53 protein-coding genes, 5 tRNA genes and 3 other annotated features (2 of these 61 only partly in view) are annotated in these 57,671 nt (G+C 31.9%); of the genes, 15 read left to right on the top strand and 43 right to left on the bottom strand.

Translation table 11 applies throughout. The features are described from left to right. From opp4C to ytxC, 14 genes are all read right to left on the bottom strand, one after another. On the bottom strand, positions 1-329 hold the start of the coding sequence (opp4C, locus tag ACWJKE_RS17810) for an oligopeptide ABC transporter permease (protein WP_216303262.1). It extends 589 nt beyond the left edge of the window; the window shows 329 of its 918 coding nt (coding positions 1-329); it begins with the start codon at positions 327-329; its stop codon lies off the left edge, out of view. Positions 330-340: 11 nt separating this feature from the next. Continuing rightward, entirely contained in the window at positions 341-1,303 is a 963-nt protein-coding gene (locus ACWJKE_RS17805) for an ABC transporter permease (RefSeq protein ID WP_220287388.1), read from the bottom strand. Positions 1,304-1,373: 70 nt separating this feature from the next. Further along, the gene (locus ACWJKE_RS17800; RefSeq protein WP_220287390.1) at positions 1,374-3,086 is read right to left on the bottom strand and encodes an ABC transporter substrate-binding protein; all 1,713 of its coding nucleotides are present in this window, start codon (positions 3,084-3,086) and stop codon (positions 1,374-1,376) included. Between the two features lie 243 nt (positions 3,087-3,329). Continuing rightward, positions 3,330-3,929: a cell division protein ZapA gene (locus ACWJKE_RS17795; protein ID WP_216303265.1), complete on the bottom strand. Its 600-nt coding sequence runs from the start codon at positions 3,927-3,929 to the stop codon at positions 3,330-3,332. A gap of 212 nt (positions 3,930-4,141) precedes the next feature. Beyond that, a complete protein-coding gene (gene ltrA / locus ACWJKE_RS17790) occupies positions 4,142-5,551 on the bottom strand; it encodes a group II intron reverse transcriptase/maturase (protein WP_462952630.1) in 1,410 nt (469 codons plus the stop codon). A gap of 463 nt (positions 5,552-6,014) precedes the next feature. After that, positions 6,015-8,393 (bottom strand): phenylalanine--tRNA ligase subunit beta, encoded by a 2,379-nt coding sequence (gene pheT / locus ACWJKE_RS17785; RefSeq protein WP_220319655.1) that lies wholly within the window; start codon positions 8,391-8,393, stop codon positions 6,015-6,017. A gap of 67 nt (positions 8,394-8,460) precedes the next feature. Further along, a complete protein-coding gene (gene pheS / locus ACWJKE_RS17780; protein WP_165414233.1) occupies positions 8,461-9,480 on the bottom strand; it encodes a phenylalanine--tRNA ligase subunit alpha in 1,020 nt (339 codons plus the stop codon). Positions 9,481-9,539: 59 nt separating this feature from the next. Next, positions 9,540-9,752: a binding site (T-box leader), on the bottom strand. 68 nt (positions 9,753-9,820) lie between these two features. Beyond that, complete coding sequence (locus tag ACWJKE_RS17775) at positions 9,821-10,606, bottom strand: TrmH family RNA methyltransferase (RefSeq protein ID WP_216303267.1); 786 nt, start codon at positions 10,604-10,606, stop codon at positions 9,821-9,823. Between the two features lie 12 nt (positions 10,607-10,618). Beyond that, the gene (locus tag ACWJKE_RS17770; protein ID WP_165414231.1) at positions 10,619-11,278 is read right to left on the bottom strand and encodes a potassium channel family protein; all 660 of its coding nucleotides are present in this window, start codon (positions 11,276-11,278) and stop codon (positions 10,619-10,621) included. 11 nt (positions 11,279-11,289) lie between these two features. After that, complete coding sequence (locus ACWJKE_RS17765) at positions 11,290-12,654, bottom strand: TrkH family potassium uptake protein (RefSeq protein WP_216303268.1); 1,365 nt, start codon at positions 12,652-12,654, stop codon at positions 11,290-11,292. Positions 12,655-12,772: 118 nt separating this feature from the next. Then, positions 12,773-13,132 carry a 50S ribosomal protein L20 gene (gene rplT / locus ACWJKE_RS17760; protein WP_165414229.1) on the bottom strand — a complete coding sequence of 120 codons (360 nt, stop codon included), beginning with the start codon at positions 13,130-13,132 and terminating at the stop codon, positions 12,773-12,775. Positions 13,133-13,159: 27 nt separating this feature from the next. Beyond that, complete coding sequence (gene rpmI / locus ACWJKE_RS17755) at positions 13,160-13,357, bottom strand: 50S ribosomal protein L35 (RefSeq protein ID WP_165414228.1); 198 nt, start codon at positions 13,355-13,357, stop codon at positions 13,160-13,162. A 20-nt stretch (positions 13,358-13,377) separates the two neighbouring features. Then, on the bottom strand, positions 13,378-13,905 hold the full coding sequence (gene infC, locus ACWJKE_RS17750) for a translation initiation factor IF-3 (RefSeq protein WP_165414227.1): 528 nt from the start codon (positions 13,903-13,905) through the stop codon (positions 13,378-13,380). A gap of 34 nt (positions 13,906-13,939) precedes the next feature. Next, positions 13,940-14,051: a sequence feature (ribosomal protein L20 leader region), on the bottom strand. 122 nt (positions 14,052-14,173) lie between these two features. Beyond that, positions 14,174-15,076 carry a putative sporulation protein YtxC gene (ytxC, locus tag ACWJKE_RS17745; protein WP_462959060.1) on the bottom strand — a complete coding sequence of 301 codons (903 nt, stop codon included), beginning with the start codon at positions 15,074-15,076 and terminating at the stop codon, positions 14,174-14,176. 150 nt (positions 15,077-15,226) lie between these two features. Between ytxC and ACWJKE_RS17740 the strand changes: the two genes are divergently transcribed. Beyond that, positions 15,227-15,922, top strand: coding sequence for a DUF6873 family GME fold protein (locus tag ACWJKE_RS17740; RefSeq protein ID WP_216303270.1), 696 nt, complete (start codon positions 15,227-15,229; stop codon positions 15,920-15,922). Positions 15,923-15,999: 77 nt separating this feature from the next. Here the strand turns inward: ACWJKE_RS17740 and ACWJKE_RS17735 are convergent. The 8 genes from ACWJKE_RS17735 to ACWJKE_RS17700 all read right to left on the bottom strand — a co-directional run bounded on the left by ACWJKE_RS17735 (position 16,000) and on the right by ACWJKE_RS17700 (position 18,757). Then, a tRNA-Cys gene (locus tag ACWJKE_RS17735) sits at positions 16,000-16,074 on the bottom strand. A gap of 18 nt (positions 16,075-16,092) precedes the next feature. Then, a tRNA-Gly gene (locus ACWJKE_RS17730) sits at positions 16,093-16,167 on the bottom strand. Between the two features lie 5 nt (positions 16,168-16,172). After that, positions 16,173-16,248, bottom strand: a tRNA-Phe gene (locus ACWJKE_RS17725). A 30-nt stretch (positions 16,249-16,278) separates the two neighbouring features. Next, positions 16,279-16,355 (bottom strand) — tRNA-Asp (locus ACWJKE_RS17720). Positions 16,356-16,360: 5 nt separating this feature from the next. Next, positions 16,361-16,436, bottom strand: a tRNA-Val gene (locus ACWJKE_RS17715). A gap of 332 nt (positions 16,437-16,768) precedes the next feature. Then, positions 16,769-17,650: an Hsp33 family molecular chaperone HslO gene (hslO, locus tag ACWJKE_RS17710; RefSeq protein ID WP_216303271.1), complete on the bottom strand. Its 882-nt coding sequence runs from the start codon at positions 17,648-17,650 to the stop codon at positions 16,769-16,771. A 31-nt stretch (positions 17,651-17,681) separates the two neighbouring features. Beyond that, a complete protein-coding gene (locus ACWJKE_RS17705) occupies positions 17,682-18,419 on the bottom strand; it encodes a class I SAM-dependent DNA methyltransferase (RefSeq protein ID WP_216303272.1) in 738 nt (245 codons plus the stop codon). A 98-nt stretch (positions 18,420-18,517) separates the two neighbouring features. Continuing rightward, positions 18,518-18,757, bottom strand: a complete 240-nt coding sequence (locus ACWJKE_RS17700) for a small, acid-soluble spore protein, alpha/beta type (RefSeq protein WP_165414222.1) — start codon at positions 18,755-18,757, stop codon at positions 18,518-18,520. Positions 18,758-19,099: 342 nt separating this feature from the next. On the opposite strand from ACWJKE_RS17700, the gene dapA reads away from it, so the two are divergent. Beyond that, complete coding sequence (gene dapA, locus ACWJKE_RS17695) at positions 19,100-19,996, top strand: 4-hydroxy-tetrahydrodipicolinate synthase (RefSeq protein ID WP_220287415.1); 897 nt, start codon at positions 19,100-19,102, stop codon at positions 19,994-19,996. After that, the gene (gene dapB / locus ACWJKE_RS17690; RefSeq protein ID WP_462959059.1) at positions 19,993-20,748 is read left to right on the top strand and encodes a 4-hydroxy-tetrahydrodipicolinate reductase; all 756 of its coding nucleotides are present in this window, start codon (positions 19,993-19,995) and stop codon (positions 20,746-20,748) included. The genes dapA and dapB overlap by 4 nt, the downstream gene beginning before the upstream one ends. A 206-nt stretch (positions 20,749-20,954) precedes the next feature. Here dapB and ACWJKE_RS17685 read toward each other — a convergent pair whose 3' ends face one another. Further along, entirely contained in the window at positions 20,955-22,106 is a 1,152-nt protein-coding gene (locus tag ACWJKE_RS17685) for a pyridoxal phosphate-dependent aminotransferase (protein WP_216303275.1), read from the bottom strand. A 189-nt stretch (positions 22,107-22,295) separates the two neighbouring features. Between ACWJKE_RS17685 and dapD the strand changes: the two genes are divergently transcribed. Beyond that, positions 22,296-23,006 (top strand): 2,3,4,5-tetrahydropyridine-2,6-dicarboxylate N-acetyltransferase, encoded by a 711-nt coding sequence (gene dapD / locus ACWJKE_RS17680; protein WP_216303276.1) that lies wholly within the window; start codon positions 22,296-22,298, stop codon positions 23,004-23,006. Positions 23,007-23,245: 239 nt separating this feature from the next. On the opposite strand, the gene ACWJKE_RS17675 is transcribed toward dapD, so the two are convergent. Both ACWJKE_RS17675 and pdaB read right to left on the bottom strand, forming a co-directional pair. After that, positions 23,246-23,935 (bottom strand): single-stranded DNA-binding protein, encoded by a 690-nt coding sequence (locus ACWJKE_RS17675; protein ID WP_216303277.1) that lies wholly within the window; start codon positions 23,933-23,935, stop codon positions 23,246-23,248. 182 nt (positions 23,936-24,117) lie between these two features. After that, positions 24,118-24,873 carry a polysaccharide deacetylase family sporulation protein PdaB gene (gene pdaB, locus ACWJKE_RS17670; RefSeq protein ID WP_165414217.1) on the bottom strand — a complete coding sequence of 252 codons (756 nt, stop codon included), beginning with the start codon at positions 24,871-24,873 and terminating at the stop codon, positions 24,118-24,120. 294 nt (positions 24,874-25,167) lie between these two features. On the opposite strand from pdaB, the gene ACWJKE_RS17665 reads away from it, so the two are divergent. After that, complete coding sequence (locus tag ACWJKE_RS17665; protein ID WP_216303278.1) at positions 25,168-25,695, top strand: DUF4364 family protein; 528 nt, start codon at positions 25,168-25,170, stop codon at positions 25,693-25,695. A gap of 26 nt (positions 25,696-25,721) precedes the next feature. Here the strand turns inward: ACWJKE_RS17665 and ACWJKE_RS17660 are convergent, their stop codons facing one another. Then, positions 25,722-26,603, bottom strand: coding sequence for a YncE family protein (locus tag ACWJKE_RS17660; RefSeq protein WP_220287406.1), 882 nt, complete (start codon positions 26,601-26,603; stop codon positions 25,722-25,724). 149 nt (positions 26,604-26,752) lie between these two features. Between ACWJKE_RS17660 and ACWJKE_RS17655 the strand changes: the two genes are divergently transcribed. Beyond that, positions 26,753-27,001: a TIGR03905 family TSCPD domain-containing protein gene (locus tag ACWJKE_RS17655; protein ID WP_216303280.1), complete on the top strand. Its 249-nt coding sequence runs from the start codon at positions 26,753-26,755 to the stop codon at positions 26,999-27,001. An 89-nt stretch (positions 27,002-27,090) separates the two neighbouring features. Here the strand turns inward: ACWJKE_RS17655 and ACWJKE_RS17650 are convergent, their stop codons facing one another. The 7 genes from ACWJKE_RS17650 to ACWJKE_RS17620 form a co-directional block, all read right to left on the bottom strand. Continuing rightward, positions 27,091-28,443 carry a bifunctional folylpolyglutamate synthase/dihydrofolate synthase gene (locus tag ACWJKE_RS17650; protein WP_462959058.1) on the bottom strand — a complete coding sequence of 451 codons (1,353 nt, stop codon included), beginning with the start codon at positions 28,441-28,443 and terminating at the stop codon, positions 27,091-27,093. Positions 28,444-28,766: 323 nt separating this feature from the next. Further along, positions 28,767-30,455, bottom strand: a complete 1,689-nt coding sequence (locus ACWJKE_RS17645) for a peptide ABC transporter substrate-binding protein (protein ID WP_253198198.1) — start codon at positions 30,453-30,455, stop codon at positions 28,767-28,769. Positions 30,456-30,550: 95 nt separating this feature from the next. Further along, positions 30,551-31,528 carry an ABC transporter ATP-binding protein gene (locus tag ACWJKE_RS17640; RefSeq protein ID WP_216303282.1) on the bottom strand — a complete coding sequence of 326 codons (978 nt, stop codon included), beginning with the start codon at positions 31,526-31,528 and terminating at the stop codon, positions 30,551-30,553. Continuing rightward, positions 31,528-32,538 (bottom strand): ABC transporter ATP-binding protein, encoded by a 1,011-nt coding sequence (locus ACWJKE_RS17635; protein WP_216303283.1) that lies wholly within the window; start codon positions 32,536-32,538, stop codon positions 31,528-31,530. The genes ACWJKE_RS17640 and ACWJKE_RS17635 overlap by 1 nt, the downstream gene beginning before the upstream one ends. A gap of 14 nt (positions 32,539-32,552) precedes the next feature. Next, on the bottom strand, positions 32,553-33,491 hold the full coding sequence (locus tag ACWJKE_RS17630) for an ABC transporter permease (RefSeq protein ID WP_165413896.1): 939 nt from the start codon (positions 33,489-33,491) through the stop codon (positions 32,553-32,555). A 16-nt stretch (positions 33,492-33,507) separates the two neighbouring features. Next, on the bottom strand, positions 33,508-34,425 hold the full coding sequence (locus ACWJKE_RS17625; protein ID WP_216303284.1) for an ABC transporter permease: 918 nt from the start codon (positions 34,423-34,425) through the stop codon (positions 33,508-33,510). A gap of 892 nt (positions 34,426-35,317) precedes the next feature. Next, the gene (locus ACWJKE_RS17620; protein WP_216303286.1) at positions 35,318-37,960 is read right to left on the bottom strand and encodes a valine--tRNA ligase; all 2,643 of its coding nucleotides are present in this window, start codon (positions 37,958-37,960) and stop codon (positions 35,318-35,320) included. A gap of 83 nt (positions 37,961-38,043) precedes the next feature. Then, positions 38,044-38,269 (bottom strand) — a binding site (T-box leader). Between the two features lie 173 nt (positions 38,270-38,442). On the opposite strand from ACWJKE_RS17620, the gene ACWJKE_RS17615 reads away from it, so the two are divergent. Both ACWJKE_RS17615 and ACWJKE_RS17610 read left to right on the top strand, forming a co-directional pair. Next, the gene (locus ACWJKE_RS17615) at positions 38,443-39,465 is read left to right on the top strand and encodes an ABC transporter substrate-binding protein (RefSeq protein WP_220287396.1); all 1,023 of its coding nucleotides are present in this window, start codon (positions 38,443-38,445) and stop codon (positions 39,463-39,465) included. A 348-nt stretch (positions 39,466-39,813) separates the two neighbouring features. After that, positions 39,814-40,407 carry a hypothetical protein gene (locus tag ACWJKE_RS17610; RefSeq protein WP_462959057.1) on the top strand — a complete coding sequence of 198 codons (594 nt, stop codon included), beginning with the start codon at positions 39,814-39,816 and terminating at the stop codon, positions 40,405-40,407. Positions 40,408-40,531: 124 nt separating this feature from the next. Here the strand turns inward: ACWJKE_RS17610 and ACWJKE_RS17605 are convergent, their stop codons facing one another. Together ACWJKE_RS17605 and ACWJKE_RS17600 are read right to left on the bottom strand one after the other, a co-directional pair. Continuing rightward, positions 40,532-41,350, bottom strand: a complete 819-nt coding sequence (locus tag ACWJKE_RS17605; RefSeq protein WP_253198320.1) for an IS3 family transposase — start codon at positions 41,348-41,350, stop codon at positions 40,532-40,534. 74 nt (positions 41,351-41,424) lie between these two features. Then, a complete protein-coding gene (locus tag ACWJKE_RS17600; protein ID WP_258280590.1) occupies positions 41,425-42,108 on the bottom strand; it encodes a helix-turn-helix domain-containing protein in 684 nt (227 codons plus the stop codon). A gap of 114 nt (positions 42,109-42,222) precedes the next feature. Between ACWJKE_RS17600 and ACWJKE_RS17595 the strand changes: the two genes are divergently transcribed. The 4 genes from ACWJKE_RS17595 to ACWJKE_RS17580 all read left to right on the top strand — a co-directional run bounded on the left by ACWJKE_RS17595 (position 42,223) and on the right by ACWJKE_RS17580 (position 44,471). Beyond that, entirely contained in the window at positions 42,223-42,759 is a 537-nt protein-coding gene (locus ACWJKE_RS17595; protein WP_462958831.1) for a transposase, read from the top strand. Continuing rightward, the gene (locus tag ACWJKE_RS17590; RefSeq protein ID WP_462959350.1) at positions 42,714-43,595 is read left to right on the top strand and encodes an IS3 family transposase; all 882 of its coding nucleotides are present in this window, start codon (positions 42,714-42,716) and stop codon (positions 43,593-43,595) included. The genes ACWJKE_RS17595 and ACWJKE_RS17590 overlap by 46 nt, the downstream gene beginning before the upstream one ends. A gap of 262 nt (positions 43,596-43,857) precedes the next feature. Then, entirely contained in the window at positions 43,858-44,070 is a 213-nt protein-coding gene (locus ACWJKE_RS17585; RefSeq protein WP_216302022.1) for a helix-turn-helix transcriptional regulator, read from the top strand. Positions 44,071-44,072: 2 nt separating this feature from the next. Next, the gene (locus tag ACWJKE_RS17580) at positions 44,073-44,471 is read left to right on the top strand and encodes a hypothetical protein (protein ID WP_216302021.1); all 399 of its coding nucleotides are present in this window, start codon (positions 44,073-44,075) and stop codon (positions 44,469-44,471) included. A gap of 292 nt (positions 44,472-44,763) precedes the next feature. Here the strand turns inward: ACWJKE_RS17580 and ACWJKE_RS17575 are convergent, their stop codons facing one another. The 5 genes from ACWJKE_RS17575 to ACWJKE_RS17555 form a co-directional block, all read right to left on the bottom strand. Further along, positions 44,764-45,231 (bottom strand): hypothetical protein, encoded by a 468-nt coding sequence (locus ACWJKE_RS17575; protein WP_462959056.1) that lies wholly within the window; start codon positions 45,229-45,231, stop codon positions 44,764-44,766. A gap of 1 nt (position 45,232) precedes the next feature. Beyond that, positions 45,233-45,778, bottom strand: a complete 546-nt coding sequence (locus tag ACWJKE_RS17570; RefSeq protein ID WP_220286031.1) for a PadR family transcriptional regulator — start codon at positions 45,776-45,778, stop codon at positions 45,233-45,235. Between the two features lie 113 nt (positions 45,779-45,891). After that, entirely contained in the window at positions 45,892-46,014 is a 123-nt protein-coding gene (locus ACWJKE_RS17565; RefSeq protein ID WP_462952811.1) for a hypothetical protein, read from the bottom strand. A 239-nt stretch (positions 46,015-46,253) separates the two neighbouring features. Then, positions 46,254-47,579 carry an IS3 family transposase gene (locus ACWJKE_RS17560; protein ID WP_462959040.1) on the bottom strand — a complete coding sequence of 442 codons (1,326 nt, stop codon included), beginning with the start codon at positions 47,577-47,579 and terminating at the stop codon, positions 46,254-46,256. Between the two features lie 453 nt (positions 47,580-48,032). Continuing rightward, positions 48,033-52,313: an acyl-CoA dehydratase activase-related protein gene (locus ACWJKE_RS17555; protein WP_462959055.1), complete on the bottom strand. Its 4,281-nt coding sequence runs from the start codon at positions 52,311-52,313 to the stop codon at positions 48,033-48,035. Positions 52,314-53,057: 744 nt separating this feature from the next. Here ACWJKE_RS17555 and ACWJKE_RS17550 point away from each other — a divergent pair. The 3 genes from ACWJKE_RS17550 (at position 53,058) to ACWJKE_RS17540 (ending at position 55,034) form a co-directional block, all read left to right on the top strand. Beyond that, entirely contained in the window at positions 53,058-53,801 is a 744-nt protein-coding gene (locus tag ACWJKE_RS17550; protein ID WP_253198096.1) for an ABC transporter ATP-binding protein, read from the top strand. Continuing rightward, entirely contained in the window at positions 53,785-54,585 is an 801-nt protein-coding gene (locus ACWJKE_RS17545; RefSeq protein ID WP_216302015.1) for an ABC transporter permease, read from the top strand. The genes ACWJKE_RS17550 and ACWJKE_RS17545 overlap by 17 nt, the downstream gene beginning before the upstream one ends. 92 nt (positions 54,586-54,677) lie before the next feature. Continuing rightward, complete coding sequence (locus tag ACWJKE_RS17540; RefSeq protein WP_216302014.1) at positions 54,678-55,034, top strand: tetratricopeptide repeat protein; 357 nt, start codon at positions 54,678-54,680, stop codon at positions 55,032-55,034. A 19-nt stretch (positions 55,035-55,053) separates the two neighbouring features. Here ACWJKE_RS17540 and ACWJKE_RS17535 read toward each other — a convergent pair whose 3' ends face one another. The 3 genes in view from ACWJKE_RS17535 to ACWJKE_RS17525 are tightly spaced (at most 2 nt apart) and all read right to left on the bottom strand, a layout consistent with a single transcriptional unit that may run on beyond the window. Continuing rightward, entirely contained in the window at positions 55,054-56,259 is a 1,206-nt protein-coding gene (locus tag ACWJKE_RS17535; RefSeq protein ID WP_462959054.1) for a transglutaminase domain-containing protein, read from the bottom strand. After that, positions 56,213-57,097: a recombination regulator RecX gene (recX, locus tag ACWJKE_RS17530; protein WP_258876395.1), complete on the bottom strand. Its 885-nt coding sequence runs from the start codon at positions 57,095-57,097 to the stop codon at positions 56,213-56,215. The genes ACWJKE_RS17535 and recX overlap by 47 nt, the downstream gene beginning before the upstream one ends. A 2-nt stretch (positions 57,098-57,099) precedes the next feature. Continuing rightward, positions 57,100-57,671: the 3' end of a M16 family metallopeptidase gene (locus ACWJKE_RS17525; protein WP_216302012.1), read on the bottom strand. The gene runs 679 nt beyond the window's last position; the window shows 572 of its 1,251 coding nt (coding positions 680-1,251); its start codon lies beyond the right edge, outside the window — the gene reads right to left on this strand; it ends in the stop codon at positions 57,100-57,102.

Here is a 57,671-nt window from a genome sequence, read left to right as displayed (position 1 = left end):
AGTACTTCAACAAATACAGCGAGCACTCCTACTGACAGAGATATTCTGCCCCCATACATCACTCTTACTAAAACATCTCTTCCCACATCATCGGTACCCAAAAGATGTTTAAAAGAAGGTGAAGATGATACATTGTATAAATCTATAGTTTCCATTTTATAAGGTGATATTAATGGACCAATTAATGCCATAATCACCATAAACAACAGTATATACATTCCAAATATAGCTAGTTTATTCTTTTTTAACCGTTTTCTTATTATCTTCCAAGGGCTTAAAATTTCTTCTTTTTTAATTTGCTTCACTTTTGGTTTTACTTCTGCTTGCATTTTAACACCTCCTATTTAAGCCTTATTCTCGGATCAACTACGGCATAAGTAACATCTGCAATTAGATTCCCAACCAAAGTTAACACTGCAAATAAGATATTTATTCCCATGAGCAGTGGATAATCACGTCCACTTACTGCAGCAATTTCTATAGGTCCTATGCCAGGCCACCCAAAAATGCTTTCTGTAATAAACGCTCCAGAAAATAATAAAGGAAGCCAAAATCCCAGTAAAGTAATAACAGGAATCATTCCATTTCTAAGAGCATGTTTATATATAACCACTTTTTCTTTAAGTCCTTTAGCTCTAGCTGTTCTTATATAATCCTGCCTTATTACCTCTAGCATACTTGATCTTGTGTATCTCATAAGACCTGCCACACTACTTAAAGTAAGTACAATTAGCGGTAGTATCATATGACGAGCTACATCTAAACCATAGGAAATGCCTGCTACTGTACTTCCAGCCGTGCTCATTCCAGAAACCGGAAGTATTTTAAGGTCTACAGCAAAAACTTTTATAAGAAGCATACCAAAAAAGAATGAGGGCATAGAAATACCTATCAGGGCAAACACGGTGAAAAATCCATCAAATTTTGAGTACTGCTTAGTTGCAGAAACCACTCCGATTGGAATTGAGATTAATACACTTAGTATTAATGAGAGTATAGCTAGGTAAAATGTATTCCAAATATATGTGTTCATAACCTTTCCTACTGGCTGTTTAAAGTTAGTAGATTCGCCAAAATCCCCATGAAGTACTCCTCCAGCCCATCTAAGATACTGCTTATACGCCGGTAGATCTAGTCCCATTTGATGTCTTAATTCTTGCTTTCTTTCTGGTGTTAAATGTGGATCCATTTTACCTGTTAATGCATCACCTGGTGCCAACTGCAATATTAAAAATATTACTATAGATACCCCTATTAAAACTGGTATCATTTGCAGTAATCTTCTAGTTATATACTGCCTCATGACAATCCCCCTTTATAAACTATGCTTGGTAACCCCAAGCATAGCAAAATATAATTAAAGCATCATTTACCTATTTAGCTTTAGGTTCAATCAATTCTGCATCTGCAATTTGATAAGTAAAATTAACATATGGAGAGATGTTTATACCTTTAACTCTTGAACTTACAGCCCACATCATTTTACATTGATCTAACAAAACATATGGAGCTTCCTCTGTGAAAAGTTTTAACCACTTTTGATATAATACCTTTCTTTCTTTTACATCCGTAGTCTTAAGAGCATCTGCCATTAATTTTTCACTTTCTTTATTTACCCAATTTCCTGGATTGAATCCACCGAGCTCTGCTTGCTTTTCTGAGAATAATCCTGATGGATCTGGATCAATACTTAAAGTCCAAGACATATTATACATATCAAATTTTTGTTCATCAAAAACCTTTGTACACATAGTCTTGAATTCCATTAATTCAGGAATAACATCTATTCCTATGGCCTTCCAATTCTCCTTTACTATTGGAATTAACAATTCTACGTATTTACTTCCTTGATAAGTCATCCAATGGATTTGAAACTTTTTACCATCCTTATATCTAAATCCATCTTCCTTTTTAATCCAACCTGCTGCTTCTAATAATTTATTTGCTTTTTCAGGATTATATTCATATTTATTTATGTCATCAGTATATGCCCAAGATACTTGTGATACTGGTGCATTACAAACATCAGCATATCCTTTATATCTAGCATCTATAAATCCTTTTCTATTTAAACCATAAGTAAGTGCTTGCCGTACCCTTTCATCTTTTAATTTTTCATCTTTAAGATTTAACCCTATATATCCATATCCATTATCCGGAAAAAGTTGCATATCTATGAATCCTGCACTTTTAAGCATTTGGATATTTTCTGGTTCAGTTGCAATTCTATCAATATCTACTTCACCAGCGGAAAGTGATTGAATATTGGTTTGAGCATTAGTAACTTTTAATATTAACTTATTAATCTTAGCTTCACCCTTCCAATAACTAGGGTTTTTCTCAAAGTCAGCTTCTTGACCTGCCTTATATGCTTTAAATATATATGGACCACTGCCCATCGGTTTTAAGAATGTTTTTTTTAATTTATCTATATTACCTTTTTCAAATGCATAATAACTCTTGCACATAATTCCATAAATAAAATCAGAACTTAGAGCTGGTGATTTAACATCTGTTAATGTAAATGAAATTGTATTGTCATCTATAACCTTTATGCCTTTAACAGTTTTAGCATCACCTTTATTGTATTCCTTATACCCAACCAATTTATCTACAGCGTCTGTTCTGGGTCCATCATACTTTGGGTCACAAATAGCTGTATAAGTAAATTCCACGTCCTTTGCAGTTAATTCTTCTCCATTGCTAAATTTAATGCCTTTGTTTAAATGGAAGGTATAGGTTTTGCTATCCTTTGAAATCTCCCATTTCTTAGCTACTTTTTCTACAGGATTTCCTTTCGCATCATTTGTCAATAACCCTTCAAAAACTAATTGAGCAACATAACCATCATCTACTGAACTTTCATATATGGGATTAAATTTTCCTTCTGGTGCTGTAAATCCAACAATTAAAGTATCTTTTCTGTTTTTTGCTGTTTGTGGCACTTTTTCTGGATTTACAGCCGCTATAACTTCTGATCCTTTTAAATCCTTCGCTGCTCTCCCAACATCACTTTTACCACAACCCGATAATACTAGAGCCATTGACATTGCTAAACTTAAACATCCAGCAATTCTTCTTTTCATTGTTTTCCCCCCTTTTTTTATAAACAATTTGATATAACTTAATAATTGTTGTTAATATAACAGTCTTTAATTTCGCTATCAATATAATTATATGTTTCATGAGCATTTTAATATTACACTTTATCAACTTAAAGTCATTATAATAAAAAATAGACTCACAATTATTTTAAAAATTGTGAGCCTTTTGTAAATATATTTCTCGTCCATTAAAAAAATCGCCTTTCGGCGACAATTAAATAATTTTTATTTTTTATGTGAAGCTAAAAGTGGATTATTAATTTTCTTTTGTTTAGCTAAACTAATTTGGTATTCTATCAACTTATTTTGTGAATCGATTATTTTGTACTTATAAGATTGAAGCTTAAATCTCATTTCTTTATTTTCTGTTTTTGTTCTTCTATTTTCTTCGATACAACTTTTACTAGTCACTTGCATCACATCTAATTGTTGTTGCATCTCTATATTTTCTTGCTCTAATGTTTTTACATATTCAGTTTTTTCTGTGTTTTTACACTTGTTAAGTAATTCTTGATTATAGTCTTCCAAATGATTTAACTGTTTTTTTAAACCTTCTAACTGCTCAGTCAATTCATTATCATGTTTTTCTAAAGATTCACCCTTACTCAAAAGTTCCTTGCAAAGTGACTTACTTTTAAACATATCATCACCTAAATTTAAAGCAGTTAAAATTGCTGCTGAGGAAGTACTAAGCTTTTCATTATTACTCATTATATTTTTTATTTTTTTATCAACATAACTAGCTACCATATGTAAATATTCTTCTCTTTCATCACCTTTTAAATTATATTCAACACCGTTTATCTTTATTGTTACAACGTTCATCTAAAACACCCTCTTAGACAGATTAGTTAAACTTATTGTACCACAATATAACTTTTAATAAAACCAATTTTTTCAAATTATGCATACAATTAATACAATATTCATTTGTTTTTTGAGATTGCATGAATCGAGTAGGAGCTAAATAATTAATTTATTTAGCGACCTCTCACACCACCGTGCATACCGTTCGGTACACGGCGGTTCAATAGAAATTAATGTTTTAATAAATATGTCTCAGATATAGAAACTAATCCTATATTTTTAAGGTATTTATTGGTCAATGTTTTGTTTAATATAGGGCTATTGGATGTTCTCCAATAGCCTTTCCTTGTATTTGCATATTGCAAAGCTTTATTGTTTGGTATTCCTAATTTAACAAGGTTCCCATATTTTGTTTTAATCTTTTTCCATTGTTTCCAAAAACACATTCTAATTCTTCGCCTTAACCATTCATCAAGTGTTTTAAGAATACTTTTAATGTCTGCAATAGCAAAATAATTTATCCATCCAACTATCACTTGCTTAAGTTTCATAAACCTATATTTCATGCTCATCGCATTACTTCTTGAAGTTAATTCTTTTAGCTTTGCTTTGAATTTGATTATAGGTTTTTGAGGAACTCTCATTCTGTATTCACCTTTTGCTCGGTAAAATGAAAATCCTAAAAATTTAAGTTTCCAAGGTCTATCTACTGTACTCTTTTCTTTATTCACTCTAAGCTTTAACTTTTCCTCAATAAATCTCGTAATACTCTTCATTACTCTATTTGCTGATTTCTCACTTTTGACGTATATATTCGCATCATCAGCATATCTACAAAAGTTTAGTCCTCGTTTTGTTAGTTCTACATCGAGTTCATGTAACATTACGTTACTTAATAATGGGGACAAAGGCCCGCCTTGAGGTGCTCCTTCTTCTGTATTCATAAATACCCCATTTATCATCACTCCACTTTGTAGATACTTTCGTATCAGAGAAATTACTCTACTATCTTTAATATCTTCCGATAGTATCCTTATTAATTTATCATGATTTATCGTATCAAAGTATTTAGAAAGGTCTATATTCACCGTCCATGTATGTCCAGCATTAATATATCCCCTACATTTTTCAACAGCTTGTTTTCCACTTCTTAAAGGTCTAAAACCGTAACTATTATCAGAAAATTTCTTTTCATATATTGGTATTAGAGTTTGTGATATCGCTTGTTGAATAACTCTATCTAATACAGTAGGTATTCCAAGTAGCCTAATTCCACCGTCAGGTTTTGGTATTTCTACCCTTCTTACGGCTAGAGGTCTATATCTACTTTCTAATAATGATTGCCTTAATTCTTGTCCATGCTCTTTTAGATAATGTAGAAGTTCATCTACTGTCAAACCATCAATCCCATGACTTCCTTTATTGGCTTTTACTCTTTTATATGCTTTATTCATATTATCTCTCGATAATATCTGCTCGAGTAAACCATTATCATATTCATTCACATCGTTTCTTCCTTCTTCTGACATAGAGGAAATACTATGCACTTCTACATTACCTTCGAGTTCCACTCTATTCTCTCGTAGAGAGCCTTCTTTATGAAGTTGTCTGCTTTTATCATATTTTCTCGTATCCTTCAAAATTCCAAAACCTCCTATTGTTCAGTCCTTCCCACGCTAACGCGTTTTGCATGGTACTATGACGTCTGCTGACTTCTGATAGTTCAGCCATACATCACTGTATGGGTTGTTATTTCTAAATTCATATCCACAACTTACCTATCAGATCTCCCCGGGTAAGAACGCAATCTTTCACTCCATCTATCTGCTACATTTACACCACTTGTTTCGAATAGTTTTGGGCTTCGTTTTGTATTGCAAACTTACCCACAAGCATATGCCTTATATGTAGTTTCTGTTCGTCAGACCGGAGTTTGGCCGCCAACTTCCTTCAGATTCCATCTCACGATGGACACCCTTGTCTTAAGCTATGCACTTGGCACTATTAACCCGTGCTAGGGACTTTCACCCATTAGATTGCGCCCATGCCGGGCGCACAATGATAAAACCCCCTTATTACTAAGGGAGTTTTAGTTTACTTTCATTATCTAAGTTCAGCACCTAATTTATGCTCTAGAGATCTTAATATCTTTTCATGCACCTTGTTTACTTCTTCATCTGTTAATGTCTTGTCCGAGCGTCTATATACTATAGCATAGGCTATACTTTTCTTTCCTTCTGCTATTTGTTTCCCCTTATACACGTCAAATAATTTTACACTTTCTAAAATATTTCCACCTTGCTTTACAATTATATCATCAATGTCTTGAACTAGAACCCTCTCATCAACTATAAGTGCAATATCCCTTGTTACAGCTGGAAACTTTGGAAGTGCTTTGTATTTCTTATTTAAGTCAGCATATTTATATAATATATCTAAGTTTAATTCTGCTATATAACATCTTGGCTGCACTTCATAGTTCTCCGAAACACTCGGATGAATTTCTCCAACCACACCTATAAATTCTCTCTTTACATATAGGTTTGATGTTTTTCCTGGGTGATAAGTTGGATTTTCACTTTCTCTTTTAAATGATGTATTTTTCATTCCCAAAATATCTAATACATTTTCCACTACACCTTTTAAATCCAAATAATCAGCATTTCCATACATTCCTATAGTTAATATATTTCTTTCCTCTGGAAGCTTATCTGCATCTTCATTTGGTATATACACCTTACCTATTTCGAATAACCTAGCTTCTTCATTATTCCTTGAATAATTCCTTGATAAACATTCCATCATAGATGCTATAGTTGTAGTTCTCATTATACTATAATCTTCTCCTAAAGGATTTTTTATAGTAACTACTTTTCTTAACTCACTATCTTCTGGAACTAATATTTTATTAAATATTTTAGGACTTACAAAAGAATAACTTATGGATTGATTAAGTGCACTGCCAATTAAAGAAAGCACTACTTTATCTTCTAACTTTTGCTTTTCACTTTTCCCACTTTTTGAAGTTTCACAATTAGGAATAGTAGATGGTATGTTATCATAACCATACATTCTAGCTATTTCCTCTGCGACGTCTTCTCTAATGTTAATATCAGACCTAAACGTAGGCACATGTATAACTAAAAAATCCCCTGTTATTTCTGTAGCAAGTTCTAATCTATCAAGGTATATTTTCATATTGGGCATAGATATATTAGTTCCTAAAAATTTATTAATCCAATTTGCATCTACTTCTAAAGTATGAGATTTAACTTTACTCGGATATACCTCAGTGCATCCGTCCATTATTTCACCCGCACCTAATTCTTCTATTAAATGACAAGCTCTATCCATTGCCATTTCAGCCATATTAGGATCTAAATCTTTTTCAAATTTAGAAGATGCATCGGTTCTTAAAGATAATTTCTTAGAAGCGAGTCTTATATTAACCCCATTAAAGTTTGCACTCTCAAATATTATGCTTGTGCTGTCTTCTTTAATTTCTGAATTTAAGCCTCCCATAATGCCTGCAATTGCTATTGTTCTATCTCCATCTTTAATAGTTAAAATGCTTTCATCTAAATCTCTTTCTATCTCATCCAAGGTAATAAATTTTTCTCCGTTACCCGCTCTTTCTATCACTATATCATTAGTCGTAATTTGCCTAGCATCAAATGCATGCATAGGTTGACCAAGCTCTACCATAACGAAGTTTGTGATATCCACTATATTATTTATAGGTCTAATTTCTGCTTCTATAAGTCTTTCCTGCATCCATTGTGGAGAAGGCTCAATTTTTACATTTTTTATACCCTTTAACATATATCTTCTGCAAAGTTCATCATTAATATGAACCTTATAAAGGTCTTCCACATTATCCTTGCAGGTAGCTTTATAATCAAGTGCTGGTTTTCTATACTGCGTGCCTAAAGTTGCAGCCGTTTCTCTAGCTATTCCTAGAATACTTAAGCAATCTGCTCTGTTTGAAGTTATTTCAAAATCTATTAGTACACTTTGAAGATTTAATACTTCTTTTATGTCTTTTCCAATGATGGTATCGCTTGGAAGTATCATTAGTCCATCAACTGGTTCATCAACTGCAATTCCAAGTTCTTCCTCAGAGCAGAACATACCATTTGAAACTATTCCACGGAGTTTACCTTTTTTTATTTTTAGTCCTCCATGTAACGTTGATCCGTGAAGTGCTACTGGTACTATATCCTGTTCTTTCATATTAGTAGCTGCTGTAACGATTTGTGTCGGCTCGTCTAATCCTATATTTACTTGACATATAACTAATTTCTCAGCATCCGGATGTTTTTCTATTTTTATTATTTTCCCTGTAACAACCTTCTCAATTTCAGCACCTGATATAATAACCTCTTCTACTTTTGAACCAGACATGGTTAACTTATCTCCAAGCACCTTTGGTGAAATATCTATATCTACATAATCTTTAAGCCATTTAACTGGAACTTTCATTTTATATCCTCCTACAATTTGTATAGTATTAAATCATCTTCTGCGAAGCTGCATTATTATTTATATTTTAGAATTGTTTTAAAAATCTCATATCACTTTCATAAAGTGCTCTAATATCGTCTATTCCGTATTTTAACATTGTAATTCTATCAAGGCCAAACCCGAAAGCAAATCCGCTATAAACTTCTGGATCAATCCCACAATTTCTTAAAACGTCCGGATGAACCATGCCACAACCTAAAAGTTCTATCCAGCCGCTACCGCCGCAAACCTTGCACCCTTTACCATTGCACACAAAGCAAGTGGCATCCATCTCAGCTGATGGCTCTGTAAAAGGAAAATGATGTGGTCTAAACTTTGTTTCCATTTCGTCCCCGAACATTTTTTGCGTAAATAATTCTAGCGTCCCTTTTAAATCAGCAAAGGTAATTCCCTTATCTACTATAAGCCCTTCAATTTGATAAAATATTGGTGAATGAGTAGCATCTGCTGCATCGGATCTATAAACTTTACCTGGCGCTATCATTTTTATAGGCGGTTTCTGAAGCTCCATAGTTCTTATTTGTATTGGTGAAGTTTGGGTTCTTAAAACTATATTATCATTTATGTAAAAAGTATCTTGTTCACCTCTTGCCGGATGATTTTTAGGTATGTTTAATGCCTCAAAGTTATAATAATCTCTTTCTACCTCAGGGCCCTCTTCAATAACAAATCCCATAGATAAAAATATTTCATTAACTTTTTCAAGTGTTAACTCTAACGGATGTCTTTTACCTACTGTTTGTTTTTTCCCTGGCATAGATATATCTATAACTTCACTTTTTAGCTTCATTTCTTTTTCATTGTTTTTTAATGTATCTGAAGCTTTATCTATAAGTGTCTCTATATCCTCTCTTACTTTATTTGCTAATTTTCCAACAATTGGTCTTTCTTCATTTGATAACTGTCCCATGCCTCTTAATATTTGCGTCAATTCACCTTTTTTGCCCAAATATTTAACTCTGATATTTTCTAATTCTGTTTTAATAGCAGCTCCTTTTAATTCTTCTAAAACTGCAGCTTTTATCGTTTCTAACTTTTCTTTCATAATGAATGCTCCTCTCATATTTTGATAATTCTTTATAAAACAAAAAAAACCATCCCCAATAAAGGGACGGAAAATCCGCGTTACCACCCTAATTGACTAAAAACAGTCCTCTTAGATAAATTTATCGGTTTTACCCGCTATCGGCTACTTTTTTTCACCATTAGAACTCTGGAGTGAACTTGGATATAAAAATTTCTTAATGAAGCTCTCAGTCTAAGGCTTCTTATCCCTGTAAGTATCTTTATATTTACTTTCTCCGTCACAGTTTATTATTAATTTATGGTAGTATACAAAATATTATAACCACAACTACAAAAAAATTCAACTATGAATTTAAAAATCATATATTATTTTTCTGTCTTACGACTTCATACATCATAATTGATGCAGCTACAGCTGCATTTAAAGATTCTGCACCACCAGGCATGGGAATTTTAATTTTCAAATCACATATCTCATAAACTTCGGCGCTTATTCCATTTCCTTCATTTCCAACTGATATAATAACTTTCTCTCTAAGGTCTACATTATAGAAGTTTTTATCAGTATCCAATGAACTAGTAACTAGCTTAAATCCAGCGCTCCTAAGCTTTTGCACCACCGATAGATCACTATCGCAAATAACGGGTATTTTAAAAATAGAACCCATTGTGGATCTTAAAGTTTTTTCATTATAGATATCTACAGTTCCTTTTGTAATTATAACTCCTAGTGCTCCCGCCGCATGAGCTGTTCTAATTATAGTTCCCATATTACCTGGATCTTGTATTTTATCAGCTAACATATAGAAGCCATGATCATATTTAATCTCTACCGGTTTATTTCTAACTGTAGCAATAATACCTTGCGGATTATCCGTATCGCAAATACTTTTAAATAAACTGTCACTAACACTATAAACTTTAGTATTCTTCTGTAGCTTGTTTTTCATACAAGAGTTTTCATATTTTGAATCTCCTCTAGCACTTATAAAAATGTGCACCACTTCAAAATCAGAATCCAAAGCTTCTTCTACAAATCTGAAACCTTCAACTAAAAACATATTACTGTCTTTCCTATATTTCTTTTCTTTTAACTTTTTGATATCTTTAATCAATAAATTATCCTTACTTTGAATATGTTCCAAACTGAATGCTCCTTATTTAACTAGATTTTCCAACTTATTTAATTCTTCAATATTACCTATTGCAACAATAATATCACCTGGTTCAACAATATTATCAGCTGCTGGAGCAACATCAATATCATTGTTTCTTTTTATAGCCATTACATTTATACCATATTGAGCTCTTATATTTAATTCTCCCAGGGTTTTATTATGCCATTCTTCAGGACTAATAACTTCAGCTATACTATAATCAGGAGATAATTCAATATAATCTAATATATTTGATGATACTAAATTATGAGCAACGCGTACACCCATATCTCTTTCTGGAAAAACTACTCTGTCTGCACCTATTTTATATAATACTTTAGCATGCAGGGCATTAGTCGCTTTTGTTATCACATATTTTACTCCTAATTCTTTAACTAAGAGTGTTGCCAAAATGCTAGATTGGATATTAGAACCTATACTAATGACTGCACAATCAAAATTACGAATTCCAAGAGCCCTTAAGCTATTTTCATCATTCGCATCAGCTTGAACTGCATGAGTTACATTATCCGAAATATTTTGAACTACATCTTCATCAAAATCAACTGCTAATACATCATTTCCCAAAGAATATAATGTTTCAGCAACGGATTCTCCAAATCTTCCGAGACCTATAACGATAAACTGTTTTTTACTCATTAACCCCACCCCTATCCAATTAAAATTTTGCCTTCTGGGTATTTTATATTTCCCGATTTACTTTTTTTATTTTTAGCTAATGCTAGTATTATAGTAAGTGGTCCCACTCTCCCTGCATACATGGTAAGTAAGATTATTACCTTTCCTACAAATGTTAATTTTGTAGTTAATCCGAGTGTTAATCCAACTGTAGCAAATGCTGAAGTAGCCTCATACAAAAAGTATTCAAAAGGAATATTCGGGCTCTGTGTAATAGATAATATCATGGTAACTGATATAACAATTGTTAGGGAAATAAGTGATACTGCAAACGCTTTATACACAAATTCTTTGCTTATGCGCTTTTGAAATATTTCAGTATCTTCTCTTCCACGAACCACAGACACTATAGTCATAAAAATCACAATGGCAGTAGTCGTTTTTATTCCACCCGCCGTTGATCCAGGCGATCCTCCAATAAACATTAAAATTATTGTTAAAAACTTTCCCGCCGTGGTCATTTTACCGAGTGGTATAGAATTAAACCCTGCTGTTCTTGGGGAAACTGATGCAAAAACGGAAGATAAAAATTTGCCCTTAATAGACATTCCTTGCATAGTGTCAGCATTATTCATCTCAAAAATATACATAAGTATTGCCCCTAAAACAACCAATGCTATCGTCGAGTAAATAACTATTCTAGCATGGAGGGACAATCTTTTTGTTCCCTTGCAATTATAAATTTCTACCCAAACATAAAATCCTAACCCACCTATTATTATTAATGCTGCAATTGTTAATATTACTACAGAATTACTAGCATAAGCAGTGACACTATTAAAGTTTCCAATCAAATCAAACCCAGCATTGCAGAACGCAGACACCGAATGGAACACGCTATAATAAATCCCTTTGGCAATTCCAAATTCAGGAATAAATTGTGTTGAGAATAACACCGCACCTGTTATCTGAACATAAATTGTAAATATCAATACATATCTGACCATTTTCACTAACCCTTGTAATGAGTTTACATTCATAGCTTCCTGCATCACTAGTCTTTCCTTTAATGTTATTCTTTTCCCTAAAATTAAAAAAACTAAAGTAGCTACAGACATAAATCCAAGTCCACCTATTTCTATAAGTAACATGATCACTGTTTTGCCAAAATATGTCCAATATGTTCCCGTGTCTAGTACTATAAGTCCCGTAACACACACAGCAGATGTAGAGGTAAATATACAATCTATGAAAGGCGTAATTTTACCACTTTGCGAAGCTATAGGTAGGCTTAATAGTATAGCCCCTATGACTATGACTATAGCAAACCCTAATGCAAGTATCCGAACAGGAGTATATATGCTTTTCTTTTTAAGATCTTTAATATCTAATTTCAAATTATTCACCTCTAAATTTTCAACTATGATGTTTTACTAATTATATCACTTTACATGTTTTTGTCAAAAATGCAATAAAAAATGCAGCCGTATGGCTACATTTTTGAATAAATAATTTTTATGCTTGTAATTGTTTTTTTGCAACTTCTACTAATTCAGCAAAAGCTTTTGGATCATTTATTGCAATTTCAGAAAGCATTTTTCTGTTAATATCTATGCCTGAAAGTTTCATTCCATTCATGAATCTTGAATATGAAAGGTCATTTAACCTTGTAGCAGCATTGATTCTAGCTATCCAAAGTTTTCTAAAATCTCTTTTCTTTAATTTTCTTCCGATATAACCATTTCTAAGTGCTCTCATTACTGCTTCATTAGCTGTTTTAAATAACTTACTTCTACCACCATAGTAGCCTTTTGCAAGCTTTAATACTTTTTTATGGTTTTTACGAGAGTTAACTGCTCGCTTAATTCTTGCCATTTAATATACCTCCTAATCACCATTCAATTATAAGTATGGTAACAATTTCTTCATCGATTTTATTTGAGTTGTTGAAACATATGCTGTTTTTCTAAGGTTTCTTTTTCTTTTCGGGCTTTTCTTTGTTAATATATGACTTGTAAAAGCTTTAGCTCTTTTTAACTTACCTGTTCCTGTTTTCTTAAATCTTTTTGCTGCGCCTCTATGTGTTTTCATTTTAGGCATAATAAAATTCCTCCTCTCAGTTATGCTTTTTTGGGAGCTAAAATCATTATCATATTTCTTCCCTCTTGTCTCGCTGGTTTTTCAACAATATAAACATCACCGATTTTTTCTACAAAAGATTTTAATATCTTATGTCCGACTTTTGAGTTTTCAATTTCTCTACCTCTAAATCTTACGGTTATCTTTACCTTATCTTCATCTAACAAGAATTTTTTAGCATTACTAGCCTTAATTGCAATATCATGATCTTCTATTGTTGCACTTAATCGTATTTCTTTAAGATTAACAACTTTTTGTTTCTTTTTAGCTTCTTTTTCTTTTTTCTGTTGTTCATAGATAAACTTACCAAAATCCATTATTCTACATACTGGAGGTTTTGCGGTAGGAGACATCATAACTAAATCTAAATCTTTCTCTTCCGCAAGATTCAACGCATCTTTAGTATTCAAAATACCCAATGCAGAACCATCAGCTCCAATAACTCTTATTTCTCTAACTCTGATTTCTTCATTCATCATGAAATCTTTGTTTTTACTAATAATTTTCACCTCCTAAGTGTATTTAGATAAAAATATAATATTTAAACAATTAAAAGGACGACAAAATGCCGTCCCTAATAGTAACAAATTTAAATTACTAATTAACCTAACTAGCATTACTGTTAGGTGAGAAACGGCTGTTTCTTCTTGTAAAAGATAACTCTATTATATTAAAATATTTTTTATATTTTCACTCACAACAATTCAAAGTATACTATCTAAGTATTTGTTTGTCAACACTTTTTTATTTATTTTATTCACATATCAATATGCCTTACTACCATACAAGAGTTTCTTTTTTTATCTCTTCACATTTAACACATTTATCACAATAATAGACCCTATCTGCAAAAACCTTGTTTATCGTTTGTATTAGTTCTTTATTTTTACAATGCTCTACACAGTGTATAATTACTTTTTTAGGAGCATTGGTTATCATAGTGCTAATAATAAGTTCCTCTCGATTTTCTTTTGAATCAAATTTAACATCCGGTAACTCCATCATCATATTTCCTACTAAATCATTACCTTCTTCATCTGTTAAACGATAATTTCCGTTTTTTTCAATTAGAATATTAATCTCATCTACCTTACTATCCTGAACATCAACAAAGTATTTAAGCAATTTTATAAACTCATTATATTCTTTCTCTACCATATACTCTTCCACAACTTTATCCACTATGCACTCTAAATCTCCCTTTAGCTCTTTTGTCCTAAAGGTTAAAAATCCACTTATATTAATTTCATTATTTTCTTCTATACATTTAGTTATCTTATCAATTATACTATTTTTCCTATTCATACAATATACTCCATTAGGTCCGGATATTTCGCCCTCACTACTCAAGTATTCTTGTATCCTAGGTTTAATTTGTTCTATTTCATCATATTGCAGAAAAAAATAAGATTCATCTAAAAATTTTTCGAGTCCTTTTTTACAAAATTCCATTACAACTATTTTATATAACATGTTTGCAACATGCAAATTAAATGTTTTGATACTAGCATCGCTTAAGTTGTCATCATCACAAAAAAACTTTACTACGTGAGTATCCCCTATTATATTTTCCGATATACCTGAAAAATTTTTTTTATCTTCAAAACACTTCTTAATGTCTTTAATTTCATCAATAATACATTCCATACTCCTATTATATACAATAGTTAATAAAAGCATTTCGCACACTCCTTTCTCACTAAGATAGTATGTGTGTAATATTAATGTATATGCAAAATAGATTAAACAATTATCGACATATTGCAATTTGTGATAGCTTTGTGTTATAAAATAAACATAAGAAAATAAATATTAAATAGGAGTATTGTAATGAAAAATATTATTGTTGATTTTAGAATTCATAATGAAGAAAAAGAATATTTAGTTTCTAGAGGATATAACTTGCTTATTTGCCCACCTAGCAACATTTTATACGAGGCTGTATGTGGTCACCCTGATATGCTTATGCATATTTTAGGCAAAGATATTATAGTTCATAAAGACATGGATAATGAATTCATACTGAGCTTAATTTTGTTAAATTATAAAGTTTATAAATCAAATTCAACTTTAAAAGATAAATACCCTTATGACATATGTCTCAATTCATTAAGCCTAGGCAATCTTTTTATTCACTCAGTTAATTTTACTGATACTAATCTTTTGTCACTATTAAAAACAAGAAAATTAATAAACGTTAAGCAAGGTTATACAAAATGTTCTACTTGCATTGTAAATGATCATGCAGTCATAACTAGTGATGTTTCTATCGCTAAGGCTTTAAGCATTGAAAAAATAGATATTTTATTAATTCCACCTGGTGATATTATCCTTCCCGGGCTTAACTACGGTTTTATAGGTGGCGTAACAGGTCTTATCGAAGATAATGTCTTAGCTTTTTATGGTCACTTAGATCATTATTTGTATGGGAAAGAAGTATTAAATTTTTTAAATAAGCATAAGGTAGAACCTGTATTTTTGAGAAATGGAAAACTAATCGATAGAGGTAGTATTTTTAGAGTCTAACGAATCCAAAATATACTGAAATAAAAAAAGTAGTCTAAATGCTGAAATATCAGCATTTAGACTACTTTTTATTGTTTTGGAGGCGCCACCCGGATTTGAACCGGGGAATAAAGGTTTTGCAGACCTTGACCTTACCGCTTGGCTATAGCGCCATTATTCATAATTATAGTTGGAGCGGAAGACGAGATTCGAACTCGCGACGTTCACCTTGGCAAGGTGACGCTCTACCACTGAGCCACTTCCGCAACACTGGTGGCTAGACCAGGAATCGAACCAGGGACACGAGGATTTTCAGTCCTCTGCTCTACCGACTGAGCTATCCAGCCTTAATAATTTTCAAATTTACTAAATTCAAATGGCGACTCAAAAGGGACTCGAACCCTCGACCTCCGCCGTGACAGGGCGGCACTCTAACCAACTGAGCTATTGAGCCATATGTGGTGGGAACAACAGGGTTCGAACCTGTGACCCTCTGCTTGTAAGGCAGATGCTCTCCCAGCTGAGCTATGCTCCCACATATCTTTATCAGACTAGTACAGTTTACATCATTTCATAAAACTTGTCAACAACTTTATGTATTAACTGTTTTTTTACTTTACTGTTAACTTCCTCGTCCATGTGTACTTTGTGAGTACTTTATTATATTATAAGATTTTCTTACGGCTGTCAACCATAAATATGGTGAATATTCACGTATATTTAAATTATACTCCCTATTTATCGAATTTACTCCACTTTGCTACGATTTGAAACATATATTACTATTGAATATAGTTTGTGTATTGCTTTCTATAAAAAGCAATACCACATATACTATATTCTCTTTATCCAAAGCTGCATTTTTATCTATGAATTAGCTTCTTTAAGTAATTGCCCAATTTCTTCATGATTAAATTCATAATTTTCATTACAAAAATGGCATTTAAGTTCTTCGGTTTTACCATCATTATATAATTCTTCTAAATCCTTTTTACCTATACTTATTAAGGCCCTCTCAACCCTTTCCCTGCAGCAATCACATTTATACGTCGGCTTAACCTCTTCATGTATTTTAAGTTCCATATCTTCAAAAATAAATTCCAAAATTTCTTCGATGTTCATCCCTTTTGCTATTAATTCAGTTATAGATGGAATTTCTTCAAGCCTATACGTTATTATATCAGCTAAAAATTCGTCTGCACCAGGCATCATTTGGATTATAAAACCTCCTGAAGCTTTAATGCTCATATCCGTGTCAACTAAAACTCCGAGTCCCACAGCAGACGGCGTTTGCTCTGATACAGTAAAGTAATAAGCTAAGTCATCCCCAATTTCACCTGTACAGATTGGCACTTGACCTATGTACGGCTCCTTTAGTCCCATATCTCTTATAATCCTTAAATAACCATCCGTACCAACGGCAGCACTTACATCAAGTTTCCCCTGTTTGTTTGCAGGCAAATCTACATTAGGGTTTCCTATGTACCCTTTTACACTTACATCAGCATGTGCAGTTACTACCACGCCTCTCGCTTCTCCTCCGCCATCAATTTGAAGTGTTAAACTATCTTGCTGCGACTTTAACATGCTTCCCATAAGAGCACCAGCCGTTAGCATCCTACCAAAAGCAGCTGCTGCCGTGGGTGCACACAAATGCATAGAAACTCCCTCATTTACTAAACCCGTAGTTATTGCTGCGACTATTCTAACCTGGCCTTCCTTTGCAGTAGCTCTAACCAATTTATCCATATACTAGCCTCCTGTAAACTATTTTTGTTTTTTACTTCTTAAGTACATAACATATTCGCTCTGTGATTTTACTTACTACTTTATCTTCATAGTTATCCATCTTTTTAATTATTTCGAACCCAATTTCTTTTATAACACTTTCTACATATTCTTCTTTATAAGCCCTTTCAGAGTGTTGCTCATCAAAGCGTCTGAACACTTGTCCTTCTTTTACAAAAAAAGTTAAATTCATTTGCACTATATCATTTTCCAAATAATTTTCCCAAATATACACTACATCATCACTATCGTAATTATAAATATTATTACCAAGCACATTGGTAAGTTTATAATAAGAGTTAATATCAAAGATGAATAACCCATCCTGTTTTAATAAATCATAAGCGCCTAATAAATACTTTTTAAAATTTTCTTTTTTTAATATATAGTTGCTAGAATCTAATCCGCAAGTTATAAGGTTAAAAGTATTATCTAAATTCAATTCACAAATATCTTGGCATACAAATTTTGCTCCTACCCGAGCATCCCTCATCTTTTTCTCTGCTTGACTTAACATATCACAAGATAAATCAACTGCCCAGGTATGCTTAAACTCATTTGCAATTTCTATAGTAAGATTTGCTGTACCACAGGCTAAATCTAAATAACTCTCCATATCTAAGTGATGCTCTTTGCAAATACATAATATTTGGGAAGCCCATGTTTTATAATCAATATCAGAATTGATTAATTCATCATATATACAAGCAAACTCTTTGTAACAGTTCATATTAACATTTCTCCTTTATATTCCTCTTAATACTATAATGGTATATAATATACTAACCTATATACCAAATATTGTCCAAATTAATTTGCTTAATATCTTTAAAAATCTTTGTTTTTAGGGAGATTTATGGCTTTCTTTCTTTTTGTCATTAAGCCTCCAATTCTTCCTGTTTCTTCTGCTGTTAGTCCACTCCAACCATCAACATCTATCTTTTCTGTTAATCCTAATTCTTCCGCTATTTCATATTTTAACGATTCTCTTAGCATTTCGTTTTTAGTTAACTCTTTATTTGTTCTTAACTTAGCTTTTATAACTTTTTTCAAAGGTGTTTTACCCATCATATACCTCCTAATTATAATTGTAATATCTTATATTTTTTACAATTCGAGGTTTTTTTATTCATAATAAAAAATAAATATTACCCGTTATTTACTCATAATATGATTTAAATTACAGTTTTATAAATATACCCATTAAATTATACCTTGCTGATTTTCAGTTTTTTTTTTTAAAGTATATATATTTTTACATATGGGCTATATAATATAATCTAATGAAGAAAAATATTTTAGTGATAATTTATGTGTTTCCTAATTCATTATGAAGAATATTACGAAATGCTTCACTAAAAGCGATCTAAATTAATAACTATATAGTATAAACTACTAGGAGGTAATCTTATGAGTATTTTTAAAGGTTCTGGTGTTGCAATAGTCACTCCGTTTAATGAAAGAGGCGTAGATTTTAAAAAACTCGAAGAATTAATAGAATGGCATATCAAAAGCATGACAGATGCTATTGTAGTATGTGGTACTACAGGTGAAGCTTCTACTATGACAGAGCAAGAAAGAAAAGAGACTATAAAATTTGTAGTTGATCTAGTTAATAAGAGAATTCCAGTAATCGCGGGCACAGGAAGTAACAATACTGCCGCTGCAATAAGTATGAGTAGATGGGCAGAAAAAATAGGCGTAGACGGATTACTTGTAATTACGCCTTACTATAACAAGACTACTCAAAAAGGCTTAGTTGAGCATTTCAAAGCAATTGCAAATAGTGTAACTTCACCAATAATAATATACAACGTTCCTTCGAGAACAGGTCTTAATATTACTCCAAACACACTTCTAAAATTATGCGAAGTACAAAACATTGTAGCAATTAAAGAAGCGAGCGGCGATATAAGTCAGATAGCACAGATTAAAGCACTCTGCGGAGATAGAATAGATATCTATTCAGGTAATGACGACCAAGTTATACCTATACTTTCCTTAGGAGGTATCGGAGTTATATCTGTTCTTTCAAATATAATTCCTACAGTGATTCATAACATGTGTGAATTATATTTAAAAGGCGAGCATGCAAAAGCTCTAAAAATACAATTGGAGTATCTTCCTCTTAATGGCTCTATATTCATAGAAACTAATCCTATCCCTGTAAAAACAGCTATGAATCTTATGGGAATGGAAGTCGGGGCTTTAAGACTACCACTATGTGAAATGGATGAAATAAATTTACAGATTCTAAAAAAAGAATTAAAAGCATATAATATCCCTTTAAAGGAGGAAATCAAATGATTAGAATGCTTCTAAATGGCTGCAATGGAAAGATGGGCAAAGTTATTTCTGAAATGGCTAAAGCATCAACAACGATTTCAATTGTTGCAGGTGTTGATAAAAATTCATTTAATTTAGGCTATACATGCTATGATAGCATACTTGAATGCGAAAATGATATAGATGTGATTTTAGATTTTTCAAGGCCAGATGCTTTAGATTCCTTATGTAAGTATTCTAAAGAGAAAAATATCCCTATTGTGTTCTGCACTACTGGTTACACGCAAGAACAGTTATCTAAAATTAGTTCCCTCAGCACCGAAATCCCAGTATTCCACTCTGCAAATATGTCTATAGGTATAAATGTTGTTAATAATATACTTAAAAGCATAAGCAATATGCTTTACAAGGATTTTGACATTGAGATAATTGAAAAGCATCATAATCAAAAAGTCGATTCCCCTAGTGGTACCGCTTTACTCCTTGCAAATACAATTAAAGATTCTATAGATGACAAAACCACCTTTGTCAAAGGACGTGATGGTTTAAGTAAAAGACAACCTAATGAAATAGGGATTCATGCTATCCGTGGTGGAAGTATTATAGGTGATCATGAAGTCATATTTGCAGGAAAAGGAGAATGTATTGAAATTAAGCATACTGCAATATCAAGAGATGTTTTTGCAATAGGTGCACTTAAAGCTTGCGAATATATATACGGAAAAGAAAAAGGTCTATATAGTATGGATGATGTAGTTAATATGTCAATATAACGACAGTTCAGACGGAAAGTCTCCCATTACTACACGCTGGAGTTACGTGCCCTAACAAATAAAAAACTTCAGTTGGAGTACAAATCTCCTTCTGAAGTCGTTAATACAGCTCCGCAGGAGATGATTTAGCCTTTAAACTAGAAAAGCAACCTTCAAAGTATTAAATACTTAAATAGGTTGCTTTTCTAGTTCAATATTTTTAAAAATTACTCAGGTAATGATTTAATCCACTTTTCCATTCTATCTAAAGCCTCTTTTAACACTTCCATACTATAAGAATATGATATCCTTATGAAACCTTCTCCTCCGGTGCCAAAAGCCGAACCAGGCACAACAGCGACCTTGCCTTCATTCAACAGTCTGTTGCAAAACTCTTCGCTACTCATAGAAAATTTTGTTATAGAGGGAAATATATAAAAGGCCCCTTTAGGAATAGTTGTATCCATTCCCATTTGCTTCAACCTTTTATATACATAATCTTTTCGCCTCTCAAACTCCACTTTCATATTATTTACATCATTCATGCTAGAAAGTAATCCTTCGCACGCGCCCCATTGAGATATTGAGGCTGCACAAGAAACATTATACTGATGTACTTTCATTATATTATCCATGATATATTTGCTAGCACAAACATATCCAACTCTAAGTCCCGTCATTGAAAACATTTTAGAAAATCCACCCACCAAAATTACTTTATTCCTTAATTCATCAATTTGAGCTAATGAATAGTATTTTTCATAACATAATGAGCTATAAATTTCATCACTTATTATGTAAATATTTTTTTCTTTTAGAATTTGAAAAAGTTTATTTCGCTCGAATAATGTTAATGTTGCTCCAGTAGGGTTAGACGGATGTGACATCACTAAAATCTTAGGATTTTCTTCATTAATAAGTTTATTTAATGTTTCAAAATTAATAGTAAAATCACTGTTAAGCTTATAATTAACTACTTCTGCTCCAAAAATCTTTACACAGCTCTCATAAGCTGGATAAGCTGGAGTCGGTACCAGCACTTTGTCTCCAACATTTAAAAATGCTGCAAATGTGCATAGAAGTGCCTCACTTCCACCAACAGTCACAGTTATTTCATCAGCTGAATAGTTGATGCCTGTGCCGCATAAAAAATTAGAAATCTCATGTCGTAGCTCCGGAATACCTGCATTAGTTGTATACTCAGTTTTATTTTCATTAATAGCTTGGATCATGGCTTTCTTAATATTTTTAGGCACTGGAAAATCAGGTTGACCAAGAGTCAGTGAAATCGCCCCTTCAACTTGTGGAACCTTATTAAAAAATTTTCTAATTCCAGAAATCTCTACATTGCTTACATTTTTTGAAAATAAATTATTCATAACATCATCCTTTTCAATGTGTTTGTGCTTTCAATTATTTGCATTATAAGTATTTTACTATATAATAGAATAAAAATCAGTATTTTTTAAATTGTTCTAGGATAATGCTAATATTTATGGTGTAATCGAAATTAAATGCATAAAAATGAAAATTTGGCTTAATACTTATAATACGAAAGGAGATTAACTATGAACTATGATTTAACCGACCCTTATGAAATTGCAAGATACATAAAAGAAGCTAAAAAGGCAACTCCACTTAAACTCTATATTGATGGAGATTTATCACAATGCGAATTTGGCAATATAGAAAGTTTTGGTAACGGAAGCTTTTATATCCTTTTTGGAGAAAGTAATGAGGTATCAGATTTTCTAATAAAGTATAAAGACAGAATCAAAAAATCCAAACTTGAACAAGACAGACGAAACTCCGCTATTCCTTTGATAGATTTAAAAAATATCGATGCAAGAATTGAACCAGGTGCAATTATACGCGACAAGGTTACCATAGGTAAAAATGCCGTTATAATGATGGGTGCCATAATTAACATAGGTGCTGAAATTGGCGATGAAACTATGGTAGATATGAACGCTGTTGTTGGTGCCAGAGGTAAACTCGGTAAAAGAGTTCATTTAGGTGCAGGTGCAGTAATCGCAGGAGTGTTAGAACCTCCAAGTAAAAGTCCTTGTGAAATTGGAGACAATGTACTAATTGGAGCCAATGCTGTAATTTTAGAAGGAGTAAAAATCGGAAATAATTCTATAGTGGCAGCAGGATCTGTAGTTGTAAATGATGTTCCTGAAAATGTTGTAGTTGCTGGAACACCCGCAAAAATAATAAAAAATGTGGATAGTGGAACTAAAGAAAAAACTAAACTACTTGATGATTTAAGAAAATAACAAAAATTAAAAGAGCATATATTACTACAAATTCATCTTACTTTGCTAAGTAATTCTAAACTAATTTTATTGAAAGATACTAAACAGTACAAACTCGCTAACGCTCAAACATGTACTGTTCTTAACGTATCTTCCGATAAAATTAGTTTGAATTACTAAAGCTTGTTCGAATGTATTTTACGTAATATATGCTCTTTTCAACCCCATTAAAAGAAGAAAATTCATTCTACATATCTATACTATATAACGTGTAGAGCTTCAAGGTCCTGCTCTTCATCAATCATATCCGCTTCTACAGTGCCCTCACCATCTTTAGCAACCTTTTCCATCTTTGATATAGAGACTTCATATGCCACTTTCTTTATAACTTCGTCATCTGATAATTTCTTTTGATATTCTCTACTCTGAAGTCTTCCCCATATTCTTATATTATCTCCTACTTCAAGACTTTTACAAAACCTAGAATTTCGTCCCCAAGCAATTGTAGGTATATAATCAGATTTATTATACAATCTGTTAACTGCTAAAAGCATGTCCGCAATCTCTCTCCCAAACGGAGTTGTCCTATACACTGGACTCTTGCAAATATATCCATCTAAAAATATTTGATTTGGATTCTTACTGTGTTCTTCACAAATTTTAATATCTCTAGCAAATACCGTTAATATTAATCGGTTAGATCCGTCAACGAATTTATTGTAAGATCTAAGTTGACCTTCAACTATAAACTCATTTCCTATTGTAATATTCATACCTGCAATTAATCTTTCAGAAATTGTTATAGTTAAAATATCTGTTGTTTCACTAAGTCTCCAAACCTCAAAATCAAATACATAAAAGCCTTCTCCATACATTTCATGACTGAATTTCAATTCAGATACTACCTTTCCTTCTAAATAAATCTTGTTATTTAACATAACATTATCCATCATAATCCCTCTTTCCCTTAGTTTTTTTTAATAAACTTTCTTTAGAATATAAATATTCAGCTTTTCAATGTAATATACCTAATATTAAGAGAATTTTGTTTATATCTATTTTTCCAAAATTATAACTAATTGGTATTTCCATTATAATACAAATACACCGTGGATTTCAATACATTTAATTTTTATTTTTGTATTTGTTTTCCTGATTCATTTATATAATAGTTTTTTTTGTATATAAGATCTGATATTTTTACAAATTTATAGCCTTGAGCCTTAAAATGTTTTAAAATTTTTTCTAAATTTTCAGGGGTATACTTTGCATTATTGTGAAATAAAAGTATGGAGCCCGGCTTAGTCTTTTTAATTATTCTATTATACTCAATTTCTGCCCCCTGCTCTTTCCAATCAATACTATCTGCATCCCATTGAATACAATAATGATTTGTTGATTCTACGGTTTCAATTACTAAATTATTATATTCTCCAGATGGGCATCTAAAAAGGGTTGTTTCTTTCCCTGTTATAGCCATTATTTTAGCATCTGTGGTGGTTATTTCTTTGTTCATTCTCTCCTTGGATATTGTAGTCATTATAGGATGCTTATTGGAATGGTTTCCTATTTCATGACCTTTTTGATGCATCGTCTTTACCCTATCCGGATACTGGTCTAGCCACGCTCCCACTATAAAAAACGTTGCTTTAGCATTGTACTTATCTAATATTTTTAATATATCATCTGTTCTATCATCGCCCCAGTTTGCATCAAAAGAGATCGCAATCTTTTTCTCTTTAGTATCTACGGAGTAAATTGGTAATTTACGTTGCTCACCCAAAAACGCACCCTTAGTTTTTAAGTTATAAACACCTATAATTGATAAAATCACAATGAAAATCGCACAAAATACTATTAATTTTTTTTTTATGTAATTCATATTCATATCCTCTTATATCCTCCTTATAATCACTTTGTGCCAAAGTAATAGATATCCCCTATCGTCTCCTCGCACATTTATACTTTAAATTTATATTCTATAAGTTAATATATATGTGTATAATTTAATTTATAAAGTTTATTTCTTTTGAAAATTCAGATAAACCATTATATAGTATTAAAATTAAAAGCACCGATTCATTTCGGTGCTTTTTATGTTATAATGTTTATAGTTAATTTTACATGAAATGATACCGTTCATTATTGTTTTATATTAAGCAGACTACAAGGAGGAACAGATATGTTTGAGGATGCTTTAGACTTAGCTGAAAATAAGCTTCTTTTACTTTATATATTTTATAAAATAAAGCTCCCTATTTCTAATATTCAAATAACGCAAATTATTTTAGAGAATAATTTTATAAATTATTTTACTTTGCAACAATATATTACTGAACTTATTGCATCTAACCTACTTAAGCATACTGATCAGAAAGGTAAGCATAGATTAGTCATTTCGCAAAAAGGTGACAATGTTCTATCTTTATTTAAAGGAAGAATTTCTGAAAGCAAGATACAACTTATTGATAGCTATTTGAAAGTTCATATTGAAAACATCAAAAAAGCACTCACGGTTAGTGCTGATTACACAATAGAAAACAATAATAATTATTTAGTTAATCTAACCGCTTCAGAAGATAATTTTACACTTATAGATATTAAACTTAGTGTTGCGTCGAACAAGCAAGCACGAAATTTATGCAGTAAATGGAGAAAAAACCCTTCTGAACTTTATGCTAAAATAATTAATCTTCTCATAGATGATTAATCTTAATCTTCTATAGAATCTGATTTTTATAAAAGTGCCATACCTGTGGGCTCTCCGCCAATAGAGATGGCTTTTTTATTTTCAGTAATTTTATCAATTCTAATAAGCAAATTGTTATAATTATCACCTACATACAAATATTTTTCATCTTCGAGTATTCCCCGAGGCATACCCCCAATTTTAATTTTTTTTATCTCTTTGTAATTATTTATGTCTAATATACTCACCGTGCCATCTCCAAAATTTGATACATAACAGTATTTTTCATTACAATACATGTCCACAGGCGAATTACCAACAGGTATCTTGTATAATACGTTATAGTTTTTTAATGAAATAATGCTTATACTTCCCTTATTGTCCATACCTATATTGCTCTCGCAAACTAAAATATAATTTCCATCCGGGGTAATTAGAGCTTTAGTAGGATATGCCCCCACCCTAATATTTTTAATATTTGTATTCTGAGCACAATCTATTATTGTTATGCTGTCACTATTCATATTTGCCACTATAATAAGGTTCTTTCTTTTACAAAGATAAATACTATGTGGTGAGTTACCACATGGAATTACTTCTACAATTGTTTTTTTGTCTAAATCAAAAACTATTATATCATCAGAATCTCCACAAATAACATATGCCCTATTATCATAAACTGATAAATCATTACAATGCATACCTATAAAATAACTTTCTGTTTCATTATTATCAATATCAACCATAGAAATACTATTATCATAACTATTAGCTGTTAATATCTTGTTTTTATATATATATATACCATGAGGACCAATTCTTTTGAGATTTTTTTTATCCAAATATATTTTTTCTTCTTCTATAAACAAATCCAAGTTAACTTTTGATATGCAATCTGCTGAAGTACTACACACATATAACTTTCTCAAATCCCTCACCTCCCCATAACCATAATATGAAAATAGCGCTAATATGCTAACATTGTTTTCATTAAAATTAAATTCTTGAAATGAGGATACTTAATAGTATATAATAACTATTGTAATTATTAATATTACAAAGGACGGAGGAGTAAATTATGTATAGTTATGATCCAAAAGGCGTTTGTTCTAAAAAAATAACTTTTGAAGTCGTTGACGATAAAATAACAAATGTTGTTTTCACAGGAGGATGCGCTGGAAATTTAAGTGGAATTTCAACCTTAGTAAAAGGTATGGAAGTTTCCGAAGTTATAAAAAAACTTAAGGGTATTAACTGTGGTGGTAAAAGCACTTCTTGCCCAGACCAATTAGCTTTGGCACTGGAAGAATTAGTTGCAAAAGCTTAACCAAATAAAAAAAGACACATATTATCTAGTAATATGTGTCAATTTATTTTTAACGACATTTCAGCTCCGCAGGAGATGATTTAATACTATTAATAGCTGTGAACATTTCGTATTATTTTTCTCATATCTCCCACCATGTATAAAGAACCTGACACTAACAGTAAATCATCTTCATTGCAGTAGCTCAAAGCTTTTTTATATGCATCCTCATAATCTTCAATTGCCTCGCAACTCATAGTATATTTTTCTACTTGGATTTTTAATTCTTCGCAGAGTTCTGCCCTATCGCTATGGGGGGTAACAGTAATAACTCTACTCACCTTTGGAACTATAGTTTTTATCATCTCTTCCACTTGCTTATCCGCAAGGATTCCTAAAATTAATATGATTTTTTTGTAGTTAAAGTACATATCAATACTCTGCGTAAGTTTTTCTATACCATCTATATTGTGTGCACCATCTATAACTACTAAAGGCTTTTTATGCATCACCTCAAGCCTTGCTGGCCACACTACACTCCCAAGCCCTGTTATTATATGATCTCTATTAATCATTGCGCCTTGCTCTATAAGCTCCTCTATAGCATGAACCGCTACAGAACAGTTTAGTAATTGATGTTTTCCTAAAAGTGATAAATCAATAGTATAATCATTATTTGAAGTTTGCACTTTCAATTTTTGAATTATAGCATTATTACTAGTACACATTGTTTCTTCCATTGAATCCACTGCACTATATTGTAAATTTCCCTTCCCTAAATATACCGCTGAATCCTGTGATACTTTTATTAATTTGCATTTTTTTTCTCTACATATTCTTTCTATTACTTCTTCGCTTTGTTTTTGTTGTGGAAACATAACTACGGGAATCCCCTCTTTAATAATACCTGCCTTTTCACAAGCAATTTTAGCGATGGTATCTCCGAGTATTAGCGTATGGTCCAAGCTAATAGATGCAATAATACTTAAAATAGGTGTAATTACATTTGTTGAGTCAAGCCTTCCACCCATCCCTACTTCAACCACTGCAAAATCTATATTGTTTTTATAAAAATATAAAAAACCCGCGCAGGTAATGATTTCAAACTCTGTTGGATTACTATATCCTAGTTCCACTACCTTTTCTACCGCTTTAGAAACCTCTGTCACAACATCACTTAAATCTCCTTTAGAGATGTTTTTATTATTTATTTGCATTCGTTCTTCAAACTCTTCAATAAATGGCGAAATATATGAGCCTACCTTATATCCAGCTTCGACCAAAATCGTAGTCACCATAGCAGTAGTTGAACCTTTCCCATTAGTTCCTGCAATATGTATACACTTTAATTTTTTATGTGGGTTTCCTAAAAGTTCTAATATTTTTTCAGTTCTCTCAAGCCCAAGTTTGCTACCAAACTTTGCTGTATTTTTTATGTAAGCTATAGATTCATTATAATTCATGCTTATCCTTCCTTTCAAAATAAATAACTATGTCCGGTTAAATTTTATACCAACTTAGTGGCAGTTAACAACCTTTTTTATAAAAAATCCAAAAAATTTGTAACACTTTAATCATTACTTAAATAAAATATTCTAAGTAATTCTTTTTAGGAATTATTTTATGTATAGATACTGCCTACTAATACCTGAGAAAATATTAGAGACGGTTAACATCTATTCCCCCATTAGATCTGTTAACCCACCTCTTTTATTTTCATAAAAATGCCCTACAGCATAGACTTTTATCTACTCTATAGGGCATTTTATTATTTTGCTATTTTATGTTATTTAGCAGCAGTTACGTAGGCTTTTTGGAACCAATGTTTTCCTAAAGCTGATGTACGAACTCCCATAATATTTGGTTTTGAAACCATTGTATTTGTATACCCATAAATAGGAATTACAACATCATTGTTCATAATAATGTCTTCTGCTTCATGCAAAATAGCCATTCTCTTAGCTGGATCTAATTCCTTTTTTGCAGCTATTATTTTTGCATCATATGCTGGATTACTGTATCCAGCGTCATTATTTCCTGAACTTGTTGTAAATAAATCAAGGAATGTCATTGGATCTGTGTAGTCTGCATTCCAGCCATTTCTTGCAAGAATATATTGCTTAGTATTTCTTGTTTGTATGAATACCTTCCATTCTTGGTTCTTAAGTTCTATATTTACTCCAAGATTTGTTTTCCACATATCTTGAACTGCAGCAGCTATATTTTGGTGTCCCGCAAGGGTGTTATAGAGTAAAGTTATTTTAGGGAATCCTTTTCCATCTGGATACCCTGCTTCAGCTAGTAATTTTTTAGCTTGAGCTATATCTCCCTCCGCTGGGTAGTAAGCTTTATTTGCAAAATCCTTACCATTTGGTTCTAGACTCCCTTTTGGAACAAATGACGTTGCTGGGGTTTGCCCACCTTTACTAACGTTATCAACTATGTCTTTTCTGTTAAGGGCAAGCGATAATGCTTTTCTTACTTTAGGGTTTTGTATAGCCTTAGCAGCCTCTGGATTTATCTTAACCGCCTCTGCTGTAAGATTTAGCACATAGTAGTAAGTTGCATAATTAGGAGTGATTTTGCAACTACCATCTGCTACAAGCGCAGGAATTTCTGATTGTGGTGGGTCTTTAATGAGATCCATTTGACCGGCTTTATATGCTGAAAGTGCTGCTGTTTGATCCTCTAACATTTTATAGTTAAGAGTATCAAGTTTAATATTTTTAACATCCCAATATTTGTCGTTTTTTACAAAAGTCAAAACATCCTTAGGTTTCCATTCTTTCATTTTAAATGCACCATTAGTAATATAAGTTGCAGGTTTGGTTGCCCAAGAAGCATCTTTATCTGCTACATCTTTTCTAATCGGCATATATGTTTCGAAAGCCATAAGTGATAAGAAGTAAGCAGTTGGGTTCTCGAGGGTAACTACAAGAGTTGAATCATCTTTAGCCTTAACTCCGACTTCATCAACAGTTGCTGATTTTACACCAGCTGTTTTCTTGTCAGCTGCAAGTTCGCTTTCATTATACCCTTGGGCATTCTTCAAGTAAAAAAGTTGATAAGAATATACAGAAGCAGTTGCAGGCTTTAAAACTCTTTTCCACGCATATTCGAAATCACCAGCAACAACTGGTTTGCCATCTGACCATTGAGCGCCACTTCTAATATGAAACGTATAAGTCAAACCATCTTTTGACATTTCATACCTATCAGCCATACCTGGAATTGGTTTATCTTTATCATCCAATCTCATCAAACCCTCAAAAGCATTTCCGATAACATCTGCACTGTCACTTGCCTGACTTAATGCTGGATCGATAGTCTTAGGTTCTGCACCTAAATTGAAAGTTATTACCTGCGGCACCTTGCCATTAGCCTCTGGTGCTGCTTTAGTGCCACAGCCCGATAGCAATGATACCCCTAAGGTTACCGCAAGCAAAGTTGCACTAATCTTTGTTGATTTATTCATTTTTATTATTCCCCCCTGTTATATATATAACTATTCGTTGCAAAGCATCGAATTATACTCAATAATATATTCGCTAAACAAAATTTTTATACCATTTAAAATAAATGACAAGCCACAAAGTGGTCTGCCCCTAAATTTTTAAGCTCTGGGTCTACCTCTGAACATATTGCCTTAGCATATTTACATCTACCTTTAAATCTACATCCCGGTGGAGGATCTATAGGTGATGGTATTTCTCCCTCAAGCATAATCCTCTTTCTTAGTGCTGCACCTTCAGGGTCCGGTATTGGAATAGCCGAAAGTAGCGCCTGAGTATATGGATGCATTGGGAGGCTATATACCTCATCACTTTTACCTATTTCAACCATTTTACCTAAATACATAACTCCAATTCTATTTGATATATGCTTAACCATTGATAAATCATGAGCTATAAAAAGATATGTTAATCCCATATTTTCTTGCAACTCTTCGAGCATATTTATAATCTGTGCTTGTATGGAAACATCAAGTGCAGATATAGGTTCATCACAAATTATAAATTCTGGTTGCACTGCTAGAGACCTAGCTATACCAATTCTTTGTCTTTGACCGCCAGAAAATTCATGTGGATATCTGCTAGAATGTTCACTGTTTAATCCCACCGTTGTTAACAGTTCTTGAATTCTTGCCATTCTATCCTTACCTTTATAAACACCATGAATGTCAATTGATTCACCAACTATGTCGCCAACAGTCATTCTTGAATTTAACGAAGCATAGGGGTCTTGGAATATCATTTGAATTTTTTTTCTATAAGGAAGCATCTGCTTTTGACTTAACTTTGATAAATCATGTCCATCGTATATTATTTGTCCACCAGTTGGTTCATATAGCTTTATTATTGTTCTTCCACAGGTTGTTTTACCACAGCCTGATTCTCCCACAAGCCCTAAAGTCTCACCTTTATTGATCGTAAAAGAAATACCATCTACTGCTTTTACATAACTATGAGCTGTACCAAACAATCCCTTTTTAACAGGAAAATATTTTTTCAAATCTTTTATTTCAACTAATACTTTTTCAACACTCATTATAAACTCCCCCTTCCAACAGGTGCTTTTACCTTAGGTGCACTAGGGTGATTTAGAAAGCAAGCTGCATTATGCTCAGGACTAATTTGAAATAATGGCGGTCTTTGCTTTTCACAAATCTTCATAGAATAATTACATCTAGCTGCAAATGGACATCCCACAGGAGGTTTTAACAAATCTGGCGGTTGACCCTCTATTGGTTTCAGTTTTTCCCTTATGGTACTTTGGGGATTTGGAATACTATTTAAAAGCCCCCAAGTATATGGATGCCTTGGATTATAAAATAAGTCCTTAGTAGACCCCGTCTCTGCAATTAATCCACCGTACATAACATTTATTCTGTCGCAAACATCTGCAACCACGCCTAAATCATGCGTTATAAGAATAATAGAAGTGTTTAATTTTTCTTTAATATCCTTCATAAGTTCAAGAATTTGTGCCTGTATAGTAACATCTAGGGCTGTTGTAGGTTCATCTGCAATTAACAATTTTGGTTCACAACATAATGCCATAGCAATCATTGCACGTTGTCTCATACCACCAGAAAATTCATGAGGGTATTGTTTCATTCTTTTTTCAGGACTTGGGATTCCAACTAATGAAAGCATTTTCACTGACTTATCAAAAGCTTCTTGCTTACTTAATCCTCTATGTTTAAGTAATGGTTCCATTATTTGATTACCTATGTTGAATACAGGATTTAGGGAAGTCATGGGGTCCTGAAATATCATTCCAATTTCATTTCCTCTTATTTTTTCCATTTCTTTCTCGGAAATCTTTGCTAAATCTTTTCCTTGGAATAGCATTTCACCATCTATTATTTTCCCTGTATCAGCAAGTAGTCTCATAAGTGACATCATAGTAACGCTTTTTCCACTTCCGGATTCTCCAACTATTCCAAGAGCCTCACCTTTATTTAAGTAAAAGGATACTCCACCTACAGCCTGCACCTCTCCTACATGTGTAAAAAAAGATGTTTTTAAATTATTTATTTCAAGTAATTTTTCCATAATTCCCCCCTTACTTATTTTCTCATCTTTGGATCTAGAGCATCTCTTAAGCCGTCACCAAGGAAATTAAATGCAAGTATTGTTAAACATATTGCCATCGCCGGGAAAAACAATTGTAATGGGTAAAGTTGGTATCCATCTAATGCTTCTGACGCAAGGCTTCCCCATGATGCTTGAGGTGCAGAAATTCCAAGTCCTATAAAACTAAGAAAAGCTTCTGTAAAAATAGCACCCGGTACAGACATTGTCATTGTTACTATTATCGGTCCCATACTATTTGGAATAAGATGTTTTAGTATTATTCTCATGCTAGACGCACCTGAAACCTTTGCAGCAAGGACAAATTCCTGTTCCTTTAGTGCCATAACTTGCGAACGAACTATTCTTGCCATTACCACCCAAAAGGATATTGCCATTGCAATTATAATATTTAACATACCCCCATCGGCTGATGGATGATTTGGTTTAGTAAGTATAACCATCAAGAGAATAACATAAATCATACTAGGTACTGACCAAATTACATCAACAATCCTCATCATTAAATTATCAACAATACCACCTGCATATCCTGCAATACTACCATACAAAATTCCTACAACAAGATTTAATATACTTGCAACATATGCAATGATAAGTGAAATTCTTGCTCCATATAATATTCTTACAAATTGGTCGCGACCAAACTTATCAGTACCGAGCCAATGAGTCGCACTAGGGTTTTGGTTTGCAATTCTAAAATTCTGAGAATAATAATTATACTTTGATAACATTGGGCCAACTATAGCAAGTATAGTTATTAATATAACAAAAACTAATCCTCCCATCGCAAGCTTGTTTTGTTTTAATCTTCTCCAAGCATCCTGTAGATAAGTTTCACTTGGTCTAACTATCTCATTCATTTTTTTCTTGTCATTTGGTATTTTTTCAAATAACTCACTATTTATCTCCATGTTTATGCACCCCCTATTATTCAATTTTTATTCTTGGGTCAATTACTGCGTAAAGTATATCAACAACAAAATTAGAAAGTACTAAGAAGGTAGCATCTAAAGTTACAAAACCTATTATCACGGTGTAATCTCTGTTTGTTATGCTTGTAATGAATTCTCGGCCCATACCTGGGATACCAAACAGCCCTTCAATTACAAAGCTACCAGTTAAAACAGCAGCAAGAAGTGGTCCAATATAAGTTACAATAGGAATTAATGAGTTTCTTAAAGCATGTTTATATATAACTGCATTTTTAGAAAGTCCCTTAGCCCTTGCAACTCTAATATAATCCGTCCTTATAACATCAAGTAAAGCCGACCTTCCAAGTCTTGCAACAAAGGCCATCGAAGATGCTCCAAGAGCAATTGACGGAAGAACATAATCCATAGGAGATTCAAGCCCTATGGCATGAAATATACCCATCCTTATTGCGAATACATAAATCATTAGTGTCGCAATTACAAAACTTGGTACCGTAATTCCAATGGTTGAAATAAACATACATAATTTATCCGGCCATTTTCCTTGATGGAGGGCTGCAACTATTCCTAGATATACACCTAATACCATAGCAAACCCTACAGAAACCACACCTAATCTAGCAGAAACCGGAAGAGAATATCCTATAATTTCATTAACTGTTCTTCCTTCATATGTCATTGAAGGACCTAGGTCCCCATGCGAAAGATTTTTTAGATACATAGTGTATTGTTTAAATACAGGTTTGTCCAAACCAAATTTCTTGTTCAAATTCTCTAAAACCTGTGGATTAAGCTTTTTTTCACCAGAAAATGGTCCGCCAGGCATTAATCGCATTAAGAAAAAAGTTATTGTGATAACGACGAAGATTGTAATCACAGTTGAAAATAGTCTTTTAACAAAGAAATTTAACATCTTTTGCCCCCCCATCTTATAATATTGGTACTTTTCTTCCCCCTTATATAAACACTAATCTTGTTTTTTGAATTATAGCTTATTATCTTACCTTTATTAATTTTAAGAATACAAGATTATCTCGTTGTTGAAAGATTCGAATTACTTACACTATTGAAGTTGCTCCGGATAAATATTTCATTTTAAAATATTTTCATGTAACTATTCCGTTATCAAATCATTTGATTTATCCGATTTTTTTTAACATGTCCATTTTACAACAATAAAATAATTAAATATATTATTCATATATCTTTTATATTCCTTCATATTTCATAGCCATCTTAACCTTTATAAATGCTGATATGAAAAATATTCACAGTATTATTTTGCACTATCGTAGGTCCTCCCCTTTAATCTTATTTTAAGTATAATAATATTTTTCCAGAAGTCAATGTATTTTTTGTAAGTAAATCCATATATTATCCATATTTTATTTGTGATTCCTTCGTGTTTTTTATATATTTTGTATGTTTTGTAAAATACATTAGTATATATAACAGGTTTCATTATGAAAATAAATTCATAGTAATCTATATTTCTATTTATGAAAAAGGAATTAATAATAGAATTAAACTAATGAAATATATTTTTATATGTTTCATTTATTTTAATAGTTGGCCACCTCTAAATTAGATTCACCTTTTTTCACTTATCTTATAGTAGATCAAATTAGAGAATCTTTTCTCCTGTTCTTTATCAATACACCTTGCATAATTATTGGTATGCTGAACTCACACCATTCATTTTTTTCAATATTCCAACTTTTTATTTGTATGGTAAAAACAAAAAAAACTATAGAATAGACTTTTCAAGTGTCTATTCTATAGTTTATCTTGCTTTTTATTAAAGATTATTTCAAGTTTTCTATACTTTTAATTACTAAATCATACATTTCTTTATATTTTTCGCCCTTAGCTTTTTCCTCATCAACCACTTCAATTGGAGCTTTAGCTGTGAATCTTTCATTACAAAGCTTTTTCTCTACTCTATCTATTTCTTTTTTTAGTTTTTCTTTTTCTTTATTTAATCTTTCTAATTCTTTTTCTAAGTCTACAAGCTCAAGTAATGGCATATATACCTGCGCGCCCTTAGTTACTACTGTAACTACATTTTCTGGTGCTTCGGCTTTTGTAGCTAGAAACTTAACCTCACTAGCTGATGCAAGTTTTTGAAAATAAACCATCCCTTCCTCAAATGCTTCTTTTGCCTCTGTAGCATATATAAATACTTTAGCTTTTCTTGAAGGTGCTACATTCATATCCGATCTAGCATTTCTTACGTCTTTTATCGCTTCTATGATATAATTCATATTTTCCTGCGCTTTTTCATCTTTAAGAGCATCGTCATACTCTGGCCACTTAGAAATCGTTATAGATTCATACTCATTATCTAAGTGAGTATAAATTTCTTCTGTTATAAATGGCATAACAGGATGAAGTAATTTAAGCCCAGTTTTTAATACATTGTTTAATACATTTAATGCGATGCCTTTAGCCTCTCCATCTTCTGCGTATAATACTGGTTTAACAAGTTCAATATACCAATCACAGAATTCTGTCCACATGAAATCATGAGTCTTTTGAAGTGCTATCCCTATTTCATATTTCTCAATATTTTCTGTAACTTCTTTTATTACAGTGTTCATTCTTGATAATATCCATTTGTCTGCAACAGTGTAATTTTTATTATCTTTATATTTCTCCATTAATTCGCAATTATTGTTCATCATAACAAATCTAGAAGCATTCCAAATTTTATTAGCAAAGTTTCTAGCTGCTTCAACTCTTGACTCATAGAACCTTATATCACTGCCTGGAGAGTTTCCTGTTGCGAGCGAAAACCTTAACGCATCTGAACCATATTGGTCTATTACGTCTAATGGATCAATACCATTTCCCAGAGACTTAGACATTTTTCTTCCTTGATCATCTCTAACCATTCCATGTATTACTACTGTTTCAAATGGCACTTCCCCTAAATTATAAATCCCTGAAAAAATCATTCTTGCTACCCAGAAGAATATAATATCATATCCAGTTACTAAAACACTTGTTGGATAGAACTGTTTTAAATCCTCTGTGTTATTTGGAAAGCCAAGTGTTGAGAAAGGCCACAATGCTGAACTAAACCAAGTATCAAGCACATCTTTATCTTGATTAAGATTTGTACTATTACATTTACTGCAACTTGTTGGCGCATTAACTGTAACTATAATTTCCCCACAATCTTTGCAATACCATACTGGTATTCTATGTCCCCACCATAACTGTCTTGATATACACCAATCTTGAATATTCTCCATCCAATTGAAGTATGTTTTTTCAAATCTTTCAGGAACAAATTTAGTTTTATTTTCCCGTACAGCCTCTATAGCTGGTTTTGCAAGTGATTTCATTTTAACATACCATTGTTTTGATAACATTGGTTCTACAGTGGTTTTACACCTATCATGAGTACCTACATTATGAGCGTGGTCTTTTATTTTAACAAGTAGTCCTGCATTATGTAAATCTTCTACCATGACCTTTCTTGCGTCATATTTATCAAGACCTGAATATTTTCCATAACCCTCGCATATAGCTGCATTTTCATCCAAAACCACTATTTCTGGAAGATTATGTCTTTTTCCTACTTGGTAATCATTAGGATCATGTGCTGGAGTAATTTTAACTGCGCCTGTTCCAAACTCTATATCAACATAATCATCTGCAATTATTGGTATTTCTCTATTTACTAGAGGTAGCATTATTTTTTTTCCTACTAAATGTGTATACCGTGGATCTTTAGGATTTACAGCTACCGCCGTATCTCCAAGCATAGTTTCCGGCCTCGTGGTAGCTATTTCTAAAAACTCATCGCTACCTATTATTGGATATTTAACATGCCAGAAGTGCCCCTCTTGTTCTTCAAACTCTATTTCAGCATCTGAAATTGCCGTCATGCATTTTGGGCACCAATTTGTTATCCTATTGCCTTGGTATATTAGTCCATCCTTATATAATTTAACGAAAACTTCTCTTACTGCATGGTTTAAGTTTTCATCCATGGTAAAGCTTTCCCTAGTAAAATCAACAGAACATCCCATTTTCTTTATTTGTCCTCTTATTTTTTCTCTATATTCATTAGTCCACTCCCAAACTTTTTCAAGGAAGGCTTCTCTTCCCATTTCTTTTTTCTTAAGCCCTTTTTTTAAAAGTTCATTTTCAACCTTTACTTCTGTTGCAATACTAGCATGGTCCTCACCAGGAAGCCACAAGGTATTGTACCCTTGCATTCTTTTAGTTCTTATTAGAATATCTTGAAGAGTATTATCAAGAGCATGCCCTAAATGTAATTTTCCTGTAATGTTTGGTGGGGGCATTACTATTGTAAATGGTTTTTTATCTTTATCAACGGTTGGAGTAAAAAATCCTTTTTCTTCCCACCATGCGTAAAGTCGTTCTTCAAACTCTTTTGGATCATAATTCTTAGCAATATTATTATTTTCTTCCATTATTAACTCCTCCTAAACAATAATTAGTATGTCAATTTATTTTAGCAATAAATTTCAAACAATAAAAAAAGAGCCTTCGTCTATAAAAGGACGAAAAGCTCGCGGTACCACCTTTTTTCCTACAATTTTGCAGGCTCTTTAAAATTTAACGATTAAGAAAACCGTCTTTGCCATCTACTCATAATTACATGAATTGGCAAAGAAGCTCCGAAGCTACCTTCAAGGTTTTTCATATAGAAGATCTTACAGCCTCTGGATCTTCCTCTCTTAATATTATTTTCCCCTACTCCTCTTCATCTACGCTTTTGAATGTTTTATGAAATTATTATCTAGTTGTTCAATTATTATTCACTTGTCTTTCATTTATTGTATACCTCTTAATTTACATATGTCAAGGTATTTCATTTTTGAATTTAAAATGTCACATCTACACGCTCTTTCATATTATATAATTATAGCAACTATATAATATGGAGGTATCTATGAAGCTTAAAAAAATTTCGATTTTTTCCCTGTTTCTTTCTTTCGCCTTGATAACCACCTTATTTTCCGGCTGTAAAAAGAAACCTAGTGATGCTTTAGTAAAAGTAAAATTAAGTGAAGTAGTTCGTTCTATTTTCTATGCCCCTATGTATGCAGCTATTTCTCAAGGCTTCTTTAAAGAAGAGGGTATTGAAATCAACCTTTCAACTGGGCAAGGAGCGGACAAAACTATGCAGCAGGTATTAAGCAAATCTGTAGATATAGGTTTCTGTGGACCTGAGCAAGTTATTTACATCTATAATCAACACCGAGAAGACTATCCTGTTATTTTTGCACAATTAACACAAAAAGATGGATCTTTCTTAGTAGGCAGAAATGCTGAAGCGAATTTCAAATGGGAATCCTTAAAGGGTAAAACTGTAATAGGAGGAAGACCTGGCGGCGTACCTGAAATGGCTTTTGAGTATGTCTTAAAAAATCATGGTATTAAACCAGTCATTGATATAAATCTTGTTACAAACCTCGCTTTCACAGCTACGTCCGGTGCTTTCAAGGGCGGAGCAGGTAATTATGTTACTCTTTTTGAACCTAGTGCTAGTATGATGAAAAAAGATAATTCTGGACATATTGTAGCCTCCATCGGAGCGTCCGCTGGAACCATACCTTATACATGTTTTTTTTCCACAAAATCTTATATAGAAAAAAATCCAGAAATGGTTCAAAAATTCACTAATGCAATATATAAAGGTCAAAAATGGGTAAGTAGTCATTCCGATAAAGAAGTAATGACTTCAATTAAATCTTATTTCCCTGGCGCAGATGAGGCTGTTCTTACTTCATCCATTAAAAACTATAGAGATATAAATGCTTTTGCGCCGAACCCAATATTAAAATCAGATGACTTAACAAAGCTTATGGATATAATACAATCTTATAACGCAGCGTTAATTCCCGAAAGACCATCTTTTAATAAAATCGTCAACAATTCCTTTAGCGACAAAGCCGTAAAAGACTTAAAATAAAAAGTAAAAAAGTATACATTACTATTAATGCATTCACTTCGCTAAGAACTACTAATTTTATTTTTAATTAATTTGCTAAAAAACATAAACTCGCTGTCGCTCAAACATATGTTTTTCGTAACGCATCTTAATTAAACATAAAATAAGAATTTCCAAATGAAAACTCAACCTCAATTATCAACTCTCAACTATAAAAAAGGCTATGTTTAAATTTAATGTTGATAATTAACATTTTCTGAATATTCGGATATAATAAGACTATATAAAGTATTCCGCAGATTTTATTATGGCAAGCTTAACGGTAAGCAATTTATATATAATAAAGGGGGAATAATCCTGAAAAAAATAATGAAATTATTCAGTCTACTATTTTTAATAACTATAGCTTTTACTGGATGTAAAAGTTCAGATGAAAACAATGCACAAAAAGTTGCTCAAGAACTTGGAAGAAATCTCTACACGGTAAATACAGAAAAAGTTGCTGAGTATAAGAAACTTCTTAGGGAAGGTAAAAAAATGGATATAGCAAGTGGAAATCCCACAAATACTGATGGAGTTATACCACATACACAGGAATATATCAAAATTATACAGTCCCTTGATAAAAATTTACTACCTTTAATGACAGCAAAGGGGTATGAAACTATTGCGGGACATTACAATATTGTGGCTACAAAGTTCTGTAATGACAATAATTATACTTTACATGTTACAGACTTTATCTTAGATAAAAATTTGTATGGTGAGAAAGAAGATAAAGCTGGATATTATTATGAAGCTAAATTGAAGTTTATTTCTACTAATGGGAAGTCTGAACGAACTGATACAGCAAAAGGATATATAGGGCTTTTAAACGAAAATGGTAAGTGGAAGGTATTTGTTTACAAATCAGAAGCAGACCCAAATTTGTATATTGAGCTAATGAAAAAAATTAAAAAATAAATGATAATATTAATATATAAATTAAGGGAAGTCACAAATAAAATTGAACTGCCCCCTGTCAAGTAGACAGTGGAAATAATTAAAGATTTTATGTAAGGCGTCTATCATTTGGTAGGCGCTTTATTTATGCTGCATTACCTAATAGATATCGCTGATATTCCATTGGTGTCATGCACTTTAAACGTTTTTGATAACGTCTATTATTATAATATTCTATATAGTCTTCAATCGATTTCTTTAAGCTTTCATAGTCTTCAAATTTATGAAGATAATACATTTCTGTTTTTAAGATTCCCCAAAATCCTTCCATTGGACCATTATCAATACAATGCCCAACCCTCGACATGCTCTGTATCATTCCAGCTTTTTTTAGTTTTTCTTTAAATATTTTTGAAGTATACTGGAAACCTCGGTCACTATGAAATATTGGTTTAGCATCAGGGTATACTTTAACAGCAAGATTAAAGGTTTGATAAACCAATTGGTTATTATTAGAATGACCAATGACATATGAAACAATACTTCTATCACCTAAATCAAATATTGCACTTAGATAAGCCTTTTGTCCACTTCTCCCATATTTAAACTCGGTTACATCTGTAAGCCATTTTTTATTGACTTGTTCTGCTTTAAAATTTCTATCCAAAATATTTTCTGCAGTAACTTCAGGAGTTGACTTAATATAATTATATCTTTTTTTTCTGCATACGGATTTTAATCCTAATATCTGCATCAGACGATAAATTCGTTTATAATTAACTTTTTTATTATATTCTCTACGGATTTTAATCGTCATCTGGCGATAGCCTAAGATACCGTCTTTTTCCTCATATAACTCACAAATAAGCTTTAATAATTCTTCGTTTTTCAATACTCGGTTACTTTTTTCTCTGTGTAGCCATTTATAATATGCAGAATGGCTAACGCCGCCTATAATGCACAACTCAGTTATAGGAAATTTATCTTTGTTAGATAATTCTTGGATTGCAAGATAAGTATCTTCGTATCTAGCTTCGCTTAATATCGCCTTCTTTCTATCTCTTGGATTTTTTTTAGAAGAGCATTCTCCATCCGTAATCTTCTATTTTGTGCTTCTAAAAGCTTGTATTGAGCTTTTAGCTTTTCATCTTCTGTCATTAACTCTTCAGCCTTTGGCTTTCCACGTCGGTCCAAAAGCCCTTCAATACCAAACTGATTATACTTCTTCATCCAGGTATAAATCTGAGGATAAGATACCTTATATTTTTCAACAGTTTTATTATAACTGTTATTGTTTTCAATACAGTACTTTATGATTTCAATGCGTTCAATATAAGAAGTTTTGCGTCCTTTGGTCATGATTATTTTTCCTCCTGTTCCAGAAGATTTTATGTTTTCATGACCATTATACTTCTTTATCCAATTGCATAAAACTGTATTTGACGAAATATGATACTTAATGCATAAATCATTCAGTGAGCCATGCCCATCAAGATATTCTTTTACAATGTTAATCTTGATTTTGGCAGTATAAGAAGTATTTTTGCTAGAATGTTTTAACCCAGCTTCACCTTCTGATTTATATCGTATTACCCATTTTTGAAAAGAACTCTTATGTACTTGAAGTTTGTTGCATAAACTTAACATACTAGCTTTTCCATTTAAATATGATGTTACAGCCTTAATTTTTTGTTGGTCTGATATAGTTGATTTTCTTCCCATAAAAAAATAGCCCTCCTTATAGTAAACAGTTTTATTATTTTAACTGTCTACCATGAACTGCTCCCCTTTTATTGGACAAAGTATTATAATTGTTTATATAAGGGGTGATTTTTTTTGAAAGTAAAATACACACTTGAAAAGCGTTTAGAAATACTTGATGAATGGAAGAAAGCTAATAATGGCTCACGCAATGCTCTAGCAAGAAAATATGATGTCGCTCCCCAAACAATACGAGGATGGGAAAAAATTCAGGAGTTACATGGCGACGATGCACTTATACCTCGTAATGGAAAACGGAATAAATATACAGGTGACTTTCGAATAAAGGTTGCAGAAGAATTAATAAATAGTGGTCTTTCAAAACATGAGATATGTTCTAAATATAATCTTAATGAATCTTTAGTTCTTAGATGGAAAAAACTCTATATTGAAAATGGCAAAGAATTTTTAGCTATAGATCATCGTGGCCGAAAAAAAGGAGAACCTATAAAGAATATAATCAGCACTTGTAAAAACTTAAAACTAAGCGATTTACAAACAAAAACGGAGAAGGCTCTTTACAATGAAAACGAGCGTCTTCGTGCGGAGCTAGATTACACAAAAAAATTGAATGCCTTAATTCAATCCAGGCAAACACCAAAGAAAAGGTAACAGTAATCTATGAATTAAGGCATAAATACACAATCACGCTGCTTTTAGATATAGCACAAATTCCACACAGTGTTTACTATTATTATATAAAACGAATGAACAGACTAGATAAGTATAAAAAAATAAAGCAAAAGATTATAGAACTCTTTGATAAAAATAAAAAAACATATGGTTACAGACGTATTACAGCGGAGTTACACAAACTCGGATATATAATTAATCATAAGACGGTACTAAAATTAATGAATTCTCTGGGACTGTTTTGTTGTGTAAGAATGAAGAAATATAACTCTTATAAGGGTGATGTTGGGAAAATCGCACCTAACATATTAAACAGGAATTTTAAAGCGGACAAACCTAATCAGAAATGGGTAACGGATATCAGTGAAATTTCATTTTGTGGGCAAAAAACATACGTATCAGTAATTCTGGATTTATATAATCGTGAAATTATTAGTTATGATCTTAATGACCATGCAAATATGATGCAAATTAATCATACATTGGAAGAGGCTTTTAGAAAAATACCCGATAACACGAGACTTATTTTGCATTCGGATCAGGGATGGCAATATCAACAAAAATCATATCGAAATAAATTAATAGCAAAAGGAATTCAACAAAGTATGTCACGTAAAGCAACCTGTCATGATAATGCAGTAGTAGAAAACTTTTTTAGTATTTTAAAAACTGAGCTATTGTATATAAGGGAATTTACATCAATGGAAGAAATAAAGATGGAATTAATCGATTATATCAAATACTATAACAATGATCGAATCAAACAAAGTTTGAATTGGTTAAGTCCAGTTAATTATAGAAAATCAGTAGCGTAAAAGGACCAGCAGTTACATTAAACTACTAGTCCCATACATGAAATATTTTGTTCAAATATTTTGTTCAACTTTTAGGGTTCAATTCACCATAAGGGGAGCATATCAAATGGCTTCCCTCTTTAATTGTTATTTTAATATACCCTATTATACCATTTTTCTAAGATATAGAGATATATTTAGTGTAAATATATCTTTACACTCAGTAATATTTTCTTTATAATATAAGTAAAGATATCTTTACTTATTGATTGGAGGGCTACAAATGAGGGTGATAAATCATATTCGTGAAATTCGTCAAGAAAAGATGATAACACAAGTTAAAATGGCAGAAGATTTACAAGTTACGAGGCAAACTATAAATGCAATTGAGAAAAATAAATATAATCCCAGTTTGGAGTTAGCACTAAAATTAATACAGTATTTTGATGTGCCAATTGAGGAATTATTTTATTTAGGAAAATCAAAGGGGGAATAACTATGAAAAATAAAAAATTGCAAATCTTTGGTTGGGTGTTTATCATGTTATGTATGATGATAGGTGGTTTTTGGGGTATGTATATTTTTGGTGAAGACCCTATTGAATATGTTATGCCTATTATAGGTGGGTTAGCATTCGGAAATATCATAACTTTGATTTTATATAAGTGGAATAAAAAAAGAAATGGTAATATTCCAGATGCTGATGAACGAACTCTGCTACTTTTGAAACGTTATCTTATGATTGTACTTTACGTTGTTCTTTTGGGTAGTGGGGCTATTTTACTTATTCTATATTCAATGGGTGTTCATTCTATTGAAACTGGTATGTTGATCGTATATATGATGGTATTATATATATTAATTGGGGTTGGTGCTGTTATAACAAAATGGTTATAAATCAGATAATTAATTCATTCCATAAAAAAAGTTATCCACAAATAAGGTAAGTACGGTTGTTTTGCTAAAATTCAAAGGCCTATTTTAAAATTTAGGCCGGTTCTTCGTTTTCCATAATGTACCATTTATCTTTTTAACCGTAAATGTTATTTGTATATCTTTTGAACCACCTACAGATTTATTTTGCGAATCAAATATATAAACTGAATAAATCATTTTCACATAAACTATAAATCTATAAGTATACAATATAATAAACTATGATTTGAATAACTGAGGTTTTATTGTTATATTAATATGATGAATAATAATCTATATAAGTAATTATAGTATGTGCTATCCCAAAAATCGTTAGTGGTACAATAGCAAATAGATTGTGAAGCCATATTTCTGCTAAAATGAAATAAATTACAGGAAAAACAGCCATTGATATAATCATAATAAAATTAGTACCTATTGTAAAATATGCTATCCAAAATCCATAGTATGATAATAATATTATTAACATAAAAATTGTATATCCACATAATATTGGAGAAACTTTCTTACTGACCTCAAATATCAAAAGTGCAAAAAATATCGTTTGACTGCCATGCTCAATAATATCTAATAAGAGATGTTTATTGGTTACTACCGTCGAACCATTTGGATCCTTCAATATAAAAAAGAGAATATTCGGTAGCATAGGTAATATAAAGACTATTAACCCTTTCCATGAGAATCCTATGTTATTTTGTAAAATCTCCATTACTTTATCCATATTATTCTCCCTTCTCCAAATGTTCTAAGATTTCCTTACTCCAATCAATATATAACTTTGCCTGACGTATGCCTAGATTTAATACATAAAGTATATGCTTATGATTATTATGTATTTCTATGTCTCTATTTAACTGCACATCAAACAAATTAAATAATTCCAACTTTTGTTCTGATTGTTCTTTAAACCGAATAATATGTTTTCGCATTTCCTCCACATTTTTCTCATTTGATAAAAACATTTTTAAAAGGAATTCACTTCTAGAAGTGTCTTTTTCATTATCTGCTTCCATCCATTGCCTTATCTCTTTTTCCCCTTCGGGAGTCACTTTATATCTTATTTTTTCACGTTTTATTTTTCCGTTTGATTCGTTGTTAGAAAACTCAATTAATCCTTCTTCTGTCATCTTTCTAAGTTCTGGATATATTTGCCCAAAACTCTCCTGCCAGAAGAATGACATTCGTATATCTATAATTTTTTTCATTTCATATCCGCTTAGCTCTTCTTCCTGAAGAAGTCCAAGTAATACATACCTTGTTTTTTTCACTTATGTCCTCCCCTTTATTTCACTTGTTAAAATCAATTTTCTAATATTTTGTCTTTTCATAGTTGATCCCCCATTATTATATCTTTAAGATATGTATCTTTTAGTTATATATCTTAAAGATATAATAAAAGATCTTTTTCAATTTGTGAATTATGCAAAAATATTACCTTAATAAAATTACTTCTTTCAAACTCTTCTTCCTCTTCTATTCTTTTTAATTCTGGAAAATCATCCAATGTTCATTTTCTTCTGAAATCTGCAATTAACATATAGGAAATAATTTCACCGTAAAAGTCATCTTTTAGCGTATATGCTTCAAAGTTATTTAATTTTATTGGTTTCATTTTTTCCTCCAAATAATAAATTATAATTCTACACAAAATGTATTATAAATCAGATAATTAATTCATTCCATAAAAAAAGAAGGTATTATAAACTGTTACCTATGTCAAGGACACTCTAAAAAAAGGTGCTATCAAGCTAAGAGATGGTTTCTGTATTGTACAGGAGCCATCTTTTTCAAGTCCCACTGGTATCTATAATTATTATAATATGTGATATACCTATCTATCATTTTCTTAACATTTTCAAGCGTAGTACAGGACTTTAAATCTATCTCATCTTTCATATGTCCAAAAAATGATTCCTGAGGGGCATTGTCCCAACAGTTACCTCTACGCGACATTGACTGCGATAATTTGTGCTTTTTTAGTAGCTTTTGAAATGTTGGACTTGTATAATGACTACCTTGATCTGAATGAATAAAGGCATCTTTTGTTAACGTTACTCGTCTGTTTTTAACTAGCTTCTTTATTGTATCTAAGGCTATATCAAGTGTTATTCTATCTGAAGTTTGATACGCTAATATTTCATTTGTTGAGGAGTCCTTAATTGTGGATAAGTAAGCCATTTTACTATTACCGTATGGTAAATATGTTATATCAGTAAGAAGAACCTTTCCTGGCGTAGCCTGCTTGAATTCACGATTCAAAATATTTTTTACTACGCTATGCTCTTTCGTTGCTTTAGCAATTCTTCTATATGGATTTGCCTTTCTGTGAGGACATATTATTTCATATTTGTTCATAATCCTACGGATACGTTTTATACTATATATAATATTAAATTCATTTTTCAAAGTCATTTTAATAGATCTAGAGCCTTTCTTATAACCCCTTCGATTAAACGCCTTCAATATTAAGTCCCTATCCTCTAAATCACGCTGCTCGCGTTCAATCTGTATATCCTTTGAAGCAATATAATTGTAGTACCCAGATCTAGACACTCCTGATAATTCGCATAAGTATCTGGTTACATTTTTAAAGCTATATTTTTCAATAACTTCTTTTATAGTTTTAAAAACATCGCTTGATTTGATTTTGTTATTTTTTTGTACCACCTGCCTTTCTTTCGCGTCTAATTTTTTTAACAATTCTACCTGTGCCTCAAGCAGTTTTATTTTAGCATCTTGCCTCTCTATTATTTCTTCTTTTGTAAGCTCGGTAGAGCGTAGTCTACCACTTGCCCCTTTCCTTGTGTCTTCTAACCCAATTATTCCATCTTTTTTGTAAGCTGCACTCCACCTATATGCTGATTGTTCGATTCTGCCTAATCCAATTACATTTATATCAAACCCATTTTCGGCAAAAATCTGTCTTGGTAGTTTTCCAGCTATATATTCATCTATAAATAATATTTTAAATTCATAATTATATGTGATCGCATATTCACTAACTTTTTTAACATTTTTATTATTTTCAAGGTTTATAATATCTTTTTGGGTAAATAAAATCTTACTCATTTGCCACCATCCTATCTATATATAAATTATACGAAAAAAATACCTATAATCCAAACACTTTTTTTTCAAGTGTCCTTCCTATAGGTACCATTATATTACCCCTCTCTTATATTCCATATTCTTTTATGTGTCTATATCAATAAATTCCATACTTTTTCATCATAATACATTGTGTGGAATATGATGATTTGAATATTTTTTCTTGGATTATGCTAACAAAAGTATATATTGCGTAAAATGCATTTGAACTAGCCTTAGTGATTCTTAATTTATTTTAATTACAGATGGGTGAAGAAAAATATATGTTTGAGCGTAAGCGAGTTTGTATTTTTTAGCAACTGTAAATAAAATAGATTTTAGAATTACTTCGCGATGTGAAATCACTTAGCAATATATACTTTTCGTTGTAGCATAATTTAAGAAAAAACTTGTAATTAACAATTCATTAGATTTTTAATCTGTTTTTTTATCACTAGCTACTTCTTGATGCGCAATTTTAACTTCTTCCTCACTCTTAAGGTTTTTAAAAGCAATGGACATCATAAGCTTTATTCTATTAATTTGATTTACTTCACTTGCACCTGGGTCATAATCTATAGCAGTTATATTAGAGCCTGGATACCTCCGCTTTAATTCCTTAATCATCCCTTTACCTGTTACATGATTTGGAAGGCAAGCAAAAGGTTGCATACACACTATGTTTCTTGTTCCACTTTCAATAAGCTCAACCATTTCAGCGGTGAGAAACCATCCTTCACCTGCCTGATTACCTAGTGATAAAATAGGTGATGCTCCTTTCGCTAATTCCTGTATAGTTTTAGGTGCGTGAAATCTTTTACTACTTTCTAAAGCTGATTTCATACATTTTCTGAAACCTTCTATATATCGAATCGCTATGTTACTTAGTACTTTATCAGTCCTACTCTTACCCAAATACTTATATTTAAAGTCAGCATCATATGCACAGTATAAGAAAAAGTCCGTTAAATCCGGCATAACTGCCTCCCCACCTTCATTTTCAATAACATCTATAATGTTATTGTTAGCTGTAGGATGGAACTTAACTAAAATCTCTCCTACTAGGCCTATCTGAGGTTTCGAAATGTTTTTGATTTCTAAATTGTCAAAATCAGCTACTATAGAAGATATATTATTATTAAACTCGCGACTATTACCTTCTGTCACGGCTTCTTTGCATATTTTCACCCATTTTTCATAAAGTAAATTAGCTGAGCCTAGTATCTTCTCATAAGGTCTAACCTTGTATAGTACCCTCATAAACAAATCTCCGTACACTAAAGCCATTATCGATTTTTTAACCATTGGATATGTGAATTTTAAACCCGGATTTTTCTCAAGACCAGCAGCATTTAAGGATATTACTGGAACCTTTGGAAACCCTGCTTCCTTCAAGGCTTTCCTAAGGAATCCAATATAATTTGTAGCTCTACATCCTCCACAAGTTTGAGAAATTATAACGGAGGTATTATCTATTTCATATCTACCTGATTTTAAAGCAGCAATTATTTGTCCTACTACAATTATTGTTGGATAACAAGCGTCATTATTTACATATTTTAAGCCTTCATCTACAGCTTTAGTATCTACCGAAGGTAAAATTTCTAAATTGTATCCTGATGAATTAAAAGCTTCCTGTACAAATTGAAAATGCACCGGAGACATTTGCGGGCATAAAATCGTGTGATTTTTTCTCATTTCCTTGGTGAAAATAATTCTACTGTTGATTGCTTCAGTTTTACTCGGCAAAGTTCCGTTCTTGTCTCTTTCATCGAGGGCGGCTTTTAAGGATCTAATTCTAATTCTAGCAGCTCCCAAGTTATTTCCCTCATCAATTTTTAAGCTTGTATATATCTTGCCGCTATTTTCTAAAATTTCTCCAACTTGGTCCGTGGTAACTGCATCAAGTCCACACCCAAAAGAATTTAGCTGAATAAGCTCAATATTGGGCTCTTTTGCTACAAAACTCGCCGCTGCGTATAACCTAGAATGATATACCCATTGATCTACTATTTTTAAAGGTCTTTCAACAACACCTAGATGAGCCACTGAATCCTCTGTAAGCACGGGCATATCAAATCCCGTAATTAAACTTGGGATTCCATGATTAATTTCTGGGTCTATATGATAAGGTCTCCCTGCCAAAACAATACCCCTTTTTCCGGTCCTCCTAATATATTGTACGACTTCCGCACCTTTACTTTGAATATCCAATTTTACCTTTTCAGTTTCGATCCATGCCTTTTTAACCGCCATAGCAACTTCTCTTTTATCAATTCCAAAACTCGCTAGCTCACCCGCTAATCTATCAATTATTTTTTTCTTATTATCTAAAGAAATAAAAGGATTCAGGAACTTAATATCTCGTTCCTTCAAAATATCCATATTATTTTTTATTACCTCAGGATATGAAGTTACTATAGGACAGTTATAATGATTATCCGCGCCTGATTGCTCCTTTTTTTCATATGGAATACAAGGATAGAATATAGTGTCTACCCCCTTATTTATAAGACTCATTATATGCCCATGTGCTATTTTAGCCGGATAGCAAGCAGATTCTGAGGGAATAGTTGCAATTCCCATTTCATATACCTGTTTAGAAGATCTTTGGGATACTTCTACCCTGAATCCTAAATTGGTAAAGAAGGTAAACCAAAATGGATAATTTTCATATATGTTAAGTACTCTTGGAATGCCTATTACACCCCTAAATGCCTCTTCCTTCTTTAATGGAGTATAATCAAATATTCTTTTATACTTATAGTCATAGAGATTAGGAACCTCTTCTTTTTTACTGCTTTTTCCTAATGCTTTTTCACAGCGATTACCAGTTATAAATTCCCTTTCATTATCAAATTTATTAATTGTAAGAACGCATTGATTTGCGCATTGCTTGCATCTACCCATTGAAGTTTCTACATTAAAACTATCCAATTGTTCGAGTGATAACAATGTAGAAATTTTGCCTTTTACTGCTCTTTCCTTTGCAATAAGTGCGGCACCAAATGCACCCATTAGTCCTGCAATATCTGGCCTAACCGCCTCTCGTCCTGAAATAATTTCAAAAGCCCTAAGTACTGAATTGTTATAAAATGTTCCGCCTTGAACTATTATTTTCTTACCCATGTCCTTTGGGTCTCTTATCTTAATAACTTTAAGCAGTGCATTTTTTATTACCGAATAAGAAAGTCCTGATGATATATCCCCTATAGAGGCGCCTTCCTTCTGAGCCTGTTTAACCCTTGAATTCATAAACACAGTACATCTTGAACCTAAGTCCACTGGGCTTTTAGCAGACAAGGCTACATTTGCAAAATCTGATATTTGCATATCTAAAGAATTAGCAAAAGTTTCTATAAAAGAACCACAACCAGAAGAACATGCTTCATTTAGCATTATACTATCGATTACCCCATCTTTTATTTTTAAACACTTCATGTCTTGCCCGCCAATGTCTAATATAAAGTCTACTCCTGGCAAAAAGAATTTTGCTGCCTTGTAATGAGCTATAGTTTCAATTTCTCCAATGTCCACTTTTAATGCAGCCATTATTAGCCTTTCACCATAACCTGTTACCGCTGAATTTTTGATGATTACTTCACTCGGTAAAATAGTGTATATATGTTTTAATATTTTACTAACTACAGTCAATGGATTGCCTTCATTACTTCCATAGTAAGAGTATAAAATTGCGCCTTCCTCATCTATAAGTGTAACTTTGGTAGTTGTAGATCCGGCATCTATTCCCAAAAAACAATTCCCCGTGTAATCCGCTAATTCTTTTCTTGCTGCCTTATATTTGCTCTGTCTTTTGTTAAATACTTGTAGCTCCGCATCATCTATAAATAAAGGCCTAAGTCTTCGAACATCGAGGCTCGATACTTCCTTTAACTTTGGAAGCTGCCTCTTTAGTTCTTCAAAAGAAATAATGCCCTCATCCTTTGATGACATAGCAGCCCCTAGCGCAACAAATAACTGAGAATCCTTAGGAAAAATAACTTGATCCTCTGAGAGCTTTAATGTCTCAATAAACCTTTGTCGTAGTTCAGACAAGAAATATAATGGCCCACCTAAAAATGCAACATTTCCCGTAATCGGTCTACCGCAAGCAAGTCCACTAATAGTTTGATTAACTACTGATTGAAAAACTGACACAGCAATATCTTCTTTCGCAGCACCTTCATTTAATAAGGGTTGAATATCAGTTTTAGCAAAAACTCCGCATCTAGCTGCAATTGGGTATATAGTTTTATACTTCTTTGCAAGTTCATTAAGTCCCGCTGCATCCGTTTGAAGCAGTGATGCCATCTGATCAATAAATGCGCCAGTACCACCAGCGCAAGTACCATTCATTCTTTGGTCTATTCCTCCATCAAAATATATAATCTTTGCATCTTCTCCACCTAGTTCAATAGCCACATTAGTTCTTGGGATAATATTTTCTATAGCATAAGTACTGGCAACTACTTCTTGAATAAATGTGATATTGAGCCATTTAGATAAGGCTAGTCCACCAGACCCCGTTACCACTATAGTTATATCGCATTCACTGAAATCATTATAAGCCTCATATAAAAGCTCGGCTATTGTACTTTTTATATCAGAAAAATGCCTTTGATACTTACTATATATTATTTTTTCTTGATTATTTAACACTACTATTTTAACAGTGGTAGATCCTACATCTAATCCAACATGTAATATTTTTTTCATAATTATCTTCTCTTTCCCCGCAAGTCTGGATTTATTTGTGTTTTTTGACCCTAATATTTTATTATATATGTTAATGCAGTTGGATTCAATCTCCATTTTTTTAAAATAACCTAATATTTCAGTAAATAGCCTATTTATTATATATCTTTATTCTTCAAAAACCGAATTTATTCCCTCTGCTACAGATACTTATAATATTTTTTCTATTAATTACATATCATTATTGATAAAATTTGTAATTATTAATTGTATTTGTATAATATTAAAACATAAGTATATAAAATTATAACTCAATAACCATAATATTTTCAACCTAATTTTTCTTTATTATAGTATGTACATCCCTATCTATTTATTATGGTATTTATATAAGTGGGTGGCTTTCCTTCTGAAATATCGTTAATCATCATCTGCGATGCTGCAATATTAACGACTTCAGAAGGGGTTTTATATTTCTACTTAACTCTTATTTTTATTATAGTATGTATATTCCTACTTAAGTAGGTGGGTGACCCTTCTGAAATGTTGTTAATCATCATCTGCGATGCTGCAATATTAACGACTTCAGAAGGCGTTTTATATTTCTACTTAACTCTTATTTTTATTATAGATGTATATTCCTACTTAAGTAAGTGGGTGACCCTTCTGAAATGTCGTTAACAATACATTATCTACCCTCATATACTAAACTATAACTCTCAAGGGGATGACAAAGTGATTAAAGTAGAAATTAATAATATATGCATGAATTATCACTCTTTAACTGCAGAAACTCCTGCTTTAAAGCATATCTCATTTAGTGTAGAAGAAGGTCACTTTTTAAGTATTGTAGGCCCTTCTGGCTGTGGGAAATCTACGCTGTTAAATATAATAGCAGGCTTAATTACTCCGTCATATGGCGAAATAGTAATTAAAAGTCATGATGATAGCTCAAGCCTTTCAAAAATTGGATATATGTTTCAAAAGGATCAATTATTCGACTGGTTAACCATATGGGACAATGTACTTTTGGGTCTCAAAATTAACCACCGTATTACAGATGACAATAAGGAAATGGTAAAAAATATTTTAATAAGCTATGGTCTCTGGGAATTTAGAAATCATCATCCTAGAGAATTATCCGGAGGCATGCGCCAAAGAGTTGCTTTAATTCGCACCCTAGCTTTAAGCCCCGAAGTCCTTCTTTTAGATGAGCCTTTCTCAGCTTTAGACTACCAAACTAGATTAAACATTAGTGATGAAGTTTATGAAATTATAAAAAAAGAAAAAAAGACTACTATAATGGTAACTCATGATATTTCTGAAGCTATCGCTATGTCAGATGAAATTATTATCCTTTCAAATCGACCTGCTGTAATCGTTAAAGAGATGAATATTGAATTTGGAGAAGATTTCCCTTGTCCTCTCAAGCGTCGAGAAGCTCCAAATTTCAGAGTTTACTTCAATGAAATTTGGAAGGAGTTGAATAGCAATGCTGATTCAAAGTGATGAGCAAAAGAATTATATCAAAAATGTAAAAAGAGAGAAATACACTATTATTTTCACAAGGATAATAATACTAATTGTTTTTTTTAGCCTTTGGGAAATAGCTGGCAGACTTAAATGGATTGATTCCTTTTTAACAAGCACACCGTCAAAAATGTATAATTCCTTTATACAAATATATAATGAAGGTACACTGCTAACTCATATATCAGTAACATGTTTTGAAACAATAACAGGTTTTTTACTTGGAACCATATTAGGGGCCTTAATTGCAGTCTTATTGTGGTGGTCCGATTTTGTTTCAAAAGTTTTGGATCCATACTTAATAGTATTAAATGCCTTGCCTAAAGTAGCTCTTGCACCTATTATTATATTTTGGGTAGGCAACGGGGTAAAGGCAATAATAGTAATCGCGCTTTTAATATCAATAGTTGTAACCATAATTAGCATACTAAGCGGTTTTAGAGAAGTGGATGAAGATAAAATTAAACTTTTAAAAACCTTCGGAGCTTCTAAATACCAAATATTAATTAATCTAATTATTCCTTCATCTATTGGAGCTTTTATTTCTGCACTTAAGATCAATGTAGGCCTCTCATGGGTGGGCGTAATTATGGGTGAGTTCTTAGTGGCTAAAGAAGGTTTAGGATTTTTAATAATCTATGGTGGTCAAGTTTCCCAACTAGATATGGTAATGATGAGCATAGTAATACTTTCTATCTTAGCTTATCTTATGTATGAAATGGTTGCACTTTTCGAAAAAAAAGTGGTTAATAAAAACAAATAAAATTCCACTTAAATGAATACATTTTAAAACCCTTGGACAGTATTTAGAATAACAAATTTATAATTCTTCGGAGAATTACAAGGAGGATAATAATGGAATACTTTCAAAAAGCTAACGAAATATACAATACTAAAGATTATAATAGAGCAATAATTCTCTATAAAAAATCCGCAGAAATGAAAGATAATGAGGCTGGTTCACTTTATAATACCGCAGTATGTTTTATTCACTTAAAAAAATACGAAAAGGCAATACCTTTATTGCATGCTGCTATAAGCCTGCGCCGTGAAAGCAAATATTTTTTCAACTTAGCTTACTGCTATGCTATGTGTGTTAACAAGCAAAAAGCATTATATTATTTCAATACAGCTTGGTCATTAAATAATGAAGATACAGATTGCGAAAAAGCCATTAATTTATTATTAAAAAGCTATAGAATAGCTCCCTAAAACTTAGGGAGCTATTCTATTACCATTCTCCAGCTATATTCTCTCCTTTATGGTCTATATCAAATCTTTTACTATCATAATAATCCCCACCAATTAAAAATGTTGGATCTACATTAATCCAGGTGTTTTCTTCCTCTATATATACTTGATTCCAAGCATGGCTAACCCAATTACTTCCGTTGAATCCTTGGCCTGTTATAATTCTCACCTTTATATTATTAGCTCTGCACATAGCTACATATAGACATGCATAATCAAAACATATACCACTTTTCGAGTTAAAAGTTGGGATGGCACCCGATTTCGCTTCTAAATCGTTATTTAATATTCTATTTGCTTTTTCATCGCTATAAGCTATTTCACTACCTACCCATTTATAAATAACCCTTGCTCTCTCCCTTGTTCCACTTTTACCTTCAGCCAGGGTAATTGCAAACTTATTAATTTCATCATTAGACTTAACCCCTTGATCCAGAGTAATACCATTGTAATAAATTATACCTTTTGGCTTGTTTTGTAAATTAGGTTCTAAAGTAGAAGCCTCTTTTACTACAATTTTAAAAGAGTTATCTACAACATTCGGAAGCTTTTTTGCAAGCTTTGAATTAGTCAATGGAATAACTACCTCTTTGGATATATAATTATATACTTGTGATTCTTCCAAATACTTATTATATGTATCAGTTATATTAAGAAGTGATAGAAAATTAAATATGAAAGTAATAACAATTACATAACATATTGCTTTAGGCAACTGAAATACTGCACCTATAATTCTATTAAATAAAACACTTTTTTGCCTTACTTTGCGCTCTATGCTATCAAATAAAGGATAAAAAGTAATGTGAGAAATAATACTAATTACAAAATTTATAACACTATAAATTATTAATATCACTATTGGCATTATTAATATATAAATCACTAATGGTTTGCTATTAATAAACCCTATAACATTCATTGGTATACTTTTATATATTTTCTCATACATACCTTCATTGTGCTGAATAAGCACTTTTTTCGTATAATAAATACCTAGACATAAAGAAAGCAAAAAAGATATACTTTGAAAAACTCCCTCAATGCCGCCTTTTAAATGTTCCGATGAGAATTTATATATAAACCCCTTAATTATTGGGTATATAAATAATAACAGTAAAATTAAGCTTACGGGCTCTTTAAACACTCCTATCACCGCTTTCATTAACAATATCTTCTGTGCCATTAATTAAATCTTTTAATACTTTTTTAATTTGATCCCACTGGAATCCTCTTCTTAAAAGATAGTCTCCTAGCTTTTTATATAGCTTTATTTTGTGCGATTCTGACTTGATTAATATGCTGTATCTTTTACTAGCTAACTCGTATAATTTATCATAATCTTCTTGATAAGTATCTTCGGAGGGCGCATTATCGCATGATTCCTCTCCTTTGTCATTTTCAGTTATCTTAGCCAAAACCTCTTTAATTATTTCGTAATCATATCCACTGCGAGCTAAATAGTCTGATGTTTTTTTATAAAGTTTTTTTGTATCCTTCTCACTCTTAGATATTGTGACGATTTTTTTTTCGCCTAATTTCAAAGCTGTTTCGAGCTGTTGCTCATTAGTTATCTTATTAAGTTCTTCTTTAATTAATTCTTTTGGAAGAGATTTTTTTAATAAAGCAAACTTTATTTTATTTTTACCACTAGACCTGATTTTTTCTTTTATAAATAATTCAACAAACCGCTTATCATCAATAAAATCATACCGCTTTAAAAACTCCAGTACTCTATCTATAGTTTTAGTATCAAATTCCTTTATCGTTAATTTATCAACTACTTGTTTAGCCGATTTATTGCTTCTCTCCAAAAAGTGAAGTGCGCAGGTTTTCCCCTTAATATAATTATCTTCACTAGCTATATCTTCTAAATTCTGTTTGTCCATAACTCTACCTTTTGTAATATTATGGATATATATAAGTTCTGCATCACAAGCAAATGTATATTCGCCATCCATATAGATGTTAACTCTCCGCTTATTTTTTTTTTGTATTTCAATTTTTGTTATAATACTACTCAATTTTACACTCTCTTTTCTGGTAAAAATATGTGAATTGTTGGCTCCTGCAATACTTTTCTTGAAATATTATATAGGTCTTCACTTTTAATATTCTCCATGTTATCCATATCATCAGTAAACTGATATATATCTTCATCGTCCATAGCTTGATGTATTACATAACTTCCAAGGTCTGTTGAGTCCTCTAAGGTTGAAGCTATAGCAGTTTTCATTATTTTTTTCATCAAGGCTATCGTATTATCGTCAAAAACTATTTTTTTACTTTCAATATCTTTAATAGCAGTATCTATTACATCGATTGCTTCCTCTACATTTTCTTCTGACACCGATGTATAAATATATAATATTTTAACGTTATTTGAAGTATCTAAATGAGTGTAAACATCATATGACAATCCTCTTTCTTCTCGAAGTTCTCTAAATAATATAGAATTAGAACTTTCTCCAAATTTATAGTTTAATATTCTAAGTGCTAATTCCTCATCTTTAGATAGTCCATTAAAGGTATATAAATACAGTATAGTGCATTGCTCAATTTCTTTTTTATATGAGATTTTTTTTATAGACTTATGAT

The sequence above is a fragment of the Clostridium sp. CM036 genome (assembly GCF_055081135.1).
This window is presented reverse-complemented; position numbering and strand designations above follow the sequence as displayed.

What these genes read in the sequence shown, in the direction of transcription:
- ACWJKE_RS17805 (WP_220287388.1), bottom strand. Translation starts at nt 1,303, where the DNA reads ATGAGGCAGTATATAACTAGAAGATTACTGCAAATGATACCAGTTTTA.
- ACWJKE_RS17800 (WP_220287390.1), bottom strand. Translation starts at nt 3,086, where the DNA reads ATGAAAAGAAGAATTGCTGGATGTTTAAGTTTAGCAATGTCAATGGCT.
- ACWJKE_RS17795 (WP_216303265.1), bottom strand. Translation starts at nt 3,929, where the DNA reads ATGAACGTTGTAACAATAAAGATAAACGGTGTTGAATATAATTTAAAA.
- pheT (WP_220319655.1), bottom strand. Translation starts at nt 8,393, where the DNA reads ATGAAAGTTCCAGTTAAATGGCTTAAAGATTATGTAGATATAGATATT.
- pheS (WP_165414233.1), bottom strand. Translation starts at nt 9,480, where the DNA reads ATGAAAGAAAAGTTAGAAACGATAAAAGCTGCAGTTTTAGAAGAATTA.
- ACWJKE_RS17770 (WP_165414231.1), bottom strand. Translation starts at nt 11,278, where the DNA reads ATGAGTAAAAAACAGTTTATCGTTATAGGTCTCGGAAGATTTGGAGAA.
- rplT (WP_165414229.1), bottom strand. Translation starts at nt 13,132, where the DNA reads ATGGCAAGAATTAAGCGAGCAGTTAACTCTCGTAAAAACCATAAAAAA.
- rpmI (WP_165414228.1), bottom strand. Translation starts at nt 13,357, where the DNA reads ATGCCTAAAATGAAAACACATAGAGGCGCAGCAAAAAGATTTAAGAAA.
- ytxC (WP_462959060.1), bottom strand. Translation starts at nt 15,076, where the DNA reads ATGCTTTTATTAACTATTGTATATAATAGGAGTATGGAATGTATTATT.
- ACWJKE_RS17740 (WP_216303270.1), top strand. Translation starts at nt 15,227, where the DNA reads ATGAAAAATATTATTGTTGATTTTAGAATTCATAATGAAGAAAAAGAA.
- hslO (WP_216303271.1), bottom strand. Translation starts at nt 17,650, where the DNA reads ATGGATAAATTGGTTAGAGCTACTGCAAAGGAAGGCCAGGTTAGAATA.
- ACWJKE_RS17705 (WP_216303272.1), bottom strand. Translation starts at nt 18,419, where the DNA reads ATGAACTGTTACAAAGAGTTTGCTTGTATATATGATGAATTAATCAAT.
- ACWJKE_RS17700 (WP_165414222.1), bottom strand. Translation starts at nt 18,757, where the DNA reads ATGGGTAAAACACCTTTGAAAAAAGTTATAAAAGCTAAGTTAAGAACA.
- dapA (WP_220287415.1), top strand. Translation starts at nt 19,100, where the DNA reads ATGAGTATTTTTAAAGGTTCTGGTGTTGCAATAGTCACTCCGTTTAAT.
- dapB (WP_462959059.1), top strand. Translation starts at nt 19,993, where the DNA reads ATGATTAGAATGCTTCTAAATGGCTGCAATGGAAAGATGGGCAAAGTT.
- ACWJKE_RS17685 (WP_216303275.1), bottom strand. Translation starts at nt 22,106, where the DNA reads ATGAATAATTTATTTTCAAAAAATGTAAGCAATGTAGAGATTTCTGGA.
- dapD (WP_216303276.1), top strand. Translation starts at nt 22,296, where the DNA reads ATGAACTATGATTTAACCGACCCTTATGAAATTGCAAGATACATAAAA.
- ACWJKE_RS17675 (WP_216303277.1), bottom strand. Translation starts at nt 23,935, where the DNA reads ATGGATAATGTTATGTTAAATAACAAGATTTATTTAGAAGGAAAGGTA.
- pdaB (WP_165414217.1), bottom strand. Translation starts at nt 24,873, where the DNA reads ATGAATATGAATTACATAAAAAAAAAATTAATAGTATTTTGTGCGATT.
- ACWJKE_RS17665 (WP_216303278.1), top strand. Translation starts at nt 25,168, where the DNA reads ATGTTTGAGGATGCTTTAGACTTAGCTGAAAATAAGCTTCTTTTACTT.
- ACWJKE_RS17655 (WP_216303280.1), top strand. Translation starts at nt 26,753, where the DNA reads ATGTATAGTTATGATCCAAAAGGCGTTTGTTCTAAAAAAATAACTTTT.
- ACWJKE_RS17650 (WP_462959058.1), bottom strand. Translation starts at nt 28,443, where the DNA reads ATGAATTATAATGAATCTATAGCTTACATAAAAAATACAGCAAAGTTT.
- ACWJKE_RS17645 (WP_253198198.1), bottom strand. Translation starts at nt 30,455, where the DNA reads ATGAATAAATCAACAAAGATTAGTGCAACTTTGCTTGCGGTAACCTTA.
- ACWJKE_RS17640 (WP_216303282.1), bottom strand. Translation starts at nt 31,528, where the DNA reads ATGAGTGTTGAAAAAGTATTAGTTGAAATAAAAGATTTGAAAAAATAT.
- ACWJKE_RS17635 (WP_216303283.1), bottom strand. Translation starts at nt 32,538, where the DNA reads ATGGAAAAATTACTTGAAATAAATAATTTAAAAACATCTTTTTTTACA.
- ACWJKE_RS17630 (WP_165413896.1), bottom strand. Translation starts at nt 33,491, where the DNA reads ATGGAGATAAATAGTGAGTTATTTGAAAAAATACCAAATGACAAGAAA.
- ACWJKE_RS17625 (WP_216303284.1), bottom strand. Translation starts at nt 34,425, where the DNA reads ATGTTAAATTTCTTTGTTAAAAGACTATTTTCAACTGTGATTACAATC.
- ACWJKE_RS17620 (WP_216303286.1), bottom strand. Translation starts at nt 37,960, where the DNA reads ATGGAAGAAAATAATAATATTGCTAAGAATTATGATCCAAAAGAGTTT.
- ACWJKE_RS17615 (WP_220287396.1), top strand. Translation starts at nt 38,443, where the DNA reads ATGAAGCTTAAAAAAATTTCGATTTTTTCCCTGTTTCTTTCTTTCGCC.
- ACWJKE_RS17610 (WP_462959057.1), top strand. Translation starts at nt 39,814, where the DNA reads ATGAAATTATTCAGTCTACTATTTTTAATAACTATAGCTTTTACTGGA.
- ACWJKE_RS17600 (WP_258280590.1), bottom strand. Translation starts at nt 42,108, where the DNA reads ATGGGAAGAAAATCAACTATATCAGACCAACAAAAAATTAAGGCTGTA.
- ACWJKE_RS17585 (WP_216302022.1), top strand. Translation starts at nt 43,858, where the DNA reads ATGAGGGTGATAAATCATATTCGTGAAATTCGTCAAGAAAAGATGATA.
- ACWJKE_RS17580 (WP_216302021.1), top strand. Translation starts at nt 44,073, where the DNA reads ATGAAAAATAAAAAATTGCAAATCTTTGGTTGGGTGTTTATCATGTTA.
- ACWJKE_RS17575 (WP_462959056.1), bottom strand. Translation starts at nt 45,231, where the DNA reads ATGGATAAAGTAATGGAGATTTTACAAAATAACATAGGATTCTCATGG.
- ACWJKE_RS17560 (WP_462959040.1), bottom strand. Translation starts at nt 47,579, where the DNA reads ATGAGTAAGATTTTATTTACCCAAAAAGATATTATAAACCTTGAAAAT.
- ACWJKE_RS17555 (WP_462959055.1), bottom strand. Translation starts at nt 52,313, where the DNA reads ATGAAAAAAATATTACATGTTGGATTAGATGTAGGATCTACCACTGTT.
- ACWJKE_RS17550 (WP_253198096.1), top strand. Translation starts at nt 53,058, where the DNA reads ATGAATTATCACTCTTTAACTGCAGAAACTCCTGCTTTAAAGCATATC.
- ACWJKE_RS17545 (WP_216302015.1), top strand. Translation starts at nt 53,785, where the DNA reads ATGCTGATTCAAAGTGATGAGCAAAAGAATTATATCAAAAATGTAAAA.
- ACWJKE_RS17540 (WP_216302014.1), top strand. Translation starts at nt 54,678, where the DNA reads ATGGAATACTTTCAAAAAGCTAACGAAATATACAATACTAAAGATTAT.
- ACWJKE_RS17535 (WP_462959054.1), bottom strand. Translation starts at nt 56,259, where the DNA reads ATGGCACAGAAGATATTGTTAATGAAAGCGGTGATAGGAGTGTTTAAA.